This is a genomic window from Vibrio orientalis CIP 102891 = ATCC 33934 (assembly GCF_000176235.1).
Lineage (GTDB): Bacteria > Pseudomonadota > Gammaproteobacteria > Enterobacterales > Vibrionaceae > Vibrio > Vibrio orientalis.
In genome coordinates this window covers 56527-114197 of the sequence record NZ_ACZV01000002.1, presented here as the reverse complement: position 1 = coordinate 114197, position 57671 = coordinate 56527, and the positions used below count along the sequence as shown (strand labels likewise).

The following is a 57671-nucleotide window of genomic DNA, read 5'->3' as shown; positions in this document are numbered from 1 at the left end:
TCGCAACAGGGGTACCCATCATTCATGCCCTAAAGTTAGTGGCGGATAACCAACGTAAAGCAGAAATGACATCGATATTGGCACAAATATCCAAAGGTATTGAGTCTGGTACACCGATTTCAAAAGTAATGCACGCGACAAGCAGTCACTTTGACCGCTTATATATTGATCTTGTCGCCACGGGAGAGCAAACAGGCAACCTTGCTGACGCCTTTGAGCGTATCGCCAGCTATCGAGAAAAGTCAGAGCGGCTTAGGGCTAAAGTCATTAAAGCTTTGATTTATCCCTGTATGGTTGTCACCACTGCGCTGGTGGTTTCCTACTTAATGCTCACTATGGTTATCCCTCAATTTGAATCCATGTTTAAAGGGTTTGGCGCCGACCTACCATGGTTTACCGAAAAAGTTTTGCAGCTCTCTAATTCCACTCAAGCTCATAGCTCAACCATATTTTTGGGTGTAGGAGGTTTTACTCTCATCATGAATCAGATCGGTAAGCGCTCTTTTCGCCTACGTCTGACCGCTAGTCGAGCTTTACTTAGAGTACCGATAATTGGGGTTGTTATCGGCAAAGCTTCCATCGCCAAATTCAGCCGTACATTAGCGACCAGTTTAAGTGCGGGCATTCCGATTCTCAGTTGCTTAACAAGCTCAGCAAAAACGGCAGACAACATCTATTATCAACAAGCTATTGAGCGTGTTTATGATGATACTGCTGCCGGAGTACCTATCTATATTGCCATGCGTAACGCACATTGCTTTCCGGAGATGATCTTACAAATGGTCATGATTGGTGAAGAATCAGGACGCTTAGATGATATGCTCAATAAAGTGGCCTCCATCTATGAATTTGAAGTGGAGGATACCGTCGACAACCTAGGCAAGGTGTTAGAACCTTTGATTATTGTGCTTCTTGGCATCGTCGTCGGTGGATTAGTGGTAGCAATGTACCTGCCTGTCTTTAACTTAATGAGTGTCTTAGGATAATATACCAATCTACACTCTTTACTGGCGACCAAGCTGCACCTCTTTATGGATATTTTTTATTATTACCCTTGGCTATTTCCTGTACTGGCCACTATTTTCGGTCTGATAATAGGCAGCTTCCTCAATGTCGTCATCCACCGCCTACCGATCATGATGGAGCGCGAATGGCGTAATGAGTGCGCTGAGAGCTTCCCTGAATATAAAATTGAGCCTCCACAAGGCACTTATAACCTAAGCGTTCCAGCCTCGACCTGTCCAAAATGCGATACCCGAATTCGTATTATCGATAACGTACCAGTCATTAGTTGGCTACTACTAAGAGGAAAGTGCCACCAGTGCAGCAATAAAATTAGTGCTCGCTATCCGCTAGTCGAACTACTGAGCGGACTAATGTCATTAATGGTGGCTTATCAGTTTGGCTTTAGCTTTTATGCTATTTGCCTGATATTTTTTACCTTTGTGCTCATCTCTGCCACCTTCATCGACTTAGACACAATGTTGCTGCCTGACCAGTTAACTCTACCGTTAACCTGGACCGGCATTGCCATCGCGCTTATTGACATCAGCCCAGTATCGCTGCAAGACGCAGTGATCGGTGCTATCGCTGGGTACTTAGCACTATGGGTGGTCTATTGGGCATTTAAGCTCACCACCGGCAAAGAAGGCATGGGCTATGGCGATTTTAAATTACTCGCTGCATTAGGTGCGTGGCTAGGTTGGCAATACCTACCAATGATCATTTTGCTCTCTTCATTGGTTGGCTTGGTGTTTGGCCTGATTCAATTACGACTCAAGCGACAAGGTATTGATAAGGCTTTCCCTTTCGGTCCATACCTCGCGATTGCTGGCTGGATCAGTTTAATGTGGGGCGACCTGATACTTAACTGGTATTTAGGTAACTTTGTAGGAATTTAATATGGCATTAGTGATTGGGCTAACCGGTGGTATTGCGAGCGGAAAAACAACCGTGGCGGACCTTTTCAACCAAAAATTTGGTATTGAGATCGTTGATGCCGACATTGTCGCTAGGCAAGTTGTTGAACCAAACACTCCGGGACTTAATGCCATTATTGAACAGTTTGGCAATCAAGTGATCCAAAAAGATGGCACGCTTGATCGAGCCAAACTTAGAGAAATCATATTTAGCCAACCAGAGAGTAAAGCGTGGTTAAATCAACTGCTACACCCGATGATCAGAAAGCAAATGCTCGACGAACTGACTAAGGTCAAATCTGACTATGCTCTACTGGTTATCCCGTTAATGGTCGAGAACAACTTACAAGCTTTGGCAGATAAGATTTTGGTGGTCGATGTCGATGAAGAAACTCAGATCCAACGCACTGTAGAACGTGATAAGGTAGACGCATCTCAAGCGAAATCAATCTTAGCCTCTCAAGCAAGCCGAGAGCAACGACTGGCCATCGCTGACTATGTGATTAAAAATGATGCAAAAAACCAAAAACTTTTGCCTCAAATCACAGAATTGCACCAAAAGTTCCTAGAAATGTGCAGTGAAAATCTGTGAGAATAGGATGACAAGAACCTAGAGCTGCATATTAATGACAACCCACTACTTCGAACACCCACTTAATGAAAAGACCCGTATTTACCTGAGAGTAGAAGCCCTGCTCAATCAGCTAAATATTGCGGCGAAGTTTAGTGACGATATGCAGCACCTTACCTTTTATCGCTCTCTGTTTGATATCGTCGAAATCTTCGAGCAAATCCAACTCAAAAGTGAGTTGGCGAAAGATATCGAGAAACAACGTCTAGCCTACCGCTCTTGGCTTAATGTCGAAGGTGTTGACCAAGAGATGCTGAAAAATGTCTTAAGCGAAGTAGATGCTGCTCACAGTGGTTTAATGAGCGCTGAACGCTTTGGTCAGAGCTTAAAAGAAGATCGCTTTTTAAGTGCCATCCGCCAGCGCTTTAATTTACCCGGCGGTTCTTGCTGCTTCGACCTACCCGCACTTCACCACTGGCTCCACTTACCTATCGAGAAAAAGCGCGCAGATGCGAATAAATGGTTAAGCTCTTTAGAGCCTCTATCCATCGCTCTGAAACAGTGGCTAAAACTAACACGTGAAACGGGACACTTTCGCCCAATTCAAGCTAAATCTGGCTTCTACCAAAGTGACGCTGATGAAGCGAATATTTTACGCCTTGAGCTGCCTGTGCACCATGGGGTCTACCCGATGATTTCCGGCCATAAAAACCGCTTTGCTATTAAGTTTATCGACTTTGAGTCAGGCCAAGCCTCGACCGCCGATATTGACTTCAAATTGGCCGTTTGCTGCTAATCCACCCCGATTATCTTATTATTCCTAGTATACTAGCGATATCGTTCGCCTTAAGTTAGAGATTTACCATGTCAAAAATTACCATAGTGCCATGTCCGCAATGTGGCCAAGACGTTCAATGGGGAGAGCAAAGCCCTTTCCGTCCATTCTGTAGTAAGCAGTGCCAAATGATCGATTTTGGCGAGTGGGCTGATGAAGAGAATACGATTCCAGGTGCACCAGATATGTCTGATTCAGACGGTTGGTCAGAAGATCAGTATTAAGTAGCGAATAGCGAATAGCGAATAGCGAATAGCGAAAATATTGAACGTTGAAGAGCTGATGTGAAAACATCGGCTTTTTTATTTCTGAAGAAGAAACAAATTAGTATCCCGTCATCCTCAAGAGTGAGGTACGAGCGAATTGTGGATCTCTTTTCACAAGGCGAAAGCTTAATGAGATTCCCTACTCGCTCCTTCGTCACTCTATGGAATGACGAACCTTTTTCTAAGATGACAAAGCCTGAACTCAAACCTCTAGGCGAAGCGCAAAAAAAAGCGGAGGCCAAATGGCCTCCGCTAATACTATGAGAACGCTAGTTATAGCATTACTTCTTAGCAAGTTTCTCTTTGATACGAGCTGACTTACCAGAACGCTCACGTAGGTAGTACAACTTGGCACGACGTACTGCACCACGGCGTTTAACTTCGATGCTATCAACCATTGGAGAGTGAGTTTGGAACGTACGCTCTACACCTTCACCGTTAGAAATTTTACGTACAGTGAATGCAGAGTGTAGACCACGGTTACGGATTGCGATTACAACGCCTTCGAAAGCCTGTAGACGCTCACGGTCACCTTCTTTTACCTTAACTTGAACAACAACTGTGTCACCAGGTGCGTAGTTAGGTAGGTCTTTTTTCATTTGCTCTTCTTCAAGAGCCTTGATGATGTTACTCATTTTTAATATTCCTAGAATAAACTGATACTAAATTTAATAGGTTACTTTGCACGATGTTCTTTAATGAACTCGGCTAGTAATTGTTCCTGTTCGTCAGTCAGAGCTAGGTTTTCCAGGAGTTCTGGTCTTCTTAGCCAAGTACGGCCTAACGACTGTTTAAGTCGCCAGTGACGAATATCCTTATGGTTACCAGACTTGAGTACCGCAGGTACTTCTTTACCGTCTAACACCTCAGGGCGCGTATAGTGCGGGCAATCGAGTAAGCCATTAGCAAAAGAGTCTTCTTCCGCAGACGCAAAGTCTCCTAGTACCCCCGGTACAAACCGAGAGACAGAATCAATTAACGTCATGGCTGGGATTTCCCCACCTGTCATCACAAAATCCCCGATTGACCATTCTTCATCAACTTCGGATTGGATGACGCGCTCATCTACCCCTTCGTAGCGACCACAAATTAGAAGCAAGTTCTCATTTGTTGCCAGCTCTTCGACTCCTTTTTGGTCTAGTTTTCGACCTTGAGGAGAAAGGTAAATGACTTTCGTCTTACCTGGTGAGGCTTGCTTAGCTGTATGAATAGCATCGCGCAAAGGCTGTACCATCATCAGCATACCTGGGCCACCACCATAAGGTCTGTCATCAACAGTGCGATGCTTGTCGTGCGTGAAATCTCGAGGATTCCAAGTCTCAATCGACAAAAGACCTTTTTTAACCGCTTGACCTGTTACTCCAAAATCGGTAACAGAACGGAACATTTCAGGAAATAGGCTTATTACGCCAACCCACATGTTTATCTCGCTCTGGCAATTTGGAGATTAGAATCCAGGATCCCAGTCAACTTCGATCCGTTGAGCTTCGCGATCAATATTTTTGATCACTTGCTCTTCAAGGAACGGAATTAATCGTTCCTTTTGCCCGAAAGCATCTTTTAGATTTGCTTTAATTACCAAAACATCGTTGGAGCCAGTTTCTAGCATGTCAGAGACAGTACCTAGATCGTAACCTTTATCAGTTACTACTTGCATTCCAATCAAATCACGCCAATAGAACTCGTCTGATGGCAATTCTGGTAATACCGCAGGGTCAATTAGAATCTCAAAATTGGTCAGTAATTGCGCGTCTTCACGCACATCCAGACCTTCCAGCTTTACCACCAAACCTTTGTTATGGCGCTTCCAGCTTTCTGCTTTGTATTCAACCCACTGACCACCTTGGTTAATCCACCAAGGCGCGTAATCAAATATGCTTTCAGCATTGTCTGTGTAGGATAAAACTTTAAGCCATCCACGAATGCCGTAAGAAGCACCGAACTTACCCACAACAATCTTGTTATCACTCATCGTTTCATTACCTTTCATCGACATAAGCTAATTTCTTCTTTTGATAAGAATTAAGCCGCTTTTTGAGCGTCTTTAACTAGCTTAGCAACGCGGTCAGATAGAGATGCGCCTTGACCAACCCAGTGGTTAACGCGATCTAGGTCTAGACGTAGACCTTCTTCTTGACCTTGAGCAGTTGGGTTAAAGAAACCAACTTTCTCGATGAAACGGCCAGTTGCTGCATTGCGGCTGTCCGCTACTACGATTTGATAAAATGGACGCTTCTTAGCGCCGTGACGTGCCAAACGAATGGTTACCATGTCGTCCTCTTTGCTTCTCAAAAATAAAATTAACCCCAGAGACCATTTATTGCTAAATGATTTGGGGCTCGTGCCAAAATAAAGCTCCGGAATTTTACTCTTATTCCGGAGCAATGCAAGGTCTTTAGCTACTTTTTCACCAACATAAAACTGGTTTTAAGTTTGTGAGCTAGCTAACACCTTGAAATTTTTATCGCTAGACGAAATTAACGACCAAATGGATTGAAGCCGCCGCCGCCGCCGCCCATTCCACCCATGCCGCCCATCATGCCTTGCATATTGCGCATCATGCCTTTCATGCCACCTTTCTGCATCTTCTTCATCATCTTCTGCATTTGGGTGAACTGCTTCAGCAAACGGTTAACGTCTTGTACCTGTGTACCAGAGCCCGCTGCAATACGCTTCTTACGCGAACCTTTGATAAGTTCAGGGCGCTGACGCTCTTTCATCGTCATTGAGTTGATGATCGCTTCCATCTGCTTGAACATCTTGTCGTCAACTTTATCTTTCACGTTGTCCGGTAGATTGCTCATGCCTGGCAGCTTATCCATCATGCCCATCATGCCGCCCATGTTTTGCATTTGTCCTAGCTGCTCACGGAAGTCTTCAAGGTCAAAGCCTTTCTTCTCTTTGAACTTTTTCGCTAGTTTCTCTGCTTTTTCGGTATCGACATTACGTTGAAGGTCTTCAATCAGTGACAGTACGTCACCCATACCAAGAATACGTGAAGCCACACGATCTGGGTGGAACGGTTCTAGTGCATCAGTCTTTTCACCAACACCTAAGAACTTAATTGGCTTACCTGTCACATGACGAACAGACAATGCCGCACCACCACGTGCATCACCATCCACTTTGGTAAGAATCACACCAGTTAATGGCAGAGTGTCGCCAAAGGCTTTTGCCGTATTCGCCGCATCTTGACCCGTCATTGCATCAACAACGAATAGTGTCTCGACTGGACTAATAGCAGTATGTAGCTGTTGAATTTCAGCCATCATTTGCTCATCAACGGCTAAACGACCTGCGGTATCGACAATAAGTACGTCGTAGAATTTTTTCTTCGCGTGGTCAATTGCTGCATTAGCAATATCGAGAGGCTTCTGATCAGCTGTCGATGGGAAGAAGTCCACACCAACGTCAGTTGCCAATGTTTCTAGTTGTTTAATCGCCGCCGGACGGTAAACGTCGGCAGAAACGACCAAGACTTTCTTTTTATCACGCTCGGTTAAAAGTTTAGATAGCTTACCTACAGAGGTGGTTTTACCTGCCCCCTGCAGACCCGCCATTAAGATCACCGCTGGTGGCTGAGCCGCTAGGTTAAGAGCCTCGTTTGACTCTCCCATTACTGCTTCTAGCTCAGATTGAACAATCTTAATGAACTCTTGTCCTGGCGTTAGAGATTTCGACACCTCTACACCCACTGCACTCTCTTTAATACGCTTAATAAAGTCACGTACTACAGGCAGTGCTACGTCAGCTTCAAGAAGTGCCATGCGCACTTCGCGCAACGTATCTTTAATATTATCTTCGGTCAGTCGACCTTTACCGCTGATGTTTTTCAGCGTTTTGGATAATCGATCCGTTAAATTCTCAAACATCTTTGTCTCTTTACCTAGACGGTTTGCAAGTAGGCTCGCCCATCACTTTTGGCGAAAATTACTATGAGTATACCTTAGCCAACCCTAGCTTGACACTGCCTAGATTACTTTTGATATCTCATGCTGAGGAAATGAAAGTGATAATTCATAGCTCAAGCCGTTGATGCAGGGTATAATTTGTTAAAAATCCACCAGCTGTTAGAGAATAATGGACAACTTAATCGCCGTTGTTGCTGCAATACTCTATTCATTAGCAATTGCAACCATAGTTCCGGGACTTGTTCATCAGACAGGTATCCGCGTTAAAACCGTTTTCGTCAGTGCTATTCTTGCGCTGGCTTTTCATGCGTGGTTGCTTAGCGATCTTATCTTAGGCTATTCAGGTCAAAACCTAAGTATCCTTAACGTTGCTTCTCTTATTAGCTTTATCATTTCCTTGGTGATGAGTGGGGCCATGCTAAAAACTCGCCTGTGGTTCTTATTGCCTGTGGTATACAGTTTTTCAGCACTTAACTTAGTCGCAGCCGCTTTCTTACCAAGCACCTATATTACTCATCTTGAACAAGACCCTAAGCTGCTTATTCATATCTCTTTAGCGCTATTTTCCTATTCAACCTTAACGATTGGTGCACTCTATGCACTGCAACTGGCTTGGTTGGATCACAAACTAAAAGCCAAAAAAGCGCTGGCCATTAATCCAAACTTACCACCATTGCTGATGGTCGAGCGTCAGCTATTCAATATTATCTTGATCGGTAACGTGCTACTCACAGGCACACTATTAACTGGTTTTGTGTTTGTTCAAGATATGTTTGCCCAGGGAAAAGCGCATAAAGGCATTCTCTCGTTTATTGCTTGGGTGGTTTACTCTGTCCTACTTTGGGGCCACTACCGAAAAGGTTGGCGCGGAAGAAAAGTGACTTGGTTTGCAGTAGCTGGAGCAACCTTGCTTACTTTAGCCTACTTCGGTAGTCGCTTTGTCCGCGAGATCATTCTTAACTAATCAAGAGAGAAAGGTGCATCAAGTGCACCTTTCTTTTACAATATTTCACTCCGTATTTGAAATTGACTTAACGCGCAGTTTAGGTCATAAATTAACCAAACAATCATAAGGAAAAGATAAGCTTTGGACGACATATCAACGGGTATCTTATTTGCGCTACTCGCGTGTCTTATCATTATTTCAGGATATTTTTCAGGCTCAGAGACAGGGATGATGTCTTTGAACCGATACCGCCTCAAGCACCTAGCAAACAACGGTCATAAAGGGGCAAAACGAGTAGAAAAGCTGCTCGACCGTCCAGATCGCCTTATTGGGCTTATCTTAATTGGCAACAACCTCGTTAATATTCTCGCTTCGGCTATCGCGACCATCTTAGGTATGCGTCTTTATGGCGATCTCGGTGTCGCCATTGCCACTGGCGCCCTCACCATGGTGGTGCTTGTCTTTGCTGAAGTCACGCCAAAAACACTTGCCTCGCTCTACCCTGAGCGTGTTTCTTATGCCAGTAGTATTATTCTTACCATTTTAATGAAGCTGCTTTCGCCGCTAGTTATGCTAGTGAACTTCATTACCAATGGTTTTATTCGCTTACTCGGCATCAAAGTAGCTCACAGTGGTGATGACCACCTCAGTTCAGAAGAACTCCGAACCGTAGTAAATGAAGCTGGCAGCTTAATCCCGCGCCGTCACCAAGATATGCTGATTTCGATTCTCGACCTAGAGCATGTCACGGTAAACGACATCATGGTGCCGAGAAATGAAATTACCGGAATCGACATCAATGATGATTGGAAATCGATCGTTAGACAGTTAACTCACTCTCCTCATGGCCGCGTGGTTCTTTACCGCGATCAGATTGATGAAGTGGTTGGTATGCTGCGCTTACGTGAATCATATCGCTTAATGCTGGAGAAGAATGAGTTCACCAAAGAGACGCTGCTTCGCGCTGCTGATGAGGTCTATTTTATTCCAGAAGGCACGCCTCTTAATGTCCAGTTACTTAAGTTTCAACGCAATAAAGAGCGTATTGGTCTTATTGTCGATGAATATGGTGACATTATTGGCCTTGTGACCTTAGAGGATATTCTGGAAGAAATTGTCGGTGAATTTACCACTTCCATTGCACCAAGCCTATCTGATGAAATCACACCACAAGGTGATGGCAGTTTCCTTATCGAAGGCAGTGCCAATATCCGTGACATTAACAAGGGCCTAAAGTGGAAGTTGCCAACCGATGGCCCAAGAACACTCAACGGTCTAATCCTTGAGCACTTAGAAGATATTCCAGAAAGCCACTTAAGTGTTCAGGTATCTGGTCATCCGATGGAAATTGTCGAGCTCGAAGAAAATCGAATTAAGCTGGTAAAAGTCTTTCCTGTCCTCAAATCAGAATAACCTGTCTGTCAGGCGGATCAAAAAAGCCTCGCATCAGCGAGGCTTTTCTCTTCTAGAGTATTCTACTCTTCTGCCACACTAAATAGATTTTCCATATTCAAACCTTGTTTGATCAGGATCTCTCTTAAGCGGCGTAACCCTTCAACTTGAATTTGACGAACGCGTTCACGAGTCAGATTGATTTCACGTCCAACTTCTTCCAAAGTTGAAGGCTCATAGCCAAGCAAGCCAAAGCGACGTGCTAATACTTCTTTCTGTTTAGGGTTCAGTTCGTCTAACCAATGAATCAAAGAGCTCTTGATATCATCATCCTGCGTCGAAACTTCAGGGTCAGAATTGTTAATATCAGGAATAATATCAAGTAGAGCCTTTTCACCATCGCCACCAATTGGTGTATCAACGGAGCTAATACGTTCATTCAAACGTAGCATTTTACTCACGTCATCTACGGGTTTATCAAGTTGAGTAGCTATCTCTTCCGCCGTCGGCTCATGGTCAAGTTTTTGCGATAGCTCACGAGCGGTTCGCAGATAAATATTGAGCTCTTTAACGACGTGGATAGGTAAACGGATGGTACGTGTTTGGTTCATCAGAGCGCGCTCTATGGTTTGACGAATCCACCATGTTGCGTAGGTAGAGAATCTAAAACCACGTTCAGGGTCAAATTTCTCAACCGCTCGAATTAAACCTAAGTTTCCTTCTTCAATAAGATCAAGTAGTGCAAGACCACGATTGCTGTAACGACGGGAAATTTTCACTACTAAGCGAAGGTTACTTTCAATCATACGTTTACGCGCAGCTTCGTCACCTCGTAAGGCACGACGGGCGTATAGAACTTCTTCTTCGGCGGTAAGTAGTGGAGAAAAGCCAATTTCGCCTAAGTAGAGTTGTGTCGCATCTAGACTCTTCGTCGATGCATCAAACTCTTCTTTAGCCTCTTCAGCTTGTTTAGGTTTGGTCGTTTTTTGCGATTGAACTGTTTCTTGATCAATTTCGAATTCTTCGACTTTCGTTGCTGCATTGCTGATACTCATAGCGCCTCCCCCTGGCGAGCTAGCAAGACATTACTACGTCTAATGTCGCTATATTACCTAACAGTAAGTTTTTACGGTAAGTAGCGTTTTGGATTCACTGACTTACCTTGATAGCGAATTTCAAAGTGTAAGCGAACACTGCTGGCTCCAGAGCTGCCCATTGTTGCGATTTTTTGACCAGCTTTGACACTTTGCCCTTCGCGTACTAGCAACCGATCATTATGTGCGTATGCACTGAGGTAATTGTCGTTATGTTTTATAATCACGAGATTACCGTAACCACGTAGTGCATTGCCCGAATAAACCACGGTGCCGCCTGCTGTAGAAACAATGGATTGTCCTCGCTGCCCTGCGATATCAATGCCTTTGTTCCCTTGATCCCCAGCAGAAAAGTTTTTGATTACTCTCCCTTTAGTTGGCCATAGCCACTTGGAAACGTTGTTGTTTGTTGATGTATTACTGGTATTTTTATTAACATTTTGTTTACCAGTAGATTCAACATACTCCTTTGATTTCGATTGATCAACCTTCTTTGGCGGTTGTTTTTTCGCCACTTGTTGATTGTTTTTCGAGCTGGCCGTATTAACCTTTTGAGTAGAGTTTTTACTCGACGCCGTATTCTGTTTTGGAGTAGAAGGAGTAGTAACAGCAGCTACAGCAACGCCGGCCCCTGTACCACCGTACGCTGGCGCATTATAAGCAGGTTGCCAAAGTTTGAGTTTTTGCCCCGGAAAGATGGTGTAAGGTTTGGTTAATCCGTTGTAACTAATGATTTCACTTACATCTTTGTCTGTGACATAGGCTATAAAATACAGCGTATCGCCTTTTTCGACTTGGTAGTAGCTTCCTCGATAACTCCCTCGAGAAACCGAACTATAGTCTTTCTTTAATCCAGTCACAGGCGCAGGGGAATGCGCAGCACATCCTAATAATGTACTGCAAATACCTAAGACTAATAAAAAGTAAGACTTAAACTTCATCGCTACGCTAGATCACCAGCAACCAAAGGAACAAAACGAACCATTTCTATCACTTCAGAAAGAAACTCATCACCACTACGAACTATTTTTAGCAATTGCTGCTCATCCGTTCCGACAGGGATCATCAATATCCCGCCCTCTTTCAGTTGTTCTAAGAGTGCCGATGGAACTGACTCAGCCGCAGCGGTAACAATGATGGCGTCAAACGGCCCTTTCGCCGCCCAGCCTTGCCAGCCATCACCATGCTTAGTGGATATATTATAAATATCCAACTGCTTTAAGCGACGCTTTGCTTCCCATTGCAGGGTCTTAATACGTTCAATCGAATAAACATGTTCTACAAGCTGCGACAATACTGCAGTTTGATAACCAGAGCCGGTACCGACTTCAAGCACCTTACTGCTATGTGTGAGCTCCAACATTTCTGTCATCTTCGCCACGATGTATGGCTGAGAAATAGTTTGTCCTTGTCCTATCGGCAGCGCATTGTTGTCATAGGCTTGATGAATCATTGCCTGAGAGACAAATTGCTCTCGCGGCAATCTATAAATGGCATCGAGTACTTTCTGGTCTTGAATCCCATTCGCAATCAGAAAATCTCGCAATCTATCGGCATGTGGGTTTGTCATGCTTAACTATCCTTTAACCAATTACCCATGCTTTGTATCGACTCATGAGCCGTTAAATCCACTTGTAACGGTGTGATTGAAACAAAGCCTTGTTCGATAGCATAAAAATCCGTGCCTTCGCCAGCATCCTGCTCTTTACCTGGAGGACCTAACCAATAAATATCATGTCCACGCGGATCTTTCTGCTTAATCATCGCTTCAGCGTGATGACGTGCACCAAGTCGAGTGACTTGCGTTCCCTTTAATGCATCGTAAGCTAAATCAGGCACATTGACATTTAACAATCGGTTAGTTGGAATTGGTTTGTTCGCATGCTGCGAAACCAATTGACGCGCTATCACAGCCGCTGTGGCAAAATTTGCCTTACCAACGAGCGAGAATGCGATAGATTGCACCCCAAGGAAGTGTCCCTCCATCGCGGCGGCCACGGTACCAGAGTACAAGACATCATCACCAAGGTTTGCACCGTGGTTAATCCCCGTCAGCACTAAGTCTGGCAATTCATCTTTCATCAACTCGTTAAGAGCAAAGTGAACGCAGTCGGTCGGCGTTCCTTGCACCGAGTAGACCTTTGGTGCAATCTCATTGACTCGCAGAGGCTGCTCAAGCGTTAATGAGTTCGATGCACCAGAGCGATTTCGGTCAGGAGCAACAATCGTGACTTCAGCCATATCACGTAATGCATCAGCCAAAGTATGAATGCCTTCAGCATGCACGCCATCATCATTACTTATCAAAATTTTAAGCAAGTTGTCGCTCATTAATATTGGCGCTCCACTTCAACTTCTTCAATCAGCTCTCGGATGATTGATGTTGCAAAGCACCCAGCGTCTAATGAAAAACGTAGCGTGACATTATCGCCATCAACTTGCCAAGTTAGATCCTGAGGCATTAAAGAAATTGCGCGGCGGTCATGGCGCATGCGATTACCACGAATTAACGCCATCAGATCAGGCTCAGCATCTAAGTGAGGCTGTTCTAGAGCTAATGCTTGCTCTGTTGTTGGTAGTGCATTATCACCAGCAAGTGCTGCTGTTAGCAGTGTCGTGCCTTCCGCAATGCCATTATTGAAAGTGTCGGCAGTGTCGCTCGTCACTGACTCTTGCTGGCCGTTAATCTCAACAAGATCGCCCAATAAAACTTGGTCAAAGCAACCTTTTTCAATACGCTCAGAAACAATGGTATTAAAAATCCACGAGCGAGCAGCAGAAAGATAAAGACTGCGCTTATTCTGATTGCGAGTACGAACGTTTTCACGCCCCCAGCGACGGGCCTCTTCTAGGTTGTTGCCTTGATTACCAAAACGCTGGCTACCGAAGTAATTAGGCACCCCAGTTTTCACAATAGACTCTAGTCGTGCTAATACTTCATCCACATCGCTGACATCGGATAACGTCACCACAAATTGGTTACCCACTAAGTCACCTGGACGCAGCTTTTTGTTATGACGGTCAGTGGCTAAAATTTCAATACTTGGGTACTGAGCAAGAAACTGACTAAAGTCAGGAGTGTCACCTTTCGGTAAGTGAACACTCAGCCATTGCTCGGTCACCGCATGGCGGTCTTTCAAGCCAGCCCAGCTAACGTCTTTGGATTTGACACCACAAGTTTTCGCCAGTTCATTAGCAACAAAACTGGTGTTCTCACCCGTTTTGCGAATGCGGACCATCAGGTGCTCACCCGACCCAGTAAACTCAAAACCTAGGTTTTCGTTCACTTGAAAATGTTCAGCTTTGGCTTTTAATTTGCCTTTCGCATTTGGCTTGCCATTAAGGTAAGCCAAAGAAGATAAAATATCAGACATACTCTTTCCACTGCTAGGTCACTTTAGATAGTGTAAAACAACCTAGCATTCATTATTTTTTAAGCAGCAGTACAACCGCTTCGGTTGCAATGCCTTCTTTACGCCCAGTAAAGCCTAGTCGCTCAGTCGTCGTCGCTTTGACGTTGACATTACCAAGTTCAGTTTCAAGATCTTGTGCAATCACTTGGCACATGGATTCTATATGAGGCGCCATTTTAGGCGCTTGAGCCATAATGGTAATATCGGCATTACCTAATACGTAGCCTTTTTCTTTTACGCGACGGTAAACATCTCTCAGCAGTTCACGGCTATTTGCCCCTTTCCACTTGTCGTCGGTATCAGGAAAATGACGACCAATGTCACCTTCTGCGATAGCGCCTAAAAGCGCATCACACAGTGCATGTAACGCCACGTCACCGTCGGAGTGAGCAATAAGCCCTTGCTCATACGGAACCGCGACACCACCAATAATCACCGGGCCTTCGCCACCAAATTTATGCACGTCAAAGCCGTGGCCAATTCGAATCATGAGTTATCCTTTGTTTCTATTTAGATAAAACTCGGCTAATGCTAAGTCTTCAGGCTGAGTTATTTTTATATTGTCTGAGCGGCCTTGAACTAGAGCTGGCTTATGGTTTAGCCACTCGATAGCTGAAGCCTCATCAGTAATTTTGACACCTTGTTGCAAGGCGTCAGCCAAAGCGTGCGTTAGCATCTGAGTTTTAAACATCTGTGGAGTAAGTGCGTGCCACAGTGCTTCCCTATCTACAGTATGATCAATCTCTTGATTCTGGTTCGAGCGTTTCATCGTGTCTCGAACCGGAGCTGCAAGGATCCCGCCCAATTGATTGGCTAGGGCACACTCAATCAGACGATCGATATCCGTTAAATCAACACACGGCCTTGCTGCGTCATGAACCATAACCCATTCAGCTAACTGGTGCTGCTGCACATAGTGTAATGCAGATAATACCGAATCAGCGCGCTCTTTACCGCCAGCAACACGAATGACTTGCGGATTTGATGCTAAAGAGAGTTCGGGAAAGTACGGGTCACCATCAGTAATTGCGACCACCACATGACTCACTGCAGAGTGAAGTAATAACTTCTCTATGGTGTGCTCTAGTACCGTCTGTTGATTGATCTGAAGGTATTGCTTTGGTCGATCCGCTTTCATGCGGCTACCGACACCCGCTGCTGGAACAATTGCGACAATCGATGGAGAGATTACAGACATCTAGTTATCGTCTCCAATAATTCGATAAAACGTTTCGCCTTCTTTAATCATACCAAGCTCATGCCGGGCACGTTCTTCAATCGCATCGAGACCTTGGCGCAAGTCATCAATCTCAGCGAACATTTCATTGTTGCGCCCTTGAAGATTGCTATTGACCTGATGTTGCACCTGAGTTTCCGCATTGACCGCTTGAAAGTCAGAAATCCCATTTTTGCCGAACCACAATTCAGCTTGTAGCCAGCCTAAAACTAAGAGTAAGGTCAGTGCAAAAATTCGCATATCGTCTATTAAAGAAGAGAGAAAAAGAAAGACCACATATATATCACAATGTCGCTGCTGGCGCGAGATTGGGCGATGTGGTCTTACAAAGAAAAGACTGATATTGAAGGATTAGTTGAGTGCTAGGAAAGCAAACAAACCTAAACCAAGTAACAATCGATAAATAACAAACGGTGTCATACCCATCTTTGAAATCAGCTTCAAGAAGAAGTGAATACAGATATAAGCACTAATGAAGGACGTTACGATACCCGTCATTAAGAAGCCAAAATGAATCGGTTCGCCACTGGTAACCAGCTTCAAACCTAAATAGCTGCCTGCCAATAATATAATTGGAATCGACATTAAGAATGAAAAACGCGCCGCCGCTTCACGGGTAAAACCAAGATAAAGCGCCGCTGTAATTGTCGCACCTGAACGAGATGTGCCCGGAATCATTGCTAACGCTTGGCTAATACCGATAAATAGGGCTTTCTTCCAATCCGCTTGGTATTCGTCATCCGCCAATTTAGAGTTTTTGTCGACATACCAAAGCAGTAAACCAAATACGATCGTGGTGGTAGCAATGACCCACGCACTGCGCAGATAAAGCTCAATGAAGTCTTTCATCAATAAACCAAAGATACAGGCAGGAATCGTCGCAATGACAATCATCCAAGCCAATTTAGCTTCTTTACTGCGCTCACCTTTAAAGATAGAAGCAAAGAAAGCACTCAACAGAGAGACCACTTCTTTGCGGAAGTAGATAATGACCGCCGCTAACGTACCCACGTGTACCGCAACATCAAAGGCTAAGCCTTGATCTTCCCAACCTAAAATTGCAGATGGCAGGATAAGGTGCGCCGAGCTCGAAATCGGCAAAAATTCGGTTAAGCCTTGAATCAAAGCAAGGATAAAAGCTTCAAAATAACCCATTAGATTCTCTTAATTATTAACTAAACCACTTAGCTACAGGTGAAAGCGGTAATTCAAACTGAAACTGTTGAGCGATCTGTTCGATCGTCCGACCATCATTAGGGACCGCCAACTGAGGGCATAGTTCCAACAACGGCTGTAGCACAAAGGCATATTTGAAGATATCACTACGTGGCAGCTCCGGCGCATTTTGGGAAATTTGTTCACCAAATAGGATAATATCGAGATCAACCGTTCTTGGTTCCAACTTACCCGCATCCACAGCGCGGCCCCATTTAAACTCAATATCGCGCAACTGGCGTGAAAATTCCGTTAACTCTAACTGCGTCTTCATTTCTACCACGAGGTTGTAGAATGGCTGTCCTTCAAACCCTACTGCTTCACATTCATAAATCGTTGAGATTCGCAGCTCGGCATCTAAGGCTCTCAGTTCGCCGATCGCCGCTTCAACGTGCTTATGCCGGGCAATGTTTGAACCTATTCCGACATAAACGGTAATCATGCATTGCCTCGCTCAATAACCACACCGACACCTTTCGCTTGAGCAACGGCTCCTGGTTTGGTTAAGCGGATTTTAATCCAAGCAACATTAAATCGAGCCATGATAAGCTCTGCGACTTCTTCTGCTACACGTTCAACCAACAGAAAACATCCGCCTTCAATATGGTCTAATACCGCTTGGCTTACTTGCGAATAATCAAGCGCATCGGCAACATCATCACTCTTACCTGCTGGACGGTTATCATGAGCCATTTCAATATCAAGCACGAGTTTTTGCTTAATCTCTTGCTCCCAGTCATACACACCGATGGTCGTGATTACTTCTAATTGCTCGATAAATACTTTATCCATGTGTTAATTCCTTTAGAGGTCGGATACCCAAGCTAGGTAAAAAGTCGTACTATTTCAATCTCAAACACTCTTGCGGTAGTTTGAGCGTGTCAGGCGCGATATAATATCAATTAGTTGCTTGACTAACACCTGTTTCAGACGAGTTACCTTACTATGACCCCATTAGCACTGGTTATGATCATTGTCGCCTACCTTCTAGGCTCGATCTCGAGTGCTGTTTTGATCTGTCGTATCTTACGTTTACCAGACCCGCGCGGCGTTGGTTCAAATAACCCTGGCGCCACCAATGTGTTGCGTATCGGAGGGAAAAAAGCAGCGGCGGCGGTTTTGCTGTGCGATATGTTAAAAGGCACAATCCCAGTCTGGGGTGGCTACTTCCTTGATATCGAGCCAGTCATATTAGGTGTGATTGCAATTGCTGCCTGCCTAGGTCATATGTATCCACTCTTTTTTCATTTTAAAGGCGGAAAAGGCGTCGCTACCGCTTTAGGTGCCATTGCCCCTATCGGCTTAGATCTGACAGGAATGATCATCGTAACCTGGTTAAGTGTGGCTTTTCTGTTCCGCTACTCTTCTCTTGCCGCGATCGTTACGGTGCTACTGGCGCCGTTTTATACTTGGATGTTCAAGCCTCAGTACACATTGCCTGTGGCTATGCTGTGCTGCTTGATAGTTTTTCGCCATCATCAAAACATCAAACGGCTTATTGACGGGACAGAGCCCAAAGTGGGTGAGAAAAAGAATGGATTAAATAAAGCCTCTTAGTATAGAGGCTTTATTTGGAGCTGTAGTTTTCAAATAAAACTAGGCATAAACACGCGATAAGAAGTTTTTCAGCATCTCAGTAACAAACTCAGGCTGTTCAAGGTTTGAAATATGCCCCGCCTTTGGAATTTGAATCAACTCCGAACCGCTAATACAATCATGCATCAGATAAGACTCAAGTACAGGGCGAGGCTTATCTTCTTGCCCTACAGCAATCAACACTGGCAGAGCGAACTTTTCAATCTCTTCTATTTGATCGCGTCGACCAAATACCATTCGACCAACTCTTGCCACTTCAACCGCTCTTTCGCCTTGCAGCTGACTAAGGAAATGAGAGAACTGCTCAACTAACTTGGGGTTGTCCTGATTGGCATTATTAGCAAAAAACAGCGGCGTAACAGCTTCTACAATTGGCGCGGGAACCGCTTTAGCCTGACTAATGGCTTCTAACATCCCAAAGTACTTTTTATGAGTTACTTCTGGCTCTAAGCCAACAAACGTATCCATTAACACCAGTGACTGGACACGAGAAGGAACCAAAGAGGTCACTTCCGTTCCCCACATTCCACCGACCGATAGACCAACGATAGAAAAGCGCTCAACTTGTAAGTGATCTAAAAGAGCAATAATCTGCTTAGCATAATCTGACAATGAACGGGTTGTTTCTGGAGCAGAATCAGACTCACCATGGGCCCATAGCTCAGGCACAATACACCGATAGTGCTGGCTGAGCGCTTCCACTTGTGGCGCCCACATCTCGCTACCCCATAAATAGCTATGACCAAAGACCACGACTGGCCCTGTACCTATATCTTGATAAGCCATTTCTCGGCCATCGACAGCAAACTTGTGCATACTTCTATCCATTGATTATTTTTATAAAGTCGAAGGGTATCATTATTTTCTCAACTAAGAAGTCGGAACTCTCTTCGTTCAGATAAAGAAAAGGCCGCCATAACAGCGACCTTAATACAACCACTTATGCTTGTTAAGCGATCGGTTTCAATTGATCAATTGGCCAACGCGGTGTGGCGTGTACTGATAGGTCAGACACTTCTCCATTTTTAAGCCGCTGCATACCTGCATAAGCAATCATTGCACCGTTATCGGTACAAAACTCCGTGCGCGGGTAGTACACCTCTCCACCCACTTTTTTCGCTAGCTGCTCAAGATCAGCACGCAAACGTCGGTTAGCACTTACACCGCCAGCAATAACAATACGCTTGAAGCCAGTCTGCTCTAATGCACGTTTACATTTAATGCTCAAAGTGGCACATACCGCTTCTTCAAACGCTAAAGCAATATCCGCTCGAGTTTGCTCATCATCACCATTGGCCGCAATAGTATTAGCAGTAAACGTTTTAAGACCTGAGAAACTCATATCAAGTCCAGGGCGGTCAGTCATTGGGCGTGGGAATTTAAAGCGACCAGGTGTGCCTTTTTCCGCTAATTTAGACAATAGCGGGCCACCAGGGTAATCAAGTCCCATCAGTTTTGCGGTTTTGTCGAAGGCTTCACCGGCAGCATCATCAATCGACTCACCTAGAATCTTGTACTCACCAATCCCTTTCACTTCAACCATCATGGTGTGACCGCCTGAAACCAATACCGCGACAAATGGAAATGGCGGTGGGTTATCTTCAAGCATCGGCGCTAATAAGTGGCCTTCCATATGGTGAACAGGAACCGCTGGCACCCCCCAAGCATAAGCGATACTACGACCAATCGTAGCACCAACCAGTAACGCACCTACTAAGCCAGGACCGGCAGTGTATGCGACACCATCGATATCTTTCGCTGTTAAGTTCGCTTCTTTTAATGCCGCTTTAATAAGAGGAATTGTCTTTTTCACATGATCACGGGATGCAAGCTCTGGTACTACACCGCCGTAATCAGCATGCAGTTTTACCTGACTATATAATTGATGAGAAAGCAGCCCTTTCACATCATCATAAATTGCAATTCCTGTTTCATCACAAGAGGTTTCGATACCAATAATGCGCATGCTCTGTCCCGGATGTATTTGTCTCTAATTCAAAATTGGCGCAATCTTACCTCGCCTTGGCTTCGCAAACAAATTTTGTGCAAACTCTACCCAACAAAATACTTTACAAAGGCTATGCGTTCGGATTAAAATTCCGCACCATTTTTGATCAAGCTGGTTTGAGACCGAACATCAGTGTTTGGCTCACTAACGTTCCAGCATTAACGAATTAACCCCTGAGGTGAAAGGCATATGCCAGTAGTTAAAGTACGTGAAAACGAACCGTTCGACGTTGCTCTACGTCGTTTCAAACGCTCTTGCGAAAAAGCAGGTATCCTTTCTGAAGTGCGTCGTCGTGAGCACTACGAAAAACCAACTACAGTTCGCAAACGCGCTAAAGCAGCAGCTCAAAAGCGTCACGCTAAGAAGCTAGCTCGCGAAAACGCACGTCGCGTTCGCCTGTACTAATAACTAAGTCCTAAAGGATTATAGTTATGGCTCTTATTGACACGCTCAAAGAAGAGCAAAAATTAGCGATGAAAGCCAAGGACAAACCGCGCCTTGGCACTATCCGTTTAGCTCTGTCAGCAATTAAGCAACGTGAAGTCGACGAACAGATTACTCTGGGCGATGACGACATTCTTGCTGTGCTAACAAAAATGGTTAAACAGCGTCGCGATTCTGTCGCTCAATTTGAAGCTGCAGGTCGTCAAGACCTTGCAGATGTTGAGAAAGTCGAAATTACTGTACTTGAGGACTTTATGCCTCAACCGCTTACCGAAGAAGAAGTTGTTGCTCTTATTGAAAGTGCAATTGCTGAATCAGGTGCCGCGGGCATGCAAGACATGGGTAAAGTGATGGGCGTTCTTAAGCCTCAAATCCAAGGGCGCGCAGATATGGGTAAAGTAAGTGGTTTAGTTCGCGCTAAACTGGCTTAATTACCCAACCCAAATTGCAGCAAGCCGTGCTATCCTCTGGAATGCGCGGCTTGTTTGTATCTACCCTCTCTAATTGTTAGTGCATTTTTCTAAGGTTTTATGGCAGGACACATCCCTCGCAGTTTCATTGATGACCTCCTTGCTCGACTCGATATCGTCGACATTATTGATGCTCGCGTAAAACTTAAGAAAAAAGGCAAAAACTACGGTGCTTGCTGCCCGTTCCATAACGAGAAAACCCCTTCATTTAGCGTTTCGCAAGAAAAACAGTTCTATCATTGCTTTGGTTGTGGCGTACACGGTAATGCCATCGACTTTATGATGGAGTATGAGCGCTTAGAGTTCGTTGAAGCGATTGAAGAACTCGCTTCATTTCTTGGTTTAGATGTGCCAAGAGAACAGCGCCAAGGCGGAGGCGTTCAATCCAATCAGCCTAAAGCCAACTCAGAGCAAAAACGTAACCTTTACGATCTAATGGGCAGTATTGCTCAATTTTATCGTGATCAGCTTAAGCAACCAAAAAGCAAAGTTGCCATTGATTATCTAAAAGATCGTGGGCTTTCCGGTCAAATTGTGCAGAAGTTTGGCATTGGTTACGTTGCTGATGAGTGGGATTTAGTCCGTAAAAACTTCGGTCAAGCTCCGCAAACTCAAGAGATGCTTGTCTCTGGCGGTATGTTGATTGAAAACGATAAAGGTAATCGCTACGACCGCTTCCGTGGTCGTGTGATGTTCCCTATTCGTGACCGTCGTGGTCGAGTGATTGGTTTTGGTGGCCGTGTGCTAGGTGATGGGACGCCTAAATACCTAAACTCGCCAGAAACGCCTATCTTCCATAAAGGCAAAGAGCTTTATGGCCTGTATGAAGTGATGCAAGCCTACCGCGAGCCACCTAAAGTATTGGTGGTAGAGGGCTATATGGATGTGGTCGCACTCGCTCAATACGGCGTCGACTATTCGGTCGCCTCACTAGGTACGTCGACAACTGGCGATCATATTCAACTGTTGTTCCGTCAAACCAATACCGTCGTTTGTTGTTACGATGGTGACCGAGCTGGTAAAGAAGCCGCTTGGCGTGCGCTAGAAAATGCACTGCAATATCTAAAAACAGGCAATACGCTGAAGTTTTTGTTCCTCCCTGATGGTGAGGACCCAGATAGCTACGTACGTAAGCATGGCAAAGAAGCCTTTGAGCAACAGATCGAACAAGCAACACCACTTTCAAGTTATCTGTTTGACAACTTGATTGAGATACATCAACTGAATCTAGGCGGTAATGAAGGTAAATCAGCGCTAAGAGCACACGCCAGCGTTCTGATTGATAAAATACCGGATCCTTACTTCCAAGAATTACTAGAAAAACTGCTCGATGAACGCACAGGTTTTGACAACCAACTACGTCAGCCTCGCAAGAAGCAAAGTGAAAGTCGACCTCAACCGCATAAAGAGATCAAACGTACGCCAATGCGTGAAGTGATCGCTTTGCTTATCCAGAATCCGAGCTATGCTCAAATGGTACCGGATCTCTCAAGTGTGAGAGAGTTAACAGTGCCAGGGCTAAGTTTATTTGTCGAAGTGCTTGAATATTGTCATCAGCATCCCAATATAACTACGGGCCAGTTAATAGAACATTGGCGAAACAGTAGCCACGAGGCACTATTATCTCGACTAGCAGGGTGGGAGATCCCCCTCGATGAAGATAATGAACAAGATATATTTTTAGACTCATTGGACAAAATACTTGCCCAGTGCGTTGAAAAACAAATTGAAAACCTGCAGGCCAAAGAAAGAAGTGTCGGTTTATCAACCGAAGAAAGAAGGGAGCTGCTAGCGTTAATGCTAGATTTAAAAGCGTAACCCTGTTCGATTAGTCAGCAATAAATAAATTTGTTAAGATGTGTGGTTTGCAACTCGCATACTAATTCCTTCACCAGATACTAAGTTGGATACCGTCTATGGATCAAAATCCGCAGTCACAGCTAAAACAACTTGTCATTAAAGGCAAGGAACAAGGCTATCTGACCTACGCAGAAGTAAACGACCACCTGCCAGCAGAAATCGTCGATTCAGAGCAGGTCGAAGATATCATTCAGATGATCAACGATATGGGCATTCGAGTAGTTGAAACTGCTCCTGATGCCGATGATCTTGCACTGAATGATGACGATACAATCACCGATGAAGATGCGGCAGAAGCTGCAGCTGCTGCGCTATCTAGCGTAGAGAACGAAATCGGCCGAACCACTGACCCAGTACGTATGTACATGCGTGAAATGGGTACTGTTGAGCTATTGACTCGTGAAGGCGAGATCGATATTGCTAAGCGTATTGAAGATGGTATTAACCAAGTTCAAAATGCAGTGGCAGAGTATCCAGGCACCATCCCATACATTCTTGAACAGTTTGATAGAATTCAAGCAGAAGAACTACGTCTTACTGACCTTATCACGGGCTTTGTTGATCCTGATGCTGACGAAACGGCAGCACCTACAGCGACTCACATCGGCTCTGAACTTGCAGAGTCTGAGCTTGAAGACGAAGACGCTGAAGAGAAAGAAGAGTCCGACGACTCTGACGATGAGGAAGAAGAGGAAGATACAGGTATTGACCCTGAGCTTGCTCTAGAGAAGTTCACTGCACTTCGTAATACGTTCCAAAACTACCAGTTAGCATGCAACGAGTACGGCAATGAAAGCCCGAAAGCAACGCTTGCTCACGAGATGGTTATCGACGTATTCAAAGAGTTTCGTCTTACTCCAAAGCAATTTGACTACCTAGTTGAAGAGCTTCGCACGTCAATGGAACGTGTACGTACTCAAGAACGCCTCATCATGAAGGCGACGGTTGAATACGGTAAGATGCCTAAGAAGTCATTCATTACCCTATTTACAGGTAACGAATCGACTGATGCTTGGTTAGATGAAATTCTTGCATCTGATAAGCCATACGCTGAAAAAGTACGCCGCAGCGAAGATGATATTCGTCGTTCGATCTCTAAATTGAAGATCATCGAAGAAGAAACATCACTAACGGTTCAAAACATCAAAGACATCAGCCGTCGTATGTCTATCGGTGAAGCGAAAGCTCGCCGTGCGAAGAAAGAGATGGTTGAAGCGAACTTACGTCTAGTAATCTCGATTGCGAAGAAATACACCAACCGTGGTCTACAATTCTTGGATCTGATCCAAGAAGGTAACATCGGTCTGATGAAAGCCGTAGATAAGTTCGAATACCGTCGTGGTTACAAGTTCTCGACTTACGCAACGTGGTGGATCCGTCAGGCAATCACTCGTTCAATCGCAGACCAAGCACGTACGATTCGTATTCCGGTACACATGATCGAAACGATCAACAAGCTGAACCGTATCTCTCGTCAAATGCTACAAGAGATGGGTCGTGAGCCGCTACCGGAAGAACTGGCAGAGCGCATGCAGATGCCAGAAGATAAGATCCGTAAAGTACTGAAAATTGCTAAAGAACCAATCTCTATGGAGACACCAATCGGTGACGACGAAGATTCGCATCTAGGTGATTTCATTGAAGATACAACGCTTGAGCTACCGCTAGACTCTGCAACTGCAGGCAGCCTAAAAGTAGCAACAAAAGACGTTCTTGCGGGCCTAACGCCACGTGAAGCAAAAGTACTTCGTATGCGCTTTGGTATCGATATGAACACTGACCATACTCTTGAAGAAGTAGGTAAGCAGTTCGACGTTACTCGTGAACGTATCCGTCAGATCGAAGCGAAAGCACTACGTAAACTTCGTCACCCAAGCCGCTCAGAAACTCTGCGTAGCTTCCTAGACGAATAATCGACGTGATGTTTGATTGACTAAAAGGTGAGCACTTGCTCACCTTTTTTGTCTCTGGGGATTTAAGTGGATAAAAACTAAGCGCATTTAGCCTTGATAGCGTCTAGACAGCCCGATCCTCATCCCCTATAATCACTTCCCTATACGGCCCCTTAGCTCAGTGGTTAGAGCAGTCGACTCATAATCGATTGGTCCGCAGTTCAAGTCTGCGAGGGGCCACCATATTAAAAAAGCCTGATGAGTCTCCTCATCAGGCTTTTTGTCATTTTACGCTAAGAAAAAGCCCACTACATTACTAGTAGTGAGCCTAAATCTATTAGTTACAAGAACTTAGAATCCTTTCGCCTTCTTAATCAAGTCGTAAGCATTTTGAATTTCTTGCGCTTTTTCTTTCGCCACATTCATCATCTCAGGCGGCAGACCTTTTGCCATTAACTTATCAGGGTGGTGTTCATTCATTAGCTTGCGGTAAGCACGCTTGACCGTTTTCGCATCAGCGTTACTATCGACACCAATCAGTTTATATGCATCGCTTAACTGGTCTGCCGTCGACGCTTGCTGCCAATTACCCCCTGAATGATGAGAGCCTCCACCCGCTTGACCACCAAAACCACCTTGCTGAAAGCGAAACGCCGCTTCTTGCATTCTTAATCGTTGTTCAAGCTGCTCAGATGAGAAGTTGAGGCCTCTAGCTACCTTATGTAGAACATTACGCTCACTAGGGTGGATATCACCATCGGCAAACGCTGCCGAGATCTGTAGCTCTAAGAAAAACTGCATTAGGTCAAAGCGACCACCCGCAGAGATACGTACTCGTTCTAGCACGGTATCCAAAGGAAAGTCGCTCTCTTTACCTTCACGAAACGCATTTTGCGCCGCTTTACGCTGTTCTCCGTGCAGGCTCATACGATCCATCATGGTACTTGCCAGTTGGATCTCTTCTTTAGTCACCTGCCCCTTGGCTTTCGCCACATGGCCCATAACCGCAAATGCCGCTTTAAAGAACTCCTCTTGACGCTGAGCTTGGCTAGGTCCACTGCCAAATCCGGTATTAAAGCCCGCTTGGCGCAAGCGACGAGCTTTATCGAATTGGTGACCTATAAATAAGCCGAATACTGCACCGAACGCTCCCCCAAATAGGAAACCAAAGAAGGTGCCAAGAATTTTGCCAAAAATATGCATTATGTGCTCTCAATCTCTGAATTTTTTCGCCGTGAAGCGGTCTGATAGTGCCGTAAGCTTCAAATTACTTTATTATAAGAACCGTTTTATTTTACATTCGGTCACCTATTCACCGGATATATCAAGTTCAACAGGATAGTCAAACTCGATGTTACGTTTTCCACGCACCGTATTAGCTGTTTCAATTAGCACTGCGTTACTTGTTCCACAAACAAAAGCAGAGCAAACACCTGAAGAAACATCTAGAGAAATGCCAGCTATTGGGCAATGTCAAACATTAGACATTATTGATCAATGTTTGGTCAATGAAGCTGAACCTGAAAACCCAAATCAACTTCCAGTAAACGTCGAAGCTGATAGCCTAGAAGCAATTAACGGTGACAAAGCAACCTATCGTGGCAATGTTGTGGTTGTGCAGGGTAAAAAGCGCATGCTCGCTGACAATGTTACTTTGCACCAACAAGAAAATGTAGTTGTCGCCGAAGGTAATGTGACTTTTAGTGATGGTGAAGTTAAAACCATTTCAGACAAAGCCACTAATAACTTAAACACTGATTTTGTTACGTTAGAGAATACCAATTACCAATTCCTATGTGAACCAGGACGTGGTGAGGCTGTCTACGTATCGAAGACAGGTAAGTCAGTCTACGAGATTGAAGACGGTTCCATTACCTCTTGTCCTGAAGGTGATAACTCATGGCGAATGGTCGCATCAAGTATTGATATCGACCAAAATGAAGAAGAGGCAACCTTCTACAATCCGCGCTTTGAAATCGTCAGTGTGCCAGTTTTCTATCTTCCATATCTTACTGTGCCTATTGGTGATACGCGTAAAACAGGCTTTCTTTACCCTACGGTATCTTATGGCTCCAGTGACGGCTTTGAAATGGAGGTCCCTATCTATTGGAACCTCGCACCCAACTATGACCTAGAGACCACGTTTAAATATATGCAAGAACGTGGAACTCAGCTCAACAGCGAACTGCGTTATCTATCAGACTTAGGCTTTAGTTCATTAAAGTCTGAGTACTTACCAGATGACAAAAAGTACCCAGAGTACGGTGACCGCTGGGGCTTCCAATGGCAGCACTCTGGTATTTTCCAAAAAAATTGGAAGTTTGAGATCGACTATTCGAAAGTTAGTGATATTTCCTACTTCTCACACATCGACTCGTCTATTGGTAACAAAGAAGATGGTCAGCTAATCCAAGAAGCGCAGGCAACCTACCGTTCAGAATCGTGGGATGCATCACTTCTAACTCGAGACTTCCAAGTTCTAACCACTAGTAATAACTTGCCGTATCGATTGTTGCCTCAGTTAGAATACAACTACTACGCCCCTGAGCTGATGCGCCACCTCGACTTTGATATGACCAGTCATATCTCAAGATTTGATACTGATGCAGAAGGTAAACCATCAGCAACACGTGTGCATATCGAGCCAGGCCTAACCATCCCTATTGGTACTACGTGGGGTAGTTGGACAACAGAAGCAAGATTGCTTGGTACTTACTATCAGCAAGATCTCGATGGCGTAGACACGACTAGTGGTGACAAAGAGTCAAACCCATATTACGGTCTTAAAGAAAACGTCTCACGTGTCATCCCTGAATTCCGTACTCATGCTGGTGTTGTGCTAGAACGCGATACCACCATTTTCAACGGCTATACACAAACGTTAGAGCCGCAAGTTCAGTATGTTTACGTACCCGAAGAAGATCAAAGCAATATCGGCAATTACGATACAACACTGCTACAAACTGACTATTACGGCCTATTCCGCAGTCGTAAATACAGTGGTGTAGATAAAATCGCCGAGGCGAACCAATTTAGCTACGGGGCTTCTTCTCGCTTCTTCGATAGTGGCTATAAAGAAAGACTGAATATCTCTTTTGGTCAAATCTTCTATATCGACAAAGATACTAAGAGCGATACCTTTAACCCAGACGACACGAGAAAGTCTAATTACTCAGCTTGGGCTGTCGAAATGGACTTTAACTATGACGATTACCTGTTTTATCACGGTGGTATTCAATACGATATCGACACCAGTGAAGTTCAGTTAGGTAATAGCACCCTTGAGTATCGCTTTAATGGCGGCTATGTCCAAGGTAACTACCGTTATGTAACTAAAGAATACTTACAAGATACAGTAGATTTTGATGTTAGCGGCATAACAGTCGATGGAATTTCGCAAGCAGGTCTACTCGCGGGTTACAGAATAAATCGCAATTGGAACACCAGCGCGCAATATTTCTACGATTTGACCACTGAGGAGTCGCTAGAATGGCTAGCACGTGTAAATTACACGTCTGATTGTTGGTATGTTGGCTTCACCTACAGTAATCAACTGCAAAATTGGGATCCAAACTTTTCTAGCTATCCAAATGCCAATCCAGTCTATGAAAGCAACTTTAGCTTTAATTTTGGCATCATAGGTTTTGGTACAAGAATTGGCTCAGATTCTGGGATGGCAGGTGGAGATAGTGCAGGTAACTCACTAGGTTACGGTCGCCCATTCTTCTTAAACAACTAATTATCCAGCCTGATGTCTAAGACATCAGGCTATTTGAATTTATAGGACTTTCAATGAAGTTTTGGAAACAAACATTACTGGCACTGATGATCGCAAGCCCAATTAATTTGGTGCAAGCGGAACCAGTCGCACTAGATACAGTTGCGGTAATAGTGAATACCAGTGTAGTACTACAAAGTGATATCGATACCTCAATCAAAACGCTCAAAGCGAATGCCAAGAAAAAAGGCCAATCTCTACCGTCAGAAGAGATCCTAACTGAGCAAGTTACTGAGAAACTGATTGTCGATACCATTCAGCAACAAGAAGCTGAGCGCTTAGGTGTACGTATTGATGATAATCGCCTGAACGAAGCGATTAGCGAAATTGCTAAAAACAACCAGCAAACGGTTGAACAATTACGTGCCTCTATTGCAAGTGAAGGCCTAAACTACGCTGAGTTTCGTGAGCAAATTCGCAAAGAAATTGCCGCCAGCGAAGCTCGCAATGCTCTAGTTCGTCGTCGCATCAACATCCTACCTGCAGAAGTAGATAACTTAAGTGAGTTATTAGCCCAAGAAACAAACGCAACGGTTCAATACAAAATTGGCCATATCCAATTGCGTGTAAATGACGGCGATGATAAATCGGAAATTGAAGCACAAGCTAAAGAGCTGGTAAAAGAGCTCAATAATGGTGCTGATTTCAGCACTATGGCTTACACCTATTCTAAAGGCCCTAAAGCGCTGCAAGGTGGAGACTGGGGATGGATGCGCAAAGAAGAGATGCCAACCATTTTCGCCGATCAAATCAAACTGCAAAACAAAGGCAGTGTTATTGGTCCATTCCGCAGCGGTGTTGGCTTCCATATCCTGAAAATTGAAGATGTCAAAGGCTTAGAAACCGTTGCGGTTACTGAGGTCAATGCTCGCCATATCCTTATTAAGCCTACTGTCATCCTAAGTGACGAAGGCGTGAAGAACACCTTAAACAACATTATTCGTCAAATTAAGGCTGGTGACGCAACCTTTGGTGAACTCGCTCAACAGTACAGCCAAGATCCTGGCTCTGCCGCGCAAAATGGTGAATTAGGTTATCAAACATCTGATCTGTATGTACCTGAGTTCAAACACCAAATCGATACTCTACCTGTTGGCCAAATCAGCGAACCATTTAAAACTGTTCATGGCTGGCATATCGTTGAAATTCTCGACCGCCGTGAAGTAGACCGAACAGACTCTGCACTAAAAAACAAAGCTTACCGAATTTTGTTTAACCGTAAGTTCAATGAAGAAGCAAGCGCATGGCTGCAAGAGATTCGCGCTAGTGCCTATGTTGAAGTCATTGAGGATAACGAGCAAGATGAACTGTAAACGCATTATCGTCACAGCAGGTGAGCCTGCGGGTATAGGGCCAGACTTAGTCCTTGCCCAATCTAAGGAAAGCTGGAACCACCAGATTGTGGTCTGCGCTGACAAAACAATGTTAGCAGAGCGAGCGCAACAGCTTGATATTGATGTCGAACTGATTGACTATCAAGCCGATGCCCCGATTGTCGCGCAAAAAGCAGGCACCTTAGTCGTTGACCATATTCCGTTAACAAGCAACGCTATTGCCGGCCAACTGGATGAAGCCAATGGTCATTACGTATTAAATACACTAGAAAGAGCCGCTTTAGGCTGTATGAATGGTGAATTTGATGCTATTGTCACCGGCCCTGTACACAAAGGGGTGATTAACCGCGCAGGCGTGGCCTTTAGCGGCCATACTGAGTTCTTTGCGGAGAAATCAACTACCCCACTAGTCGTTATGATGTTAGCCACCGAAGGGCTGCGTGTCGCACTAGTCACAACACATATCCCATTGGCCTATGTGTCTCAGGCGGTAACAGAAGAGAGACTCGAAAAGATCATAGCAATTTTGCACAAAGATCTGGTTGAGAAGTTCGCTATCTCTTCACCAAATATCTATGTCTGTGGACTCAATCCGCATGCAGGAGAGGATGGTGTCCTTGGCAAGGAAGAGATCGAAACCATTACTCCAACACTAGACAAACTGCGCCAACGTGATGGTATCAACCTTATTGGTCCATTACCCGCTGATACTATCTTCAATGAAAAGTATCTTGACGATGCTGACGCAGTGCTGGGAATGTACCACGATCAGGTACTTCCTGTACTAAAATACAAAGGCTTTGGTCGCTCGGTTAATATTACCTTGGGACTGCCATTTATCAGGACCTCCGTTGATCACGGCACTGCACTTGACCTAGCAGGAACAGGCAAGGCGGATACAGGAAGCTTCCGAACGGCTTTAGCTCATGCGATTGAGCTAGTCGATAAGAAATCGAAATAACTTGAGAATACTATGAGAAACGATGTCCACTTAGGGCACAAGGCGAGAAAACGCTTTGGTCAAAACTTCCTTAACGATCCATACATCATTGATGGAATTGTCTCCTCGATCAATCCAAAACCGGGTCAAAACCTAGTTGAGATTGGTCCTGGCCTTGGTGCAATCACTGAACCAGTAGGCAAGGAAGTTGACAAGTTTACCGTGATTGAGCTTGACCGAGATCTCGCTGAACGTCTACGTAATCACCCAGAACTTGGTGATAAACTGACGATTCATGAAGGTGATGCGATGCGCTTTGACTTTACTCAGCTAGTGAAGCCAAACAATAAGCTACGTATTTTCGGTAACCTACCGTACAACATCTCAACACCGTTGATGTTCCATCTTTTTGAGTTCCATAAAGACATTCAAGACATGCACTTTATGCTACAAAAAGAAGTGGTTAACCGCCTAGCGGCAGGCCCTGGTACAAAAGCTTATGGTCGCCTTACGGTCATGGCGCAATACTTCTGTAAAGTAGTCCCTGTACTTGAAGTGCCACCAACCGCATTTGTTCCGCCACCAAAAGTCGATTCAGCGGTCGTTCGTCTAGTACCTTATGAAGAGATCCCTCACCCTGTAAGCGATCTTAAATATCTAGACCGAGTATGTCGTGAAGGCTTTAACCAACGCCGTAAGACAGTGAGAAATTGCTACAAAGGCTTACTAAGCGCTGAGGTACTGGAAGAGCTAGGCATCAACCCAAGCATGCGTCCAGAGAACCTAACCTTGGTTCAATTCGTCGAGATGGCGAACTGGTTAGCTGCCAACAACAAATAGTTTCAGCTAAAATGAAAAGGTGATAGACCATTGGTTTATCACCTTTTTTGACTTTATAAAGGAGTTTATATGGAAACTAGCCCTTGTATCAAAGTCCAAGTTCATACCAAATACATTCCTGATCAGTCTCAACCTGATGCTAAGCGCTATGTATTTGCCTATATTATTACCATCAAAAACCTCAGCCAGCAAAATGTCCAGCTGATGAGTCGCCGTTGGTTGATTACCGATTCCAATGGTAGGCAAATGACGGTCGAGGGCGAAGGTGTCGTCGGTCAGCAACCCTTTATTTCTCCTAATGACGAATATACTTATAACAGTGGTACTGTGATTGAAACACCCGTAGGCGTGATGCAAGGTCAATACATCATGCATGATGAAACTGGCAAAGAGTTCATCGCAGAAGTCGACCCTTTCCGACTCGCTATTCCCAATATACTCAACTAGGACAACCCATTGGCTAATTACATTGTTGGTGACTTACAAGGTTGCTTTGACGAATTGCTTCTCTTACTTCAGCAAGCGAATTTTAGTGCGAGTGAAGACACCTTGTGGGTTGCCGGAGATTTAGTCGCCCGCGGTCCAAAATCATTAGAAGTATTACGCTTTATTCGTTCTCTTGGTGACAGTGCGAAAGTGATTCTGGGTAATCATGACCTTCACCTACTGGCGGTATCATTAGGATTATTTAAGGTCAAAGATAAAGACCAAACCGCACCCATTTTTAATGCCGAAGATAAAGATGAGTTGTTAGATTGGCTTCGTCTGCAACCACTAATGGCAGAGCATGACGAGTTTGTCATGTGTCATGCTGGCGTCTCCCCGCAGTGGACGTTAGAAGATGCGCGCAAAGCAAGCAAGCAAATCAGTGAGATTCTACACAGTGAAAATTGGCCATGGCTAATAGAGAGCATGTACGCCAACCAACCTGATCTTTGGCATGAAAGCTTAGATGGCATTGAGCGCTATCGTTATATCATCAACGCTTTCACCAGAATGCGTTTTTGCTTTCCTGATGGGCGGTTAGATATGGAGTGTAAACTTCCGCCGAAACAGGTTAATGATGGCTCGCTTGTTCCTTGGTTCCAACTCGATAACCGTATTCAGTTAGAAAAGCCTGTTCTATTTGGTCACTGGGCCGCTTTGGAAGGCTATGAAGGTGAAGACGTTATCGGCTTAGATACAGGCTGTGTTTGGGGTGGACATTTAACTATGCTGAGATGGGAAGATAAGCAGTTTTTTACTCAAGAAGCGCTACAATCCAAGCAAGGAACACAGTGAATACTTCACCTTCAGAGTGAGCTACGAACGAGTTCGGGATCTAGAAAAGTGCTTATAGATTCCCTACTCTCTCCTTCGTCGCTCTTTAGAATGACGATAGTTTAATACCTCAGAAATTGGTATTTAGCCTCTCTCTAGCACCACAAAACGCATATCGTAAGCGTTCTTTTCATCGGCAGCATAAGCCTCAGCGTAAGTCTCTTTAAACTCATCACCCCAAGCTGGGAACTGAGTATCGCCGTTAATCTCTGCTTCAATATGAGTGACATACAGTTTATTGGCTTTAGGTAGGCATGCTTGATAAATAGTCCCACCACCAATGATCATCACTTCTTCAACTTCGCCAGCAGCGGTTAGTGCCTCTTCAATCGAGGTGACCGTCGTTACCCCTTCAATCACTAGCGATGCATCACGACTGATAACAATGTTCTGGCGCCCCGGTAGTGGGCGACCAATCGACTCATAAGTCTTGCGCCCCATCACAACAGGCTTACCCATAGTGCAACGCTTAAACCAAGCAAAATCAGCAGGAAGATGCCATGGCATTTGATTGTCTATTCCAATAACTCGATCCTGTGCCATTGCGGCGATCATACTAATGATCATTCCTGTACTCCTAATATAGCCTTACACAATTGGTTTTCGTCGATAGAATAACAAGCCAGGCATCGCTAAGCCAACCGCTAAACCAGCAATAATAAACATCGCTTTAAGGAAGTTCTCCATTAACATCGCAACCAACTCCGGTGAATAGCCACGATGGTTCAGCTCAACCAAGGCAATCATGGCTTTAAAAGCAAACACACCCGGAACCATTGGGATTAATGCGGCAACAGTAAAAACTTTCGGATGAGCAAAAAATCGCGCAGACCAATGAATACCGACCATACTGACAATCATCGCTGCGAAGAACGTTGCCCACTCAATGGGAATACCAAAGTGCATCATCAAATAGCGTGAGCCATGGCCGATTGCACCACCTAGGGCACAATAAATTAACGCCTTTTGTGGCACGTTAAATACCAAAGCAAATCCAACCGCAGGAATCGCGGCAAAAAACATATCATTCAGCAGGCCGAACAATAGATCCAAGTTGATCATACTACCCACCCCGACACCCCAACGAGACTCATCGCAGCAACAATTCCGAGACTGGTTGCTAGAGTCAACAGGCTCGCCATAACGAATCGAGCGATGCCCATATTGATGTACCCTTTAAGCATATCCGCGACGGAATTGATCAACGGAAAACCGGGAACCAACATCAGCACCGAAGAAGCCATAACTAATGATGGCGAATTACCTAGTTGGTAAATCACCGCTTGAGCAGATACCACTGTGGTCACAAAAGCAGTGGCGGTGAAGTTCATCAGTGGATTGAAATGGCGATGACCAATCTCTTGTCTCACCACCATACCGGTAGAGGATGCAATAAAAGTCATCGCAAATACCACCCAATCACCGCCCGCTAAATGACTAAAAGCAGCACAAGAGAGACCTATCATGAAAACGACTAGCCAACGGTTATAACGTTCAGGGCTGATAGCATCGAGTTTTTTCTGTGCAAGTGAGTAATCAATAATGCCGCGTTCAAGCATAATGCAGATGCGTTGAACTTGGGTAATTGCCCACATATTAATGCCGCGATCGGGACAGCGACGAGCAGTGGTAATGCAATGTTCTTGGTAAACGGTGGTAACAACCAATGAACTAGCGGATAACGACACTTCAACTTCGTCCATACCAGCTGCTAAACCAAAGCGACGCATAAGGTCACCAACCAGAGTACTTTCAGCACCATGAGCTAAAAGCATTTGCCCCGCTTGGGCGATTAAACGAGAGACTGCTCGTTGTTTGGATGCCATGATTCTATCCTACTCCTTTAGAATGCACCTATTTTGCAGAGAAATGCTCAGGCATGATTTGATATAGACACAAAAAAGCCGCAATAAACATTGCGGCTTAAACTTTTCTTAGCTGTTATTCGCGGACGTAGACAACGTGGCCGTCATCTTCTTCATCGTCCCAGTCATCCCAGTCGTCATCATCTTCTTCAGTGATCACATCTTTCCCTGCGATTGCATCTTTATGGTAATCATCCCACATGAAGTCAACTTTCTCTTCTTCAGAGATCTCTTCTTCTTCACGCGGTAATTGTTCCATAAAGTCAGCTAATTTGTAGCATAGCTCTTTAGTACCATCGCGATTTACAGCAGAAATCTTGTAGTAATCCTCTTCCCAACCTAGTGCGTCAAGAATATTTTGGATCACTTCATTCGCTTCTTCCTCTGGCATCAAGTCAACTTTGTTGAAGATTAACCAACGAGGTTTATTCGCGAGTTTCTCACTGTACTGTTCAAGCTCATCAATGATCGTTAATGCATTCTCAACCGGATCAGTTTGATCAATTGGCATAATATCGATCATGTGCAGTAGAACACGACAACGCTCAAGGTGTTTCAAGAAACGAATACCAAGACCAGCGCCATCTGCTGCGCCTTCAATCAAACCAGGGATATCCGCAACAACAAAACTTTTCTCAGGTACAACACTCACCACGCCCAAGCTTGGGATCAAGGTTGTGAATGGGTAGTCTGCCACTTTTGGCTTAGCGGCTGAGACTGCGCGAATAAAGGTTGATTTACCAGCATTCGGTAGACCAAGCATACCGACATCAGCAAGCAGTAGAAGCTCTAATCGAATCTCACGAATTTCACCTTTCGTACCTAGAGTCTTCTGGCGTGGTGCACGGTTTACTGAAGACTTAAAACGGGTGTTACCCAAGCCATGCCAGCCACCTTTTGCAACCATGACTTTTTTGCCATGCTCAGCAACTTCAGCAACGATCTCATTAGTATGAATATCAACAGCGCGTGTACCTACAGGTACGCGAAGCACTTTGTCTTTACCACGTTTACCCGTACAGTTACCACCACGGCCATTTTCACCACGTTCCGCTTCATAGAAGCGTTGGAAACGGTAATCAATCAGAGTGTTTAGGTTCTCATCAGCTTGGATGTAGATATCACCGCCGTCACCACCGTCGCCGCCATCAGGACCACCTTTCGCAACGAATTTCTCACGCCAGAAACTCACTACACCGTTGCCGCCATCACCGGCTTGAACTTTTACTACCGCTTCATCAACGAATTTCATCTCTTACTCCGCCCTTGTGCTACTTAACGTAGCTGCGTTGCAAATATCATCTCAGCTCTCCCTATCTCATTAGGAAAAGTGAATGATATAAATTCTAGCAGATTCCAGTTTCAGACTGATCACCTGAGATCTTCACTGTTCTGCTACTGGAACAAATATGAAGGGACTCTTTACAGAGTGCCTTAGTATTAATTCCACCATACTGGCAAACTCAAAGTCACCATAAATAAAAAACCCCGCCGAATCGGCAGGGCTTTTGAATTCAGCTTGAAAGCTAATGAATAAATTAAACTAGGTTTAATTACTCAGCTTCGATGCTAACGAATTTACGGTTTTTAGGACCTTTCACTTCGAATTTCACTTTACCTTCAGTAAGAGCGAAAAGAGTGTGGTCTTTACCGATACCAACGTTAGTACCAGCGTGGAACTTAGTACCACGTTGACGAACGATGATGTTACCTGCAAGAACAGACTCACCACCGAAACGCTTAACACCTAGACGTTTGCTTTCTGAATCGCGGCCGTTACGAGTAGAACCACCAGCTTTTTTGTGTGCCATTGTTAAACTCTCCTAATCGATTAAGCGTTGATACCAGTGATTTTCACTTCCGTGAACCACTGACGGTGACCAGCTTGTTTGCGAGAATGCTTACGACGACGGAATTTAACGATTTTAACTTTATCGCCACGACCGTGTTGTACAACTTCTGCAACTACTTTGCCGCCCTCAACAAGAGGAGCACCAACTTTAATGTCTTCACCGTTAGCAACAAGAAGAACTTTTTCAAATTCAACAGTTGCACCAGTTTCAACGTCTAATTTCTCTAAACGAAGAGTTTGACCTTCGCTTACACGGTGTTGTTTACCACCAGATTGGAAAACAGCGTACATATCTTACTCCGCTTTTTCCGCACAGCCGTATGCTATATGAGCATCAAGGGTGTGCGCTAAACTAATCATCAATAGGGCGCAGATTCTACAGAAAGGTCGCACCTATGACAAGCCATATTTTGAAAAAATTGGCGAAAAGCTAATCGCCAATGAAAAGTGCCGAGATCATGCCCGTTAAGCATGTATTAATCAACGTTTTTTAGTGTATTATTCAGCAAATAAACTCGATAAGAATACCTTACTAGTTCTAACTTCAGCCGGATTTACAATGGATTTTAAAGCTATCCAAGCACTCACCGCCGATGACATGGCAAAAGTGAACGAAACAATTCATGCACAACTCAACTCTGATGTCTCTTTAATCAATCAACTGGGTTTCTACATCGTTAGCGGTGGTGGTAAACGCATTCGCCCTCTTTTGGCTGTTTTATCTGCAAGAGCCCTAGGCTACCAAGGTGAAGCACATACAACTTCTGCAGCGTTTATCGAATTCATCCACACCGCGACATTGCTTCACGATGATGTCGTTGATGAGTCCGACATGCGCCGTGGTAAAGCCACTGCCAACGCAGCCTTTGGTAATGCGGCAAGCGTTTTGGTTGGTGACTTTATTTACACACGCTCATTTCAGATGATGACTGAACTAGGATCTTTAAAGATCCTTAAGCTAATGAGTGATGCGGTGAACGTCATCGCCGAGGGTGAAGTTCAACAATTAATGAACTGTAATAACCCTGACACGACAGAAGAAAGCTACATGCAGGTCATCTATTCTAAGACCGCCCGCCTGTTCGAAGCCGCAACACAAATTGGCGCGATTCTTAATGATGCTCCTGAAGACGTCGAACTTGCACTGCAGAACTACGGCAAATACTTAGGCACTGCATTCCAACTTATTGACGATGTGATGGATTACACATCGGACGGCGATGAGATGGGCAAAAACGTTGGTGATGACCTTGCAGAAGGCAAGCCTACCCTACCACTGCTTTATGCAATGAAAAATGGTAGTGCTGAGCAAACCGCGATGATTCGTGAAGCGATTGAGAAAGCGAACGGAATGGAGCGCCTAAACGATATTCTTGCAGCGATGGAACAAACGGGCTCTTTGGAGTATACCCGCCAAAAAGCCTACCAAGAAGCGGATAAAGCCATTGCTGAACTAAACGTATTAGAAGAGTCGGTGTACAAACAAGCACTCGTGACGATTGCGCATATGGCTGTACACCGGACAAGCTAACTCTACCTTTATAGCGATAAATAGCCTGAGTACCTGCTCAGGCTTTTTGCTATCTGACATATACAACAACGGGAACCTAAGGTTCCCGTTTTACCTCTTAAGGTGAGGCATTCCAGATCAGCAAAAACGAAGGTAATTTGGCTTGCTATCCTCACCAAGGTCTAACGCCTATGTGTTACAGTGATAGCGATACCCGCATATAAAACTTAGCAATTAAACTTTTGCCGAGATACAAAATTAGTATGTTTTGTGAGCGATATATTTTTTAGATTGATTAAATAATCATTATTACACGAGCTGAGCTAAGAAAAGGCTAAACTCTAGCGACTGTCACTAAAGTATCACCCTTGTTTCATCTATCTCTCACTGAGTTGAAGCTTCTCTGTAATATCTGCCCCATACCCTCAAATGAAAGTCAGCATCATTGTGAGGACACATGGAAGTCTCTAGCCCTTTTCGTTTACCAACTAAAACCCCTTTTCGCCTTGGAGAACATTTCACTGAATGGGCAACAGGCCTCTCTAAGCTTGATAAGTTCTACGCTGAGCGCCCAGCCGGTTGCGACACACAACAATTTCTCAGATTCACTCTAGAAGTGCTTGGAATCGACTATCAAGTCCAGAAAGGGACATTGGCTCATGTGCCAGCATCAGGTGCAACAGTCATTGTTGCCAATCACCCCCTCGGTTGTGTCGAAGGTGTAATTCTGGCAGAGCTACTACTGCAAGTACGCGATGACGTGCAAATTCTCGCTAACCAATATCTTAAAACGGTTCCTGAACTCGACCGGTTGTTTATCGGTGTTGATGTGTTTGACGGGCACAATGCTCATCAAGCTAACCTCACCGCACTTCGTCAAGCACATCAGCATTTAGCGAAAGGTGGACTATTACTGCTTTTCCCTGCTGGAGAAGTGTCGCAGTTAGTCGACAAAAAGAGCAATAAAGTTACCGACAAAGCTTGGAGTCATTCCGTTAGCCGTTTAATTCGAAAATCACGAGCAACCTCAGTGCCCATTTTTATTGAAGGACAAAATTCCAAGCGATTCTATCTGGCAGGTAAAGTCCACCCTCTACTTAGGACATTATTACTCGGCCGAGAGTTACTCAATAAAACCAGTGACAAAATCCTGCTCTCTATCGGTTCACCTATCAAATACAAAGAAGTCAACGGATTGTCTGACGAACAAATGACCAGCTATCTGCGTCTCAATACCTACCTTCAACAAGACAGCACCAGCAACACTTCATCGCCGAGCATGCATACTCCGCCAGTTCCGATTGACGATCCTTTACCTATCGAAGATCGACTTAATGATCTTGCATCTCTTAATAGTGACCACCTATTACTCACCAACAATGAGTTCGACGTCTATTGCACGCCTTCTGAGCGTATTCCTTCGATCATGCATGAGATCGGGCGCCTACGTGAAATCAACTTCAGAAAAGCCGGAGAAGGCACAGGAAGAAACCTTGATATAGATAGTTTCGATCGTGACTATCTACAGCTATTTATATGGGATCGAGAGAAGCAAACTTTGGTTGGTGCTTATCGTCTTGGACTGGTTGATCAATTGATCGCCAAACATGGTATGACAGGACTCTACTCGCGCACTTTATTCCATTTCGACCAACCTTTTATTAATAGTATCGGGCCTGCAATCGAGATGGGACGCTCGGTGATCGATGAAAAGTATCAAAAGTCGATGGCGCCATTGCTGCTACTTTGGAAAGGGATCTCCGCCTATGTAGAGCGAAACCCAAAATACACTCATCTCTTCGGCCCAGTCAGTATCAGCAATGACTATAGCGAACGAACTAGGCACTTATTGGCTGAGACAATGGCGCTCCATCATTACCAACCTGAGATCGCAGAATTCGTCACCCCGTCCAATCCTCTCCCAATAAAGGATAAGAGCTGGAATACTTCTATGCTTACAGCACTAGGTGACATGCAATTGCTCTCTCGTTTGATAGCAAGAATCGATGAGGGGAAAAGTGTGCCCGTGTTATTGCGTCAATACTTGGGGCTGAACGGAAAACTGATATCTTTCAATGTGGATCCTTGCTTCAACAACGCTTTGGACGGTTTGATCATGGTTGATCTCCGCCGCGTACCGCTCAAAACACTGGCTCGCTATATGGGCTCGATTGAAGCTGAAAAATATCTAAAGCAGCATGGGCTAATACGTGAGTACGCACTCGACTAGTTGAACCAACAGGTGCTGCGTGACCTATGCAGCACTTCTCTTATCAAAATATTTTCCCTGTATATCAACTCATATTGCACCATTTCAATTACTCATAATCAGAAACTCAGTCATTTACACTACATGATGACTTGTACTCAGAGCCTCTATCTATTCCTTCCTCTATATATAAGAAAAAATCACATTGACGAAAAATTAAACTGGATAAAAGCTAGGTTCTCATAACTATCACAATGATAAGGAAGTCACTTGGTCATGCTGCAAATAAAATCTCCCTTACGTTCTCTGTTTACAGGGGCTCTTTCACTATCACTAATGGTGAGCTCATTTTCTGTTTTCAGTGCCGAAAAAGTATACCGCCTTAAGCTTGCTGAGACTTGGGGCCCTAATACCCCGATCTTAGGCGATGCCACCAAGAACATGGCACAATTAGCCGAAGAGATGTCCAACGGACGCCTAAAAATTCGTATTGATTCCGCCAACAAACATAAGGCACCTCTGGGTATATTCGATATGGTTAAGTCAGGTCAGTATGACTTAGGACACTCTAGTTCTTACTACTGGAAAGGAAAGGTCCCGAATACACTTTATTTCTCTTCGATGCCGTTTGGTATGATTTCAACTGAGCAGTACGCTTGGTTTTACCGTGGTGGTGGTATGGAGTTAATGGAGAAGGTCTACGCGCCGCATAACCTACTTTCTTTCCCTGGCGGTAACTCTGATATTCAAATGGGCGGTTGGTTTAAGAAAGAGATAAACTCCATTGAAGATCTACAAGGGCTGAAAATTCGTATCCCTGGATTTGCTGGCGAAGTGATGGCACGCGTCGGTGCTAAACCAACCAATATCGCACCGGGTGAACTGTATACCTCTCTTGAACGAGGCACTATTGATGCCTTGGAATGGGTTGGACCTGCATTTGACTTACGTATGGGCTTTCAAAAAATTGCCCCTTATTACTACACCGCGTGGCATGAACCGGGTTCTGAAACCCAATTCTTAGTTAATAAGAAGACATGGGACAAACTACCTGCGGATCTTCAAACCATTCTAGAAACTGCTTTCCGCGTAGCCGCCTTCGACATGTATACCCAAGCAGTCGATGCTAATGCCAATAGCTGGGCCACCATGAATGCTGAGTACCCAGACATTAAGGTGAGAGACTTCCCACCAGCAGTCCTTGAGGCGATGCAAACAGCGACGAATGAATTGCTGGCAGAACAAGCGAATAAAGATGCGCTGGCCAAAGAAATTATTGAGTCACAGAAGCAGTATTTAACCAAAGTTCGCGCTTGGACTGATATTTCCTCTAAAGCTTATCTAGATACCAATCAATAACCTCTTCGCACGCAAAGAAACGCTTTGCGTGCGCTTTTCTCATAAGAGAAAAAAAGCCAAATATTCTTCCTATCCGCACCGATAAATGCACATTATTTGATCTAAAATAAGAGAAAAACAACGTCTCTCCCGCAAAAACGCTAGCTTAAAATTCGCTCTTATTTTACAATGCAAATTAAGCATTACATCTGACAATTTTTCTATAGGAAAGACAAATGAGACTGATTCCTCTAAATAACGCTGCACAAGTTGGTAAATGGGCAGCGCGTCACATTGCAAACAAGATCAACGCGTTCAACCCAACAGCAGATCGTCCATTTGTTCTTGGTCTACCAACGGGTGGTACTCCTCTAGCAACTTACAATGCACTAATTGAACTACACAAAGCGGGCGAAGTAAGCTTCAAGCACGTTGTGACATTCAACATGGATGAATACATCGGTATCCCAGCGGATCACCCTGAGTCATACCGTTCTTTCATGTACAACAACTTCTTCAACCACATTGATATTCAAGAAGAAAACATCAACCTGCTAGACGGCAATGCTGCAGACAACGATGCTGAATGTCAGCGTTACGAAGATAAGATCAAATCTTACGGTAAGATCAACCTATTCATGGGTGGTGTGGGCAACGACGGTCACATCGCATTCAACGAGCCAGCATCTTCTCTATCTTCACGCACTCGTATCAAGACGCTAACTGAAGATACTCGCATCGCCAACTCTCGCTTCTTTGATGGTGACATCAACCAAGTACCTAAATACGCACTAACTATCGGTGTTGGTACACTACTAGACTCTGAAGAGATCATGATCCTAGTAACTGGTCACAACAAAGCGCTAGCACTAGAAGCAGCCGTTGAAGGCAGCGTAAACCACCTATGGACTGTATCTGCACTTCAGCTACACCCGAAATCAGTGATCGTGTGTGATGAGCCATCAACTCAAGAGCTAAAAGTGAAGACCGTTAAATACTTCACTGAACTAGAAGCTGAGAACATCAAAGGCTTCTAATTATTGCTTGATAGCGATGAGCAAATTTAAAAGGCAGCTTCTTAGCTGCCTTTTTTGTATCTATTACTATCCAACGACGTATCACCCGTTACAAACTTTCAGCAAAAGCAGAAAGATGACGAATATCACAAAAACCCATTCACACTACCAATCAACCAATGCGATCAATGTCACACCTCAATTTAATATAAGTTTCGAAAATGGCAAAATAATGACAAGCGTCACATTTACATCAAACCAAAACAATCAAAAAATGAGACATAGAGCAATTTATTTTTATTGACTTGAGGTTATTTTGTATTTTGTCATTAACTTTCAGTGTCAAAGACTGAACAAGATCACTCAAAAAGTGTTTGGCAGGGCTATTTTTAAGGAGGTAATCACAAAAAACCCGTCGTCAGTTCCAATTGGAAAATGTGTGGTAGATTGATTAGGTACTAAGCAATCAGACGGTTTTGGCGAACCGCTACTACAACAACATTCATCAGAACATCGAACGGGGAACAGTTATGATATCACCAGATGCTAAGATCAAGATACAGAATTTTGGTCGTTTTCTGTCAAACATGGTAATGCCTAACATCGGCGCATTTATTGCGTGGGGCTTTATCACCGCTCTATTTATTCCAACCGGATGGCTACCAAACGAAACATTGGCCTCTATGGTTGGTCCTATGATTACCTATTTATTGCCATTACTCATCGGTTATACTGGTGGTAAATTGGTTGGTGGCGACCGCGGGGCGGTAGTCGGTGCAATCACAACCATGGGTGTGATTGTCGGTACCGATATCCCAATGTTTATGGGGGCAATGATGGTCGGCCCTATGGGCGGCTGGGCAATTAAGAAATTCGATAACTACATCGATGGTAAAGTAAAAAGTGGCTTCGAGATGTTGGTTAACAACTTCTCAGCAGGCATCATCGGCATGCTGTGCGCGATCCTTGCCTTCATCTTTATCGGTCCATTCGTAAAAATTCTATCTGGTGGCTTAGCTGCAGGCGTTAACTTCCTAGTTTCTGCTCACCTACTACCACTGACTTCAATCTTCGTTGAACCAGCGAAGATCCTGTTCCTGAATAACGCGATCAACCACGGTATCTTCTCTCCACTGGGTATCCAGCAAGCGTCTGAAACAGGCCAATCAATCTTCTTCCTAATCGAAGCAAACCCAGGTCCTGGTCTAGGTATCCTGCTTGCGTATATGGTATTTGGTAAAGGTACGGCTCGCCAGACAGCAGGTGGTGCATCTATCATCCACTTCTTCGGTGGCATCCACGAAATTTACTTCCCATACATTCTAATGAATCCTCGCCTAATCCTTGCGGCTATCGCAGGTGGTATGACTGGCGTATTCGTTCTGACAATGTTCAACGCAGGTATCGTTTCTCCAGCGTCACCGGGCTCTATCTTCGCTATCTTGTTGATGACTCAGAAAGGTTCAATCGTTGGCGTACTCGCGTCTATTGCAGCAGCAACAGGCGTGTCATTCGCGGTAGCAGCACTGCTAATGAAAACACAAACCTCAACAGAAGAAGACGGTGATGAAGCAGCGCTAGAGAAAGCAACATCACAAATGAAAGACATGAAATCTGCATCGAAAAATGATGCGGTGGTAAACAGCCAAAGCAAAGGTGACGTAGACCTAGCAACAGTGCAAAGCATCATTGTCGCTTGCGATGCGGGCATGGGTTCCAGTGCAATGGGCGCGAGCATGCTACGTAAAAAGGTTCAAGGCGCAGGCCTGAACATCCACGTGACCAACCTTGCTATTAACAGCTTACCAGAGAGTGCAGATATCGTGATTACTCATAAAGACCTAACGGATCGTGCACGTAAGCATGCTCCAAACGCACACCACATTTCATTGACAAACTTCTTAGACAGCGAAATGTACAACCAGCTAGTCACTAAGCTACTAGCAGCACAAAACCAATCAGCCGCGAATGACGATCAAATGGTAAAAGTGTCGGTCATGGCGGCGAACGACGACAGCTTTGAGCCACAACAGCCATCAGTATTTCAAATCCAACGTGAAAACATTCACCTAGGTTTGAAAGCAGCCACCAAAGAAGAAGCGATTCGCTTTGCTGGCAACAAATTGGTTGAACTTGGCTACGCAGAACCAGAATACGTAGACGCGATGTTTGAACGTGAAGCGTTGGTTCCAACTTACCTAGGCGAGTCAATCGCAGTACCTCACGGTACCGTTGAAGCGAAAGACCGCGTGAAGAAAACCGGCATTGTAATCTGCCAATATCCATCAGGTATCCAATTTACTGAAGATAACGACGATGTAGCGAAACTGGTTATCGGTATTGCCGCTAAAAACGATGAGCATATCCAAGTTATTACCACCATTACGAACGCGCTCGATGAGCCGGAGGCAATTGAGAAGCTAACTAGCACCAATGATGTAGAAGAGATTCTCAACATCCTTGGTGGTCAACAAGCGGCTTAATCACTCCCTTTAATTTGCTCCTGAGCAAACCGAGGTCAGCTGTCACCCCCTATGCGGTTGGCCTCACCCTAGATTCGTTTTAGTCAACATTTCAGACATTGGTAGGTAAGTTTTATGAAAAACGCAGTTCATTTTGGCGCAGGTAACATTGGTCGTGGCTTCATCGGTAAACTATTAGCAGACGCAGAAGTCGAAGTCACATTCGCAGACGTTGACGCACCACTGGTTGATCAACTGAGCCACAAACAAGAATACAAAGTAAAAGTGGTCGGTACTGAGTGCCAAATCGACACCGTTACTCACGTCACCGCGGTTAACTCCGCCAGTGAAGACGTCATCGACCGCATTGTAAAAACCGACTTGGTAACTACAGCAGTAGGCCCTAACGTACTGGACATCATTGCAAAAACCATCGCGACCGGTATTGCAAAACGCTTTGCAGCAGGTAACGAAAAACCGTTGAACATCATCGCGTGTGAAAACATGGTCCGTGGCACAACTCATCTAAAAGGTGAAGTCTACAAACACTTGGATGAATCATTACACGTAAAAGCAGACGAGTTGGTTGGCTTCGTCGATTCAGCGGTAGACCGCATTGTGCCACCAGCAGAAGCCGCGAACGATGACCCACTAGAAGTGACGGTAGAAAGCTTTAGCGAATGGATTGTGGATGAACAGCAGTTCAAGGGCGAAATCCCTGACATCGCAGGTATGGAAAAAACCAACAACCTAATGGCGTTTGTAGAACGTAAGCTGTTCACCTTGAACACAGGTCACTGCATTACCGCTTACCTAGGTTGCTTGAAAGGCCATCGCACCATTCGTGAAGCGATTGAAGACCCAAGTATTCATGCTGAAGTAAAACAGGCGATGATCGAGAGTGGCGAAGTGCTGATCAAACGTTACGGTTTCGACCGCGACATGCACAATGCTTACATCGAGAAGATTCTAGGACGCTTTGCTAACCCATACTTGGTGGATGAAGTTGATCGCGTAGGTCGCCAACCTATTCGTAAACTGGGTGCAAATGATAGATTAGTGAAGCCTTTACTCGGTACAATCGAGTATGGCACTGAAAATCAAACTCTTTTGAAAGGCATTGCCGCGGCATTGAAGTACACTAACGACACTGACCCACAAGCAGTAGAACTGCAAAACTCCTTAAACGACGTGGGCATAAAAAGAACGCTAGCGACATACACTGGTCTTGCGGAAGAGTGTGCTGAAGTGGCTCAAATAGAGACGCTTTACAACCAAATTTAAACATCAGGGGGAGCGTTAGTTCCCCCTTAAATAATTATTAAAAATGTATTCAGTATATGGCAGATAGTATCAACGAAACCGAGATCATAGAGCGATTAAATAGCGCACCTTCGGTACGAGGCTTTTTTATTGCAGCCGTCGATGTCTTTACCGACTCAATTGATGGCCTAGTACAAAGGATTTTTCTCAAAGACAACTTCGCTGTTCAGTCAGTTGTAGGCCCACTTTTACAAGACTCTGGACCACTTGGGGATTTATCCGTACGCTTGAAGTTGCTGTTTGGTCTAGGTGTATTACCCGATGATATCTACCACGATATCGAAGACATTATTAGGTTAAAGAATGAATTAAACAGCGATGCATCTGACTACGAATTTACTGATCCAAGTGTCCTAGCTCCAATCAAAAAACTGCATTTAGTAAAAAAAATGGGCATGGTTCAATTAGAAGTCACTGAGACTGATGACGATATCGACTTAGAATTTTATCAACTGCAATTGCAGCGTCAGCAGCAAATCATTAAATCGGGCCTCTCACTCGCTATTGTTGAGATTTGCAATGAGCTCGGTAAAGATAGTCCATTCTAACATCATAGGTTATTGAGCTGCGCCAGTTAATCCCTTATATAAATAGGCTGCTCAAATCGAGACAGCCTATTTATTGTTACGCCCCATACTAGGTACTCTTACACCTTAAATTGCAAAGTATATGCATTGAGCTCTTCCGCAGATTGCGCCACTTCATGACTTGCCCCAGCGAGCTGCTCTGCGCTTGCCGATGTTTGTAGCGACATTTCACTTATCGTTGCGATACTACCGCTAACGGTATCTGTCACTTTAGCCTGCTCTTCGGCTGCCGTTGAGACCTGCTCCATCATCGAATGAATGTGGTTAATCGAGTCCAATATACCCACAAAGTTTGCCTTGGTTTGCTCAGACAGCTCCTCTGTCATTTTTACCTGATCTTCACAGCGCGTCATATTGCTGCTCGCAGAATTCGCAGCTTGCTGAACAGAGGAGATCATATTCTGAATTTCCGATGCTGATGTTTGCGTCCGCTGCGCCAGTGTTCTCACCTCATCCGCAACCACAGCAAAGCCACGGCCAGCTTCACCCGCTCTTGCCGCTTCAATCGCAGCATTAAGCGCTAGCAAATTAGTTTGCTCAGCAATTTCTTGGATAACCACCAAAACATGACCAATTTCATTGCTCTTTAGCTGCAAGGTTTTCATATCTTGGTTAGCCGCAAACACTTCTTGAACTAAGCTACCAAGGGCAAGACTGCCTTTATCTAAGGTTTTCTGGCCAGAGGTACTGGTATCACGTGCAGCCATCGATGCCTGTGCAACATCGTGGGTACTGCGAGCCACTTGCTGAATCGATACGGTCATTTGTTCAATCGCAGAAGCAACCGATTCAGTCTCCCGATGCTGAGTCGTCACTGCATGAGTGGTTTGCTCACTGGCAACTGACGTTTCCTCTGCCGTCGATGCAAGGCTCTGACTCGCTTCGACAATATGAGCAATAAGCTGTTTGAGGTTGTCTGACATTTCACGCAACGCACCATACAAGCTATCTGCTGGTGCTTGACGATCAAATTGGTAAGTGAGGTCACCGTTAGCCACTTGCTGAGCTAGCAGCATCATCTCTCTCGGCTCTCCACCAAGTGGCTTCTTAATCACTTTAGCAAGATAGATAGCGAGAGCAACGGTGAACAGCAGTGTTCCAATCATCAGATAAACCATACTCTGGCGAATCTTACTCACTGACACAAAGGCTTCACTTTGATCAATTTCAGCCACCAATGCCCAGCGGAAATCACCGATATCCAAAGGCGCATACGAAGACAATACTTGGTTGCCGTTATAATCGGTAATGATCTTAGAACCAGAATTCCCCGCTAAAGCCTCCAAGGTCGCTTGTGTTTTAACGCCATTGCTTTCCACACTACCAGAAAAAGAAGCGGTTACTGAATGGGCCTCCGGACTCAAGTAAGAGTCCGATCGCATACGATAATCAGAACCTACTAAGTAAGACTCACCACTTTCGCCCATCCCTTCGCGCAATTGCATCACCGCATTAATCGCATCCAATGATAGCTGCAAAGCGACCACCATAATGACGTCGCCCTGCTGATTTAATATCGGTTTGGCAATAAACGCAGCAGGGGCATCATTTGATGGTGCATATGGTGCAAAATCAACAATCCCATACTGCTTGCTGTTCAATACTTCACGTACCAACTGGCCAAGATTACTTGAAGCATAACGGCCACTAACTAGATTGGTTTTATAATCAGCTTCTTTGGTCACGGTATAAAAGGCTTCACCACTTGGGTCGATCAAAAACAGATCGTAGTAACCATAGCTTTCGATGTATTTATGATAGAAATCCACACCTTGATCGTCTTTAGGCACGAAGGCCTCTGTGACATCTTTTTCAGAGATGATCCCCCACTGATGCTGGTCGTCTAACTTGATTGGCTGCCATACCGACAACACTAGATTGCCATTATAATCGGTGATAATACTGGAGCCTGCTTGCTGAAAGACTTGCTCGGAGGCTTGCGTCTCTACTCGAGTATTATTTTGAAACGACGCAACCACAGAGTGCCCAACAGGGTCGAGACGAGAGTCGGAACGCATCAATTTATCAGTGCCAATTAGGTAAGTTTCTCCAGTATCGCCCATACCTTGGATTTGACCAGTAATCGAATTGACTTTGTCGATTGGAAACTGAAGCGCCGCGTAGCCAATCACCTTATTATTCTGATCGCTAATCGGGGTAACAAAGAATCCGGCAGGGACATTATTGGAATAGTGATAAAGGGTAAAATCCCCAAAATAGACTTCATCAAATTTCGAAGACTGCTTGGCACGACTGAACGCTTTCTCTAAGCCTGAGCCAGCAATATTGCTGGAACGAACATTTTTGCCAATATCCTGTTCACGTGTCGTGGTGTAGACAATATCACCATTGGTATTGATCAAAAACGCATCATACCAGCCGAAGCTTTGCTGGAAACGATCAACTTCTTCACCATACCGTTCAGCAACACCACTCCACAAGCGGCCACTGATGCTGCCATTTTGCGCCTGAAATGCGCGTTCAAACTCCTGCATCACCATTTTTGTGGTATAGGAATCAGCAAATAAACGTAGACCCAGCTTTAGTTGCTCGATGTATTCGTTAACCTGATTCGCCTGTGACTGGTTAATGGCCTCTAGTTTGCGAAAGCCCTCCAATTGGAGTGTATTGGCCACATCCACCAATACATCCATATCTCCTTGCCTCTCGGCAAAAAACGCGTTGATTTGTGCAGATTTAATACTTCTTACGGTATCAAGCTGATTGTATGACCGCTCTGTTAAAGCAGTTTGACTTAACCACACAGAGTTCATGCCTAGAATCACCGCAGGCACTACACCGATAAAAACTAACGCCCCAATAATCAATTGAGAAAGTTTGAGTCGACCTAACCACTGGCCCATATATATCCCTATTCTATATATTCGAAAAATTGACGCTTCTGATGACAACATCCAGTTTTTTGACGCTAAAAAGCGCGAAAATACCAAAAATCGAAGGTTAACGAAGCCGTCACTTCTATAAAAAAGCAGTGGTCAAGAAAACAATGATTGATGAACGAAAACAACCGTAAGTAAGATTCTGTAACATCTACCGAAAACATCGCCTGTATAGGCTAATTTACATAGAATTCAAACGGATAAGAGGTTGTTAACAAGGGAAAAAGAGAGATTTCAACCCACTAAAAAAAGTGAATTGATCGCGCCATGCCACTTAATATCTAATCTATCAGCAAATCAGCGACTCCATTTCCCTAACTGATCCACACCGCGATGTGCTTGGTTGGAGTGTAAACCTGATTGTGCAGTGGTCAATGACAAGTGATTGAAACTTCTAAGAGCAAAGCCTCAGGGTAATGCTCTTATTATTATAAATAAGCCAACAAAAAAGCGATGCCTTTGCACCGCTTTGATTTACGACTAACTCCTATTTACTCAACGGTTACCGCTTTGGCTAAATTACGAGGTTGATCGACATCCGTCCCTTTGATTAAAGCGACATAGTAAGATAGCAACTGCATTGGAATCGTATAGTAGATAGGTGCAGTTATATCACTCACATGCGGCATAGTGATGATTTTCATTGTTTCATCCGCTTGAAAACCCGCTTCCGCATCAGCAAACACATAAAGCAAACCGCCACGAGCGCGTACTTCTTCTACGTTAGATTTCAACTTTTCTAATAGCTCATTGCTCGGTGCGACAACCACGACTGGCATGTCTGCATCAATCAATGCCAGAGGACCGTGTTTCAATTCACCGGCAGCGTAGGCTTCAGCGTGAATGTATGAAATCTCTTTTAGCTTGAGTGACGCTTCCATCGCAATTGGATAGAACTCGCCGCGACCAAGGAATAAAGTGTGGTGTTTATCGGCAAAATCTGTCGCGAGTTCTTCAATTTCTTTTTCAAAAGATAAAGCTGCATTAATTTGCTTCGGTAGCGCGTGAAGTGCTTCCACAATCTCTTGCTCTTTCTCTTTGCTGATACGGCTTTGTTGTTTACCTAGTGCTGTTACTAGCATAAGAAGTGCAGAAAGCTGAGTCGTGAACGCTTTCGTTGACGCCACACCGATCTCCACCCCAGCGCGAGTCATAAAGGCAAAGTCCGACTCACGAACCAACGAAGAGCCCGCCACGTTACAAATTGTCATGGCCGCCATGTAGCCTTTCTCTTTGGCTAGGCGAAGGGCCGCTAAAGTATCCGCCGTTTCACCAGACTGAGACAGAGTAATAAGCAGGCTGTTTGGACGCGTGACGAACTTGCGGTAACGGAACTCAGAAGCAATTTCTACATCACAGCTCACACCTGCAATGTCTTCGAACCAGTAACGCGCGGTCATACCGGCATTGTAAGAGGTACCACATGCTACGATCTGTACGTGTTCAACCTTGCTTAGAATTTCTGCGGCATTCACGCCAATAGCTTCCGTCACAACAGAATCTGCCGTAATACGGCCTTCCATTGTGTTGATTAATGCGGTTGGTTGCTCGTAGATCTCTTTCTGCATAAAGTGGCGGTATTGGCCTTTATCACCCGCATCATGCTCAGCGTTTGATTCAGTAATTTCACGTTCAACACGCTCACCTGTCGCATCAAATACCGTCACTTCGCGACGGGTAACCTCTGCCACATCACCTTCTTCTAAATACATAAAGCGGCGAGTTACGTTAAGCAGAGCTAATTGGTCAGAAGCAAGGAAATTTTCTCCGACACCGAAACCAATCACAATTGGGCTACCAGAACGGGCAACGACGATGCGCGAAGGATCTTTACGATCTAGCGCAACGGTACCGTATGCACCCTCAAGCTGCTGAGCGGTTTTCTGGAATGCTTCAACTAGAGTTTCAGACGTACGCAGTTCCCACTCAACTAGGTGAGCAATGACTTCTGTATCCGTTTGAGACTGAAATACGTAACCGCGTGATTTGAGAAGTTCACGGAGCTCTTCATGGTTCTCAATGATGCCATTGTGCACAACGGCAATATCACCAGACATGTGTGGGTGAGCATTCGCTTCAGAAGGTTCACCGTGTGTTGCCCAACGCGTATGAGCGATACCAGTTCCGCCAAGCACATTCGCTTGTTCGACAGCATCAGCAAGCTCTTGAACTTTGCCCAAACGACGCACACGGGTTAAGTTTGACTCGCCATCAACAACGGCAACCCCCGCAGAGTCATAACCGCGGTACTCTAAGCGACGTAGACCTTCGACTAAAATTTCTGCTACATCACGCTGTGCTACCGCACCAACAATTCCACACATGTTTTACTCCATTTCTCAATTCCGACTGGCAGCAAGCAAAGGCCATATTCGGTAAGTTTTTAAATTCGTTTATCTGTTTATGCGCAAATTACTTTGATGCCATGAGATTCGATTTTTTGTTTGTACTCAGGCTCTAAGTCTTTATTTGTAATTAAGATATCGATCGCGTCCCAGGCAAGTTCTAGGTTTGGGATCTTTCGAGCGATTTTTTCTGACTCCACCATCACAATCACTTCACGTGACACTTCCGCCATGACTTTGCTAAGGCCAACTAACTCATTAAAGGTAGTGGTACCTCGGTCTAAATCGACCCCATCGGCGCCAATAAATAATTGGTCAAAGTCATATGATCGTAGAACAGATTCAGCAACTTGCCCTTGGAAAGACTCAGAATGTGCATCCCAAGTCCCCCCTGTCATTAATAACGTAGGTTCACTTTCTAGCTCATTAAGGGCATTAGCGACATTGAGTGAATTAGTCATCACAACCAGTCCATTCATGCCATCAAGCTGTTTAATCAATGCCCCGGTTGTACTACCACTATCAATAACAATTCGATTATGTTCACGAATCAATTTGGCAGCAGCTTGTGCCAGCTCATTCTTTCGAATCGAAACATTTTCACTCATTTCGTCACTCACCACTTCTTTGGGTAGTGCGATTGCACCTCCATAACGGCGAAGCAACTGGCCATTTTTTTCAAGAGAGGCAAGATCCTTTCTAATCGTGACCTCAGATGTTTCAAACTGAGCAGACAGAGCCTCAACGCTCACCTCACCTTGCTCGTTGACTAGGTTGGATATAGTGTGTCTTCTTAGCTGAGTGTTTCGTTTCGACATTTAATTAACACTTTAAAGTTTCGAACTGAAAGTTATTATAGTCAAGTCGAAACTTTTAAGTCCATTTATTTCGATCCAAAAAATTAATAAATAGCGATAAAACCTTGTCCTAAGACAAATGTTAAGCAGTGATATTGAAATGATTCGGTGGTAGAATTCGCAACCGAAAAGAAAAAAAATTACAGAATTGACCGTTATTTTTTTGCAACCTAGCGTCTATATCCTAGTTTTGTCACACAAATACGGCATTAAATCCCAATAAGTTGGTCATAAAATGACTAAACTTATGAAAGACTTTCAGTTCTGGAGCTAACAACACAACTGGCTATTTTTATAAGTTGGCAGGCACAAAATGCCTAAAAATAGCTTTGGCTTCAGACCAATAACCGACTTTCAAATTGTAACTATTATCGACCGGAGAGTATCTTCCATGAAAAAGACCAAAATCGTATGTACGATTGGCCCTAAAACTGAATCTGTAGAGAAGCTAACTGAACTAGTAAATGCAGGCATGAACGTAATGCGCCTGAACTTCTCTCACGGTGACTATGAAGAGCACGGCACTCGTATCGCGAACTTCCGTAAAGTTATGGAAGAGTCTGGTAAGCAACTAGCTATCCTACTAGATACTAAAGGTCCAGAAATCCGCACTATCAAACTAGAGAACGGCGACGACGTTGATCTAGTAGCGGGCCAAGAGTTCACTTTCACAACTGACACAACAGTTGTTGGTAACAAAGACAAAGTTGCAGTAACTTACGCTGGTTTTGCTGCTGACCTAAACGCTGGTAACACTATCCTTGTAGATGACGGCCTAATCGAAATGGAAGTTATCTCTACAACTGACGCTGAAGTTAAGTGTAAAGTACTTAACAACGGTGCACTTGGCGAAAACAAAGGTGTTAACCTACCAGGCGTTTCTGTAAACCTACCTGCTCTATCTGAAAAAGATAAGAACGACCTTAAATTTGGTTGTGAGCAAGGCGTTGACTTCGTTGCAGCATCTTTCATCCGTAAAGCATCTGACGTTCAAGAAATCCGTGAAGTTCTAACTGCAAACGGCGGCGAGAACATCCACATCATTTCTAAGATCGAAAACCAAGAAGGTGTTGATAACTTCGACGAGATCCTAGAGCTTTCTGACGGCATCATGGTTGCTCGTGGTGACCTAGGTGTTGAAATCCCTGCTGAAGAAGTAATCTTCGCGCAGAAGATGATGATCGAGAAGTGTAACCGCGCACGTAAGATGGTTATCACAGCAACTCAAATGCTTGATTCTATGATCAACAACCCACGCCCTACTCGTGCTGAAGCTGGCGACGTTGCTAACGCAGTAATGGACGGTACTGATGCTGTAATGCTTTCTGGTGAAACAGCGAAAGGTAAATACCCTGTTGAAGCAGTAACTATCATGGCTCAAATCGCGAACCGCACTGATTCAGCTCTTAAAGCTGAACTAGGTTCTCGTCTAGACAGCCCACGCCTACGTATCACTGAAGCGGTATGTAAAGGTGCAGTAGACACAGCTGAAAAACTAGCTGCTCCACTGATTGTTGTTGCAACTGAAGGCGGTAAGTCTGCACGTTCGGTACGTAAATACTTCCCAACTGCAAACATCATTGCACTAACAACTAACACTAAGACTGCTGCACAGCTAGTTCTTACTAAAGGTGTGACTCCAGTGGTTGTTGATTCAATCGAAAGCACTGACGCATTCTACGTAGCGGGTAAAGAAATCGCTCTAGAATCTGGCCTTGGTAACAAGGGTGACATCGTAGTTATGGTTTCTGGTGCACTAGTTGCTTCAGGCACAACAAACACTGCGTCTGTACACGTTCTATAATTAATTAGAGTAAATTACTCAATTAAATAAAAAGAGGGCTTATGCCCTCTTTTTTTGTATTTCTTTCTTGCTCACATATTCAGTACGCTGTATTATCAATATCGACCACGGTATCTCATACCGTTAAATTTATATCGATTTTATATCGCCAATCTCTGTGCGCAAATGAGGAACGCAACGTGTCAAGTCCAACGTTAACTGACAAAGTATCCAGAATGATCCAGCAAGATATTTTGAATGGAGTGCTTCTACCTGGTCAAAAGCTTGTTGTGGCCGATTTGAAACAGAGATACGCGGTTGGCGCTTCACCGATTCGTGAGGCCTTAGTACAACTTTCTTGGACAAAATACGTTTGCCTTGAGCCACAAAAAGGATGCTGGGTTGCACCAGTCTCGATTGGCGAATTAACCGATCTTTACGATAGTTTAAGATTCGTTGCATCCGCACTGATTAAACAAGCGATTACAGCTGGTGACGAAAGTTGGGAGCTTGAACTACTCACCTCATTCCATAAATTATCACGTATCAAGCTATCTCAAGAAGACGTTGGCTGGGCAGAATGGGAAGAGCGTCAGCATCAGTTCCATATCTCTCTACTTGAAGGCGCCGTCTCTAAAAACATGCTGAACTTCTTTAACGACCTGATAAACCAAGCGAAGCGCTACCGTTACTACGCAGCTGTGAATGGTTTAGATAATAGCGCGATTAACTTAGATGAATACGAGATAATCATGAAGTTAGCCCTGGCTAAAGATGCAGAAAAAGCAGCCGAGAGATTGGATATTCACCTCAATCGAACTAAAGAGCAGATCCAACAGATAATAGAATCGGCAGCGTAAAGATAACAAACAAAAAATCGAGCTTGATGCTCGATTTTTTCTATCTATGTCTACTCAACCAAGGTTTAATCTAACTTGTAAATCACATCGACGCGGTCACGAATCACAATACTTGAATCTTGGTAACTGTTTGATTCTGTTCTTGCGTCCATCGCCATCGAGCGCATCAAAATTGGCTGACTCCCCGACATATTGTAGTCGATACGCCACACGCCATTAATCTCTTTACCGAACCCTTTAGCGAGGGACTCCGCTTTGCTATTTGCGTCTTTAATCGCTTCCATACGCGCTTGTTGCTGATACGTCGCTTGGTCTTTTACCTTCAACTGAATATTGTCGACCTGATTAATGCCTGAATTCAGTGCTAGGTCTAAATAACGATTGAGATCAGCGAGATCGTCAACCGTCACGGTAATGCTGCGTGATGCTCGGTAGCCAACAAGCTCAGGTTTGCCTTCCTTTGGATAGTGGTATTGCGGTGTTATGTAGAGGTTTGAGCTAGCGATATCTCCGCTCGCAACACCTTCATTATTTAGAGCCTTTAAAAATGCCGTAACACTGTCGTCCACTGATTGCTTCGCCTGTTCAGCGGTCATGGTTGAGTCGACAACTTTAACTGAGAATTGCGCCATATCTGGCTTAGCTACAACTTCTCCATACCCTGTTGTCGAGAGATGCGGGAAGTCCGGGCTAGACGCCAAAGAGACGAAACTTATCGCAGAGAGTGACAGCGCTGCTGCAACTTTAGAAAACACGTTCATACTTCATCACCATTTTGAATGCACTTGTTACATCATAGGTAGCGATTAAATTTAGGCCAGAGAGTAGCTCAAGTTCTGACAAAGAATTAACCTCAGGCCCTAACTTGATCACTACTTCGGAAGTAACTCTTTGGTGTGATTAATGATTGCCTGCGTAATCTCACTGAGTAGACGAGTTTCAAGTTGCCAATGATGCCAATAAATTCGAAAACTCATAAAAAAGTCCGGCATCAAATCCACCAATTTACCCGATGCAAGTTCAGCCTCTATTTGTAGCTTTGGAATCAAACAATAGGCACAGCCCATCAAAGCAAGGTTAACAAACGCTTCCGAGCTTGCCACATGGTGGTGCGTCACCGAATCAGATGAAATATTAAAATGCAGTTTGAGGAAGTCTCGATGCAACTGATCATATTGGTCAAATGAGACAGCTGGCGCTTGTAGTAGAGCCTCTCGATTCACACCATTTGGGAAATAAGTGGCGGCAAACTCCGGACTGGCGACACAAACGTAATCCATTCTACCTAAGTAATTCGCTTCACAGCCGGCCATAGCCTTGGGTTCCATACTTAATGCCCCAATCACTTCGCCATTCTTTAACTTATCTAGAGTGCGACCTTCACCGTACACGGCTAAGTTAAGCTCAATGTCTCTCGACTTCATCACGGGGGCTAATGCTGGAAGTAGCCAAGTGGCTAAACTGTCCGCATTGGTTGCAATCG

57 protein-coding genes and 1 tRNA gene (2 of these 58 only partly in view) are annotated in these 57671 nt (G+C 44.6%); 28 read left to right on the top strand and 30 right to left on the bottom strand.

The annotated features are described in order from the left end of the window. From VIA_RS01435 to yacG, 5 genes are all read left to right on the top strand, one after another. Positions 1-986: the 3' portion of a type II secretion system F family protein gene (locus VIA_RS01435; protein WP_004410045.1), read on the top strand. Its footprint begins 241 nt before the window's first position; 986 of the gene's 1227 nt are visible here — the last part of the coding sequence; the start codon falls outside the window, past its left edge; the stop codon is at positions 984-986. 45 nt (positions 987-1031) lie between these two features. Beyond that, entirely contained in the window at positions 1032-1901 is an 870-nt protein-coding gene (locus VIA_RS01430; protein WP_004410043.1) for a prepilin peptidase, read from the top strand. A gap of 1 nt (position 1902) precedes the next feature. Next, on the top strand, positions 1903-2511 hold the full coding sequence (gene coaE, locus VIA_RS01425; protein WP_004410041.1) for a dephospho-CoA kinase: 609 nt from the start codon (positions 1903-1905) through the stop codon (positions 2509-2511). A 34-nt stretch (positions 2512-2545) separates the two neighbouring features. After that, positions 2546-3286 carry a cell division protein ZapD gene (zapD, locus tag VIA_RS01420; protein ID WP_004410039.1) on the top strand — a complete coding sequence of 247 codons (741 nt, stop codon included), beginning with the start codon at positions 2546-2548 and terminating at the stop codon, positions 3284-3286. 68 nt (positions 3287-3354) lie between these two features. Further along, positions 3355-3549: a DNA gyrase inhibitor YacG gene (gene yacG / locus VIA_RS01415; RefSeq protein WP_004410036.1), complete on the top strand. Its 195-nt coding sequence runs from the start codon at positions 3355-3357 to the stop codon at positions 3547-3549. Positions 3550-3872: 323 nt separating this feature from the next. Here yacG and rplS read toward each other — a convergent pair whose 3' ends face one another. From rplS to ffh, 5 genes are all read right to left on the bottom strand, one after another. Continuing rightward, on the bottom strand, positions 3873-4226 hold the full coding sequence (rplS, locus tag VIA_RS01410) for a 50S ribosomal protein L19 (RefSeq protein ID WP_004410033.1): 354 nt from the start codon (positions 4224-4226) through the stop codon (positions 3873-3875). Positions 4227-4267: 41 nt separating this feature from the next. Next, positions 4268-5011, bottom strand: coding sequence for a tRNA (guanosine(37)-N1)-methyltransferase TrmD (gene trmD / locus VIA_RS01405; protein ID WP_004410030.1), 744 nt, complete (start codon positions 5009-5011; stop codon positions 4268-4270). Between the two features lie 27 nt (positions 5012-5038). Then, the gene (gene rimM / locus VIA_RS01400) at positions 5039-5587 is read right to left on the bottom strand and encodes a ribosome maturation factor RimM (protein WP_004410029.1); all 549 of its coding nucleotides are present in this window, start codon (positions 5585-5587) and stop codon (positions 5039-5041) included. 26 nt (positions 5588-5613) lie between these two features. Further along, positions 5614-5862: a 30S ribosomal protein S16 gene (gene rpsP, locus VIA_RS01395; RefSeq protein WP_004410028.1), complete on the bottom strand. Its 249-nt coding sequence runs from the start codon at positions 5860-5862 to the stop codon at positions 5614-5616. Between the two features lie 206 nt (positions 5863-6068). Then, positions 6069-7463: a signal recognition particle protein gene (ffh, locus tag VIA_RS01390; protein ID WP_004410023.1), complete on the bottom strand. Its 1395-nt coding sequence runs from the start codon at positions 7461-7463 to the stop codon at positions 6069-6071. A gap of 208 nt (positions 7464-7671) precedes the next feature. Between ffh and VIA_RS01385 the strand changes: the two genes are divergently transcribed. Beyond that, complete coding sequence (locus VIA_RS01385) at positions 7672-8466, top strand: cytochrome C assembly family protein (RefSeq protein WP_004410021.1); 795 nt, start codon at positions 7672-7674, stop codon at positions 8464-8466. 123 nt (positions 8467-8589) lie between these two features. Next, positions 8590-9861, top strand: a complete 1272-nt coding sequence (locus tag VIA_RS01380; RefSeq protein ID WP_004410020.1) for an HlyC/CorC family transporter — start codon at positions 8590-8592, stop codon at positions 9859-9861. 62 nt (positions 9862-9923) lie between these two features. On the opposite strand, the gene rpoS is transcribed toward VIA_RS01380, so the two are convergent. From rpoS to folB, 11 genes are all read right to left on the bottom strand, one after another. Then, the gene (rpoS, locus tag VIA_RS01375; protein ID WP_004410019.1) at positions 9924-10895 is read right to left on the bottom strand and encodes an RNA polymerase sigma factor RpoS; all 972 of its coding nucleotides are present in this window, start codon (positions 10893-10895) and stop codon (positions 9924-9926) included. 71 nt (positions 10896-10966) lie between these two features. Next, on the bottom strand, positions 10967-11875 hold the full coding sequence (gene nlpD, locus VIA_RS01370; RefSeq protein WP_004410018.1) for a murein hydrolase activator NlpD: 909 nt from the start codon (positions 11873-11875) through the stop codon (positions 10967-10969). Between the two features lie 2 nt (positions 11876-11877). Next, positions 11878-12504: a protein-L-isoaspartate(D-aspartate) O-methyltransferase gene (locus tag VIA_RS01365; RefSeq protein ID WP_004410017.1), complete on the bottom strand. Its 627-nt coding sequence runs from the start codon at positions 12502-12504 to the stop codon at positions 11878-11880. A gap of 2 nt (positions 12505-12506) precedes the next feature. Next, positions 12507-13265, bottom strand: a complete 759-nt coding sequence (gene surE / locus VIA_RS01360) for a 5'/3'-nucleotidase SurE (RefSeq protein ID WP_004410016.1) — start codon at positions 13263-13265, stop codon at positions 12507-12509. Then, positions 13265-14308 (bottom strand): tRNA pseudouridine(13) synthase TruD, encoded by a 1044-nt coding sequence (gene truD / locus VIA_RS01355; RefSeq protein ID WP_004410012.1) that lies wholly within the window; start codon positions 14306-14308, stop codon positions 13265-13267. The genes surE and truD overlap by 1 nt, the downstream gene beginning before the upstream one ends. 52 nt (positions 14309-14360) lie before the next feature. Further along, a complete protein-coding gene (gene ispF / locus VIA_RS01350) occupies positions 14361-14837 on the bottom strand; it encodes a 2-C-methyl-D-erythritol 2,4-cyclodiphosphate synthase (RefSeq protein ID WP_004410011.1) in 477 nt (158 codons plus the stop codon). A 3-nt stretch (positions 14838-14840) separates the two neighbouring features. Beyond that, positions 14841-15545: a 2-C-methyl-D-erythritol 4-phosphate cytidylyltransferase gene (gene ispD / locus VIA_RS01345; RefSeq protein ID WP_004410009.1), complete on the bottom strand. Its 705-nt coding sequence runs from the start codon at positions 15543-15545 to the stop codon at positions 14841-14843. After that, the gene (ftsB, locus tag VIA_RS01340; protein ID WP_004410007.1) at positions 15546-15824 is read right to left on the bottom strand and encodes a cell division protein FtsB; all 279 of its coding nucleotides are present in this window, start codon (positions 15822-15824) and stop codon (positions 15546-15548) included. Between the two features lie 111 nt (positions 15825-15935). Continuing rightward, a complete protein-coding gene (locus VIA_RS01335; RefSeq protein ID WP_004410006.1) occupies positions 15936-16739 on the bottom strand; it encodes an undecaprenyl-diphosphate phosphatase in 804 nt (267 codons plus the stop codon). A 16-nt stretch (positions 16740-16755) separates the two neighbouring features. Further along, positions 16756-17241: a 2-amino-4-hydroxy-6-hydroxymethyldihydropteridine diphosphokinase gene (folK, locus tag VIA_RS01330; protein ID WP_004410004.1), complete on the bottom strand. Its 486-nt coding sequence runs from the start codon at positions 17239-17241 to the stop codon at positions 16756-16758. After that, positions 17238-17591, bottom strand: a complete 354-nt coding sequence (folB, locus tag VIA_RS01325; RefSeq protein WP_004410003.1) for a bifunctional dihydroneopterin aldolase/7,8-dihydroneopterin epimerase — start codon at positions 17589-17591, stop codon at positions 17238-17240. The genes folK and folB overlap by 4 nt, the downstream gene beginning before the upstream one ends. 153 nt (positions 17592-17744) lie before the next feature. Here folB and plsY point away from each other — a divergent pair, with 153 nt between their 5' ends. Further along, complete coding sequence (gene plsY / locus VIA_RS01320; RefSeq protein WP_004409995.1) at positions 17745-18356, top strand: glycerol-3-phosphate 1-O-acyltransferase PlsY; 612 nt, start codon at positions 17745-17747, stop codon at positions 18354-18356. A 39-nt stretch (positions 18357-18395) separates the two neighbouring features. On the opposite strand, the gene VIA_RS01315 is transcribed toward plsY, so the two are convergent. Both VIA_RS01315 and tsaD read right to left on the bottom strand, forming a co-directional pair. Then, complete coding sequence (locus VIA_RS01315; protein ID WP_004409994.1) at positions 18396-19211, bottom strand: alpha/beta fold hydrolase; 816 nt, start codon at positions 19209-19211, stop codon at positions 18396-18398. A gap of 133 nt (positions 19212-19344) precedes the next feature. Continuing rightward, a complete protein-coding gene (gene tsaD / locus VIA_RS01310) occupies positions 19345-20361 on the bottom strand; it encodes a tRNA (adenosine(37)-N6)-threonylcarbamoyltransferase complex transferase subunit TsaD (protein WP_004409992.1) in 1017 nt (338 codons plus the stop codon). A gap of 231 nt (positions 20362-20592) precedes the next feature. Between tsaD and rpsU the strand changes: the two genes are divergently transcribed. From rpsU to VIA_RS01285, 5 genes are all read left to right on the top strand, one after another. After that, positions 20593-20808: a 30S ribosomal protein S21 gene (gene rpsU, locus VIA_RS01305; RefSeq protein WP_001145625.1), complete on the top strand. Its 216-nt coding sequence runs from the start codon at positions 20593-20595 to the stop codon at positions 20806-20808. Between the two features lie 26 nt (positions 20809-20834). Continuing rightward, positions 20835-21278 carry a GatB/YqeY domain-containing protein gene (locus VIA_RS01300; RefSeq protein ID WP_004409990.1) on the top strand — a complete coding sequence of 148 codons (444 nt, stop codon included), beginning with the start codon at positions 20835-20837 and terminating at the stop codon, positions 21276-21278. 99 nt (positions 21279-21377) lie between these two features. Continuing rightward, positions 21378-23135 carry a DNA primase gene (gene dnaG, locus VIA_RS01295; protein WP_004409988.1) on the top strand — a complete coding sequence of 586 codons (1758 nt, stop codon included), beginning with the start codon at positions 21378-21380 and terminating at the stop codon, positions 23133-23135. Between the two features lie 98 nt (positions 23136-23233). Then, positions 23234-25090: an RNA polymerase sigma factor RpoD gene (gene rpoD, locus VIA_RS01290; RefSeq protein ID WP_004409986.1), complete on the top strand. Its 1857-nt coding sequence runs from the start codon at positions 23234-23236 to the stop codon at positions 25088-25090. 146 nt (positions 25091-25236) lie between these two features. Beyond that, positions 25237-25312, top strand: a tRNA-Ile gene (locus tag VIA_RS01285). 108 nt (positions 25313-25420) lie between these two features. Here VIA_RS01285 and djlA read toward each other — a convergent pair. After that, on the bottom strand, positions 25421-26272 hold the full coding sequence (gene djlA, locus VIA_RS01280) for a co-chaperone DjlA (RefSeq protein WP_004409983.1): 852 nt from the start codon (positions 26270-26272) through the stop codon (positions 25421-25423). A 148-nt stretch (positions 26273-26420) separates the two neighbouring features. On the opposite strand from djlA, the gene lptD reads away from it, so the two are divergent. The 6 genes from lptD (at position 26421) to apaH (ending at position 33242) form a co-directional block, all read left to right on the top strand. Next, positions 26421-28808 (top strand): LPS assembly protein LptD, encoded by a 2388-nt coding sequence (gene lptD / locus VIA_RS01275; RefSeq protein ID WP_004409980.1) that lies wholly within the window; start codon positions 26421-26423, stop codon positions 28806-28808. Between the two features lie 53 nt (positions 28809-28861). Further along, complete coding sequence (gene surA, locus VIA_RS01270; protein ID WP_004409977.1) at positions 28862-30160, top strand: peptidylprolyl isomerase SurA; 1299 nt, start codon at positions 28862-28864, stop codon at positions 30158-30160. Continuing rightward, positions 30120-31142 (top strand): 4-hydroxythreonine-4-phosphate dehydrogenase PdxA, encoded by a 1023-nt coding sequence (gene pdxA, locus VIA_RS01265; RefSeq protein WP_412774848.1) that lies wholly within the window; start codon positions 30120-30122, stop codon positions 31140-31142. Before surA ends, pdxA begins: the two co-directional genes overlap by 41 nt. Before the next feature lie 12 nt (positions 31143-31154). After that, positions 31155-31961, top strand: a complete 807-nt coding sequence (rsmA, locus tag VIA_RS01260; protein ID WP_004409974.1) for a 16S rRNA (adenine(1518)-N(6)/adenine(1519)-N(6))-dimethyltransferase RsmA — start codon at positions 31155-31157, stop codon at positions 31959-31961. 69 nt (positions 31962-32030) lie between these two features. After that, positions 32031-32408: a Co2+/Mg2+ efflux protein ApaG gene (gene apaG, locus VIA_RS01255; protein WP_004409970.1), complete on the top strand. Its 378-nt coding sequence runs from the start codon at positions 32031-32033 to the stop codon at positions 32406-32408. 9 nt (positions 32409-32417) lie between these two features. Next, on the top strand, positions 32418-33242 hold the full coding sequence (apaH, locus tag VIA_RS01250) for a bis(5'-nucleosyl)-tetraphosphatase (symmetrical) ApaH (RefSeq protein ID WP_004409967.1): 825 nt from the start codon (positions 32418-32420) through the stop codon (positions 33240-33242). Between the two features lie 123 nt (positions 33243-33365). On the opposite strand, the gene folA is transcribed toward apaH, so the two are convergent. From folA to rplU, 6 genes are all read right to left on the bottom strand, one after another. Further along, positions 33366-33848, bottom strand: coding sequence for a type 3 dihydrofolate reductase (gene folA, locus VIA_RS01245; protein WP_004409963.1), 483 nt, complete (start codon positions 33846-33848; stop codon positions 33366-33368). 21 nt (positions 33849-33869) lie between these two features. Beyond that, the gene (locus VIA_RS01240) at positions 33870-34343 is read right to left on the bottom strand and encodes a threonine/serine exporter family protein (RefSeq protein WP_004409960.1); all 474 of its coding nucleotides are present in this window, start codon (positions 34341-34343) and stop codon (positions 33870-33872) included. Beyond that, positions 34340-35107, bottom strand: a complete 768-nt coding sequence (locus VIA_RS01235; RefSeq protein ID WP_004409957.1) for a threonine/serine exporter family protein — start codon at positions 35105-35107, stop codon at positions 34340-34342. Before VIA_RS01235 ends, VIA_RS01240 begins: the two co-directional genes overlap by 4 nt. Positions 35108-35222: 115 nt before the next feature. Then, positions 35223-36398 (bottom strand): Obg family GTPase CgtA, encoded by a 1176-nt coding sequence (cgtA, locus tag VIA_RS01230; protein ID WP_004409948.1) that lies wholly within the window; start codon positions 36396-36398, stop codon positions 35223-35225. Between the two features lie 301 nt (positions 36399-36699). Next, on the bottom strand, positions 36700-36957 hold the full coding sequence (gene rpmA, locus VIA_RS01225; protein WP_004409945.1) for a 50S ribosomal protein L27: 258 nt from the start codon (positions 36955-36957) through the stop codon (positions 36700-36702). Between the two features lie 20 nt (positions 36958-36977). Next, positions 36978-37289: a 50S ribosomal protein L21 gene (gene rplU, locus VIA_RS01220; RefSeq protein ID WP_004409940.1), complete on the bottom strand. Its 312-nt coding sequence runs from the start codon at positions 37287-37289 to the stop codon at positions 36978-36980. A gap of 268 nt (positions 37290-37557) precedes the next feature. Here rplU and ispB point away from each other — a divergent pair, with 268 nt between their 5' ends. The 7 genes from ispB to VIA_RS01185 all read left to right on the top strand — a co-directional run bounded on the left by ispB (position 37558) and on the right by VIA_RS01185 (position 47404). Continuing rightward, complete coding sequence (gene ispB / locus VIA_RS01215; RefSeq protein WP_004416722.1) at positions 37558-38529, top strand: octaprenyl diphosphate synthase; 972 nt, start codon at positions 37558-37560, stop codon at positions 38527-38529. A gap of 436 nt (positions 38530-38965) precedes the next feature. Next, on the top strand, positions 38966-40738 hold the full coding sequence (locus VIA_RS01210) for a lysophospholipid acyltransferase family protein (protein ID WP_004409935.1): 1773 nt from the start codon (positions 38966-38968) through the stop codon (positions 40736-40738). Between the two features lie 315 nt (positions 40739-41053). Continuing rightward, positions 41054-42076, top strand: a complete 1023-nt coding sequence (locus VIA_RS01205; RefSeq protein WP_235801283.1) for a TRAP transporter substrate-binding protein — start codon at positions 41054-41056, stop codon at positions 42074-42076. 215 nt (positions 42077-42291) lie between these two features. Beyond that, a complete protein-coding gene (gene nagB / locus VIA_RS01200; RefSeq protein ID WP_004409930.1) occupies positions 42292-43092 on the top strand; it encodes a glucosamine-6-phosphate deaminase in 801 nt (266 codons plus the stop codon). A gap of 509 nt (positions 43093-43601) precedes the next feature. Next, positions 43602-45554, top strand: coding sequence for a PTS mannitol transporter subunit IICBA (locus VIA_RS01195; protein WP_004409927.1), 1953 nt, complete (start codon positions 43602-43604; stop codon positions 45552-45554). A 114-nt stretch (positions 45555-45668) separates the two neighbouring features. After that, a complete protein-coding gene (locus VIA_RS01190) occupies positions 45669-46817 on the top strand; it encodes a mannitol-1-phosphate 5-dehydrogenase (protein ID WP_004409924.1) in 1149 nt (382 codons plus the stop codon). A 56-nt stretch (positions 46818-46873) separates the two neighbouring features. Next, entirely contained in the window at positions 46874-47404 is a 531-nt protein-coding gene (locus VIA_RS01185; protein ID WP_004409921.1) for an MltR family transcriptional regulator, read from the top strand. Between the two features lie 98 nt (positions 47405-47502). Here the strand turns inward: VIA_RS01185 and VIA_RS01180 are convergent, their stop codons facing one another. The 3 genes from VIA_RS01180 to VIA_RS01170 form a co-directional block, all read right to left on the bottom strand. Then, positions 47503-50307: a methyl-accepting chemotaxis protein gene (locus VIA_RS01180; RefSeq protein WP_004409918.1), complete on the bottom strand. Its 2805-nt coding sequence runs from the start codon at positions 50305-50307 to the stop codon at positions 47503-47505. Between the two features lie 527 nt (positions 50308-50834). Continuing rightward, complete coding sequence (gene glmS, locus VIA_RS01175; RefSeq protein WP_004409916.1) at positions 50835-52667, bottom strand: glutamine--fructose-6-phosphate transaminase (isomerizing); 1833 nt, start codon at positions 52665-52667, stop codon at positions 50835-50837. 77 nt (positions 52668-52744) lie between these two features. Then, positions 52745-53506 carry a DeoR/GlpR family DNA-binding transcription regulator gene (locus VIA_RS01170; protein ID WP_004409912.1) on the bottom strand — a complete coding sequence of 254 codons (762 nt, stop codon included), beginning with the start codon at positions 53504-53506 and terminating at the stop codon, positions 52745-52747. Positions 53507-53936: 430 nt separating this feature from the next. On the opposite strand from VIA_RS01170, the gene pykF reads away from it, so the two are divergent. Together pykF and VIA_RS01160 are read left to right on the top strand one after the other, a co-directional pair. Beyond that, positions 53937-55349, top strand: coding sequence for a pyruvate kinase PykF (gene pykF / locus VIA_RS01165; RefSeq protein ID WP_004409910.1), 1413 nt, complete (start codon positions 53937-53939; stop codon positions 55347-55349). Positions 55350-55528: 179 nt separating this feature from the next. Beyond that, positions 55529-56188: a GntR family transcriptional regulator gene (locus VIA_RS01160; protein ID WP_071816267.1), complete on the top strand. Its 660-nt coding sequence runs from the start codon at positions 55529-55531 to the stop codon at positions 56186-56188. A 65-nt stretch (positions 56189-56253) separates the two neighbouring features. Here the strand turns inward: VIA_RS01160 and VIA_RS01155 are convergent, their stop codons facing one another. Beyond that, positions 56254-56949 (bottom strand): oxidative stress defense protein, encoded by a 696-nt coding sequence (locus VIA_RS01155; protein WP_004409908.1) that lies wholly within the window; start codon positions 56947-56949, stop codon positions 56254-56256. Between the two features lie 111 nt (positions 56950-57060). Next, positions 57061-57671, bottom strand: partial view of a LysR family transcriptional regulator ArgP gene (locus VIA_RS01150; RefSeq protein ID WP_004409903.1) — the 3' portion only. Its footprint extends 286 nt past the window's final position; 611 of the gene's 897 nt are visible here — the last part of the coding sequence; its start codon lies beyond the right edge, outside the window; it ends in the stop codon at positions 57061-57063.

Coding starts and splice junctions, on each gene's coding strand:
- VIA_RS01240 (WP_004409960.1), bottom strand. CDS start 34,343: ATGATCAACTTGGATCTATTGTTCGGCCTGCTGAATGATATGTTTTTT.
- ispB (WP_004416722.1), top strand. CDS start 37,558: ATGGATTTTAAAGCTATCCAAGCACTCACCGCCGATGACATGGCAAAA.
- surE (WP_004410016.1), bottom strand. CDS start 13,265: ATGAGCGACAACTTGCTTAAAATTTTGATAAGTAATGATGATGGCGTG.
- ispD (WP_004410009.1), bottom strand. CDS start 15,545: ATGTCTGTAATCTCTCCATCGATTGTCGCAATTGTTCCAGCAGCGGGT.
- VIA_RS01205 (WP_235801283.1), top strand. CDS start 41,054: ATGGTGAGCTCATTTTCTGTTTTCAGTGCCGAAAAAGTATACCGCCTT.
- VIA_RS01195 (WP_004409927.1), top strand. CDS start 43,602: ATGATATCACCAGATGCTAAGATCAAGATACAGAATTTTGGTCGTTTT.
- cgtA (WP_004409948.1), bottom strand. CDS start 36,398: ATGAAATTCGTTGATGAAGCGGTAGTAAAAGTTCAAGCCGGTGATGGC.
- VIA_RS01315 (WP_004409994.1), bottom strand. CDS start 19,211: ATGCACAAGTTTGCTGTCGATGGCCGAGAAATGGCTTATCAAGATATA.
- rpmA (WP_004409945.1), bottom strand. CDS start 36,957: ATGGCACACAAAAAAGCTGGTGGTTCTACTCGTAACGGCCGCGATTCA.
- rplU (WP_004409940.1), bottom strand. CDS start 37,289: ATGTACGCTGTTTTCCAATCTGGTGGTAAACAACACCGTGTAAGCGAA.
- VIA_RS01335 (WP_004410006.1), bottom strand. CDS start 16,739: ATGGGTTATTTTGAAGCTTTTATCCTTGCTTTGATTCAAGGCTTAACC.
- VIA_RS01185 (WP_004409921.1), top strand. CDS start 46,874: ATGGCAGATAGTATCAACGAAACCGAGATCATAGAGCGATTAAATAGC.
- rplS (WP_004410033.1), bottom strand. CDS start 4,226: ATGAGTAACATCATCAAGGCTCTTGAAGAAGAGCAAATGAAAAAAGAC.
- glmS (WP_004409916.1), bottom strand. CDS start 52,667: ATGTGTGGAATTGTTGGTGCGGTAGCACAGCGTGATGTAGCAGAAATT.
- ffh (WP_004410023.1), bottom strand. CDS start 7,463: ATGTTTGAGAATTTAACGGATCGATTATCCAAAACGCTGAAAAACATC.
- coaE (WP_004410041.1), top strand. CDS start 1,903: ATGGCATTAGTGATTGGGCTAACCGGTGGTATTGCGAGCGGAAAAACA.
- rpsU (WP_001145625.1), top strand. CDS start 20,593: ATGCCAGTAGTTAAAGTACGTGAAAACGAACCGTTCGACGTTGCTCTA.
- VIA_RS01430 (WP_004410043.1), top strand. CDS start 1,032: ATGGATATTTTTTATTATTACCCTTGGCTATTTCCTGTACTGGCCACT.
- VIA_RS01170 (WP_004409912.1), bottom strand. CDS start 53,506: ATGTCGAAACGAAACACTCAGCTAAGAAGACACACTATATCCAACCTA.
- VIA_RS01210 (WP_004409935.1), top strand. CDS start 38,966: ATGGAAGTCTCTAGCCCTTTTCGTTTACCAACTAAAACCCCTTTTCGC.
- trmD (WP_004410030.1), bottom strand. CDS start 5,011: ATGTGGGTTGGCGTAATAAGCCTATTTCCTGAAATGTTCCGTTCTGTT.
- rpoD (WP_004409986.1), top strand. CDS start 23,234: ATGGATCAAAATCCGCAGTCACAGCTAAAACAACTTGTCATTAAAGGC.
- folB (WP_004410003.1), bottom strand. CDS start 17,591: ATGGATAAAGTATTTATCGAGCAATTAGAAGTAATCACGACCATCGGT.
- truD (WP_004410012.1), bottom strand. CDS start 14,308: ATGTCTGATATTTTATCTTCTTTGGCTTACCTTAATGGCAAGCCAAAT.
- ftsB (WP_004410007.1), bottom strand. CDS start 15,824: ATGCGAATTTTTGCACTGACCTTACTCTTAGTTTTAGGCTGGCTACAA.
- surA (WP_004409977.1), top strand. CDS start 28,862: ATGAAGTTTTGGAAACAAACATTACTGGCACTGATGATCGCAAGCCCA.
- pdxA (WP_412774848.1), top strand. CDS start 30,120: ATGTTGAAGTCATTGAGGATAACGAGCAAGATGAACTGTAAACGCATT.
- dnaG (WP_004409988.1), top strand. CDS start 21,378: ATGGCAGGACACATCCCTCGCAGTTTCATTGATGACCTCCTTGCTCGA.
- rimM (WP_004410029.1), bottom strand. CDS start 5,587: ATGTCGATGAAAGGTAATGAAACGATGAGTGATAACAAGATTGTTGTG.
- folK (WP_004410004.1), bottom strand. CDS start 17,241: ATGATTACCGTTTATGTCGGAATAGGTTCAAACATTGCCCGGCATAAG.
- VIA_RS01385 (WP_004410021.1), top strand. CDS start 7,672: ATGGACAACTTAATCGCCGTTGTTGCTGCAATACTCTATTCATTAGCA.
- yacG (WP_004410036.1), top strand. CDS start 3,355: ATGTCAAAAATTACCATAGTGCCATGTCCGCAATGTGGCCAAGACGTT.
- tsaD (WP_004409992.1), bottom strand. CDS start 20,361: ATGCGCATTATTGGTATCGAAACCTCTTGTGATGAAACAGGAATTGCA.
- nagB (WP_004409930.1), top strand. CDS start 42,292: ATGAGACTGATTCCTCTAAATAACGCTGCACAAGTTGGTAAATGGGCA.
- folA (WP_004409963.1), bottom strand. CDS start 33,848: ATGATCATTAGTATGATCGCCGCAATGGCACAGGATCGAGTTATTGGA.
- ispF (WP_004410011.1), bottom strand. CDS start 14,837: ATGATTCGAATTGGCCACGGCTTTGACGTGCATAAATTTGGTGGCGAA.
- lptD (WP_004409980.1), top strand. CDS start 26,421: ATGTTACGTTTTCCACGCACCGTATTAGCTGTTTCAATTAGCACTGCG.
- pykF (WP_004409910.1), top strand. CDS start 53,937: ATGAAAAAGACCAAAATCGTATGTACGATTGGCCCTAAAACTGAATCT.
- VIA_RS01190 (WP_004409924.1), top strand. CDS start 45,669: ATGAAAAACGCAGTTCATTTTGGCGCAGGTAACATTGGTCGTGGCTTC.
- rpsP (WP_004410028.1), bottom strand. CDS start 5,862: ATGGTAACCATTCGTTTGGCACGTCACGGCGCTAAGAAGCGTCCATTT.
- VIA_RS01235 (WP_004409957.1), bottom strand. CDS start 35,107: ATGGCATCCAAACAACGAGCAGTCTCTCGTTTAATCGCCCAAGCGGGG.
- djlA (WP_004409983.1), bottom strand. CDS start 26,272: ATGCATATTTTTGGCAAAATTCTTGGCACCTTCTTTGGTTTCCTATTT.
- zapD (WP_004410039.1), top strand. CDS start 2,546: ATGACAACCCACTACTTCGAACACCCACTTAATGAAAAGACCCGTATT.
- rsmA (WP_004409974.1), top strand. CDS start 31,155: ATGAGAAACGATGTCCACTTAGGGCACAAGGCGAGAAAACGCTTTGGT.
- apaG (WP_004409970.1), top strand. CDS start 32,031: ATGGAAACTAGCCCTTGTATCAAAGTCCAAGTTCATACCAAATACATT.
- VIA_RS01155 (WP_004409908.1), bottom strand. CDS start 56,949: ATGAACGTGTTTTCTAAAGTTGCAGCAGCGCTGTCACTCTCTGCGATA.
- VIA_RS01180 (WP_004409918.1), bottom strand. CDS start 50,307: ATGGGCCAGTGGTTAGGTCGACTCAAACTTTCTCAATTGATTATTGGG.
- VIA_RS01365 (WP_004410017.1), bottom strand. CDS start 12,504: ATGACAAACCCACATGCCGATAGATTGCGAGATTTTCTGATTGCGAAT.
- plsY (WP_004409995.1), top strand. CDS start 17,745: ATGACCCCATTAGCACTGGTTATGATCATTGTCGCCTACCTTCTAGGC.
- nlpD (WP_004410018.1), bottom strand. CDS start 11,875: ATGAAGTTTAAGTCTTACTTTTTATTAGTCTTAGGTATTTGCAGTACA.
- rpoS (WP_004410019.1), bottom strand. CDS start 10,895: ATGAGTATCAGCAATGCAGCAACGAAAGTCGAAGAATTCGAAATTGAT.
- VIA_RS01300 (WP_004409990.1), top strand. CDS start 20,835: ATGGCTCTTATTGACACGCTCAAAGAAGAGCAAAAATTAGCGATGAAA.